The 56,945-nt window shown below is 59.5% G+C and carries 54 protein-coding genes (2 of these 54 only partly in view); 19 read left to right on the plus strand and 35 right to left on the minus strand.

What is annotated here, in order from left to right; all coding sequences use genetic code 11:
* Window positions 1-763, minus strand: partial view of a glycerophosphodiester phosphodiesterase family protein gene (locus tag ACR0CA_RS10740; protein ID WP_480898928.1) — the 5' portion only. The gene continues 5 nt to the left of window position 1, outside the view; only the first 763 of its 768 coding nucleotides appear in the window; its start codon is at window positions 761-763; its stop codon lies off the left edge, out of view.
* The gene (locus ACR0CA_RS10745) at window positions 760-1,215 is read right to left on the minus strand and encodes a RidA family protein (RefSeq protein ID WP_480503453.1); all 456 of its coding nucleotides are present in this window, start codon (window positions 1,213-1,215) and stop codon (window positions 760-762) included. Before ACR0CA_RS10745 ends, ACR0CA_RS10740 begins: the two co-directional genes overlap by 4 nt.
* A 300-nt stretch (window positions 1,216-1,515) precedes the next feature.
* Between ACR0CA_RS10745 and ACR0CA_RS10750 the strand changes: the two genes are divergently transcribed.
* On the plus strand, window positions 1,516-2,328 hold the full coding sequence (locus ACR0CA_RS10750; RefSeq protein WP_480898930.1) for an MlaA family lipoprotein: 813 nt from the start codon (window positions 1,516-1,518) through the stop codon (window positions 2,326-2,328).
* Window positions 2,318-2,920, plus strand: coding sequence for an MlaC/ttg2D family ABC transporter substrate-binding protein (locus ACR0CA_RS10755; protein ID WP_170772878.1), 603 nt, complete (start codon window positions 2,318-2,320; stop codon window positions 2,918-2,920). The genes ACR0CA_RS10750 and ACR0CA_RS10755 overlap by 11 nt, the downstream gene beginning before the upstream one ends.
* 58 nt (window positions 2,921-2,978) lie before the next feature.
* Here the strand turns inward: ACR0CA_RS10755 and ACR0CA_RS10760 are convergent, their stop codons facing one another.
* From ACR0CA_RS10760 to ACR0CA_RS10775, 4 genes are read right to left on the minus strand one after another with little or no spacing between them, the layout of a single operon-like run.
* Window positions 2,979-4,076: an ABC transporter ATP-binding protein gene (locus ACR0CA_RS10760; protein ID WP_170772880.1), complete on the minus strand. Its 1,098-nt coding sequence runs from the start codon at window positions 4,074-4,076 to the stop codon at window positions 2,979-2,981.
* A 5-nt stretch (window positions 4,077-4,081) separates the two neighbouring features.
* Window positions 4,082-4,987, minus strand: a complete 906-nt coding sequence (locus ACR0CA_RS10765) for a carbohydrate ABC transporter permease (RefSeq protein ID WP_170355927.1) — start codon at window positions 4,985-4,987, stop codon at window positions 4,082-4,084.
* On the minus strand, window positions 4,980-5,852 hold the full coding sequence (locus ACR0CA_RS10770; protein ID WP_170387762.1) for a carbohydrate ABC transporter permease: 873 nt from the start codon (window positions 5,850-5,852) through the stop codon (window positions 4,980-4,982). The genes ACR0CA_RS10765 and ACR0CA_RS10770 overlap by 8 nt, the downstream gene beginning before the upstream one ends.
* A 58-nt stretch (window positions 5,853-5,910) precedes the next feature.
* Complete coding sequence (locus ACR0CA_RS10775; protein WP_480898933.1) at window positions 5,911-7,155, minus strand: ABC transporter substrate-binding protein; 1,245 nt, start codon at window positions 7,153-7,155, stop codon at window positions 5,911-5,913.
* Window positions 7,156-7,375: 220 nt separating this feature from the next.
* Here ACR0CA_RS10775 and ACR0CA_RS10780 point away from each other — a divergent pair, with 220 nt between their 5' ends.
* Together ACR0CA_RS10780 and ACR0CA_RS10785 are read left to right on the plus strand one after the other, a co-directional pair.
* On the plus strand, window positions 7,376-8,110 hold the full coding sequence (locus tag ACR0CA_RS10780) for a response regulator transcription factor (RefSeq protein ID WP_480898935.1): 735 nt from the start codon (window positions 7,376-7,378) through the stop codon (window positions 8,108-8,110).
* On the plus strand, window positions 8,107-9,549 hold the full coding sequence (locus ACR0CA_RS10785) for a sensor histidine kinase (protein ID WP_170785194.1): 1,443 nt from the start codon (window positions 8,107-8,109) through the stop codon (window positions 9,547-9,549). The genes ACR0CA_RS10780 and ACR0CA_RS10785 overlap by 4 nt, the downstream gene beginning before the upstream one ends.
* Window positions 9,550-9,553: 4 nt before the next feature.
* Here the strand turns inward: ACR0CA_RS10785 and fliP are convergent, their stop codons facing one another.
* The 4 genes from fliP to fliF are packed head-to-tail and all read right to left on the minus strand — an operon-like array spanning window position 9,554 to window position 12,747.
* Window positions 9,554-10,282: a flagellar type III secretion system pore protein FliP gene (fliP, locus tag ACR0CA_RS10790; RefSeq protein ID WP_480898937.1), complete on the minus strand. Its 729-nt coding sequence runs from the start codon at window positions 10,280-10,282 to the stop codon at window positions 9,554-9,556.
* Window positions 10,282-10,569 carry a FliM/FliN family flagellar motor switch protein gene (locus ACR0CA_RS10795; protein WP_170789529.1) on the minus strand — a complete coding sequence of 96 codons (288 nt, stop codon included), beginning with the start codon at window positions 10,567-10,569 and terminating at the stop codon, window positions 10,282-10,284. The genes fliP and ACR0CA_RS10795 overlap by 1 nt, the downstream gene beginning before the upstream one ends.
* Complete coding sequence (locus ACR0CA_RS10800; protein WP_480898940.1) at window positions 10,562-11,158, minus strand: FliH/SctL family protein; 597 nt, start codon at window positions 11,156-11,158, stop codon at window positions 10,562-10,564. Before ACR0CA_RS10800 ends, ACR0CA_RS10795 begins: the two co-directional genes overlap by 8 nt.
* Window positions 11,158-12,747 (minus strand): flagellar basal-body MS-ring/collar protein FliF, encoded by a 1,590-nt coding sequence (fliF, locus tag ACR0CA_RS10805; RefSeq protein ID WP_480898943.1) that lies wholly within the window; start codon window positions 12,745-12,747, stop codon window positions 11,158-11,160. The genes ACR0CA_RS10800 and fliF overlap by 1 nt, the downstream gene beginning before the upstream one ends.
* Before the next feature lie 119 nt (window positions 12,748-12,866).
* Here fliF and ACR0CA_RS10810 point away from each other — a divergent pair, with 119 nt between their 5' ends.
* The 5 genes from ACR0CA_RS10810 to ACR0CA_RS10830 are packed head-to-tail and all read left to right on the plus strand — an operon-like array spanning window position 12,867 to window position 17,473.
* Entirely contained in the window at window positions 12,867-13,364 is a 498-nt protein-coding gene (locus ACR0CA_RS10810) for a flagellar basal body-associated FliL family protein (RefSeq protein WP_480898945.1), read from the plus strand.
* Between the two features lie 9 nt (window positions 13,365-13,373).
* A complete protein-coding gene (locus ACR0CA_RS10815; protein WP_480503464.1) occupies window positions 13,374-13,853 on the plus strand; it encodes a hypothetical protein in 480 nt (159 codons plus the stop codon).
* A complete protein-coding gene (locus ACR0CA_RS10820) occupies window positions 13,850-14,422 on the plus strand; it encodes a MotE family protein (RefSeq protein WP_480876121.1) in 573 nt (190 codons plus the stop codon). The genes ACR0CA_RS10815 and ACR0CA_RS10820 overlap by 4 nt, the downstream gene beginning before the upstream one ends.
* Window positions 14,423-14,468: 46 nt before the next feature.
* Window positions 14,469-15,338 (plus strand): flagellar motor stator protein MotA, encoded by an 870-nt coding sequence (gene motA / locus ACR0CA_RS10825; RefSeq protein WP_170772900.1) that lies wholly within the window; start codon window positions 14,469-14,471, stop codon window positions 15,336-15,338.
* On the plus strand, window positions 15,335-17,473 hold the full coding sequence (locus ACR0CA_RS10830) for a hypothetical protein (protein WP_480898948.1): 2,139 nt from the start codon (window positions 15,335-15,337) through the stop codon (window positions 17,471-17,473). Before motA ends, ACR0CA_RS10830 begins: the two co-directional genes overlap by 4 nt.
* A gap of 36 nt (window positions 17,474-17,509) precedes the next feature.
* Here the strand turns inward: ACR0CA_RS10830 and ACR0CA_RS10835 are convergent, their stop codons facing one another.
* Together ACR0CA_RS10835 and ACR0CA_RS10840 are read right to left on the minus strand one after the other, a co-directional pair.
* Window positions 17,510-18,859 (minus strand): MmgE/PrpD family protein, encoded by a 1,350-nt coding sequence (locus ACR0CA_RS10835; RefSeq protein WP_480898950.1) that lies wholly within the window; start codon window positions 18,857-18,859, stop codon window positions 17,510-17,512.
* Window positions 18,856-21,300, minus strand: a complete 2,445-nt coding sequence (locus ACR0CA_RS10840; protein WP_480898952.1) for a GcvT family protein — start codon at window positions 21,298-21,300, stop codon at window positions 18,856-18,858. Before ACR0CA_RS10840 ends, ACR0CA_RS10835 begins: the two co-directional genes overlap by 4 nt.
* 370 nt (window positions 21,301-21,670) lie before the next feature.
* On the opposite strand from ACR0CA_RS10840, the gene ACR0CA_RS10845 reads away from it, so the two are divergent.
* Window positions 21,671-22,000: a hypothetical protein gene (locus ACR0CA_RS10845; RefSeq protein WP_170789521.1), complete on the plus strand. Its 330-nt coding sequence runs from the start codon at window positions 21,671-21,673 to the stop codon at window positions 21,998-22,000.
* A gap of 3 nt (window positions 22,001-22,003) precedes the next feature.
* Here the strand turns inward: ACR0CA_RS10845 and ACR0CA_RS10850 are convergent, their stop codons facing one another.
* Window positions 22,004-22,504 (minus strand): potassium channel family protein, encoded by a 501-nt coding sequence (locus ACR0CA_RS10850; RefSeq protein ID WP_480898954.1) that lies wholly within the window; start codon window positions 22,502-22,504, stop codon window positions 22,004-22,006.
* Between the two features lie 63 nt (window positions 22,505-22,567).
* Window positions 22,568-23,473: an oxygen-dependent tRNA uridine(34) hydroxylase TrhO gene (trhO, locus tag ACR0CA_RS10855; RefSeq protein ID WP_170789519.1), complete on the minus strand. Its 906-nt coding sequence runs from the start codon at window positions 23,471-23,473 to the stop codon at window positions 22,568-22,570.
* A gap of 93 nt (window positions 23,474-23,566) precedes the next feature.
* Here trhO and pncA point away from each other — a divergent pair, with 93 nt between their 5' ends.
* Window positions 23,567-24,160, plus strand: coding sequence for a bifunctional nicotinamidase/pyrazinamidase (gene pncA / locus ACR0CA_RS10860; RefSeq protein WP_170789518.1), 594 nt, complete (start codon window positions 23,567-23,569; stop codon window positions 24,158-24,160).
* Here pncA and ACR0CA_RS10865 read toward each other — a convergent pair.
* Window positions 24,157-24,690 (minus strand): hypothetical protein, encoded by a 534-nt coding sequence (locus tag ACR0CA_RS10865; protein WP_170772915.1) that lies wholly within the window; start codon window positions 24,688-24,690, stop codon window positions 24,157-24,159. The genes pncA and ACR0CA_RS10865 overlap by 4 nt on opposite strands.
* Before the next feature lie 164 nt (window positions 24,691-24,854).
* On the opposite strand from ACR0CA_RS10865, the gene pncB reads away from it, so the two are divergent.
* A complete protein-coding gene (pncB, locus tag ACR0CA_RS10870; protein ID WP_480898957.1) occupies window positions 24,855-26,147 on the plus strand; it encodes a nicotinate phosphoribosyltransferase in 1,293 nt (430 codons plus the stop codon).
* Window positions 26,148-26,150: 3 nt separating this feature from the next.
* Here the strand turns inward: pncB and ACR0CA_RS10875 are convergent, their stop codons facing one another.
* Genes ACR0CA_RS10875 through ACR0CA_RS10900 form a run of 6 tightly spaced genes read right to left on the minus strand, consistent with a single transcriptional unit; the run spans window position 26,151 to window position 33,639 of the window.
* Window positions 26,151-27,602 (minus strand): aldehyde dehydrogenase family protein, encoded by a 1,452-nt coding sequence (locus tag ACR0CA_RS10875; protein WP_480898960.1) that lies wholly within the window; start codon window positions 27,600-27,602, stop codon window positions 26,151-26,153.
* Between the two features lie 32 nt (window positions 27,603-27,634).
* Complete coding sequence (locus ACR0CA_RS10880) at window positions 27,635-29,233, minus strand: ABC transporter ATP-binding protein (protein WP_480898961.1); 1,599 nt, start codon at window positions 29,231-29,233, stop codon at window positions 27,635-27,637.
* Window positions 29,230-30,045, minus strand: a complete 816-nt coding sequence (locus ACR0CA_RS10885; RefSeq protein WP_480898962.1) for an ABC transporter permease — start codon at window positions 30,043-30,045, stop codon at window positions 29,230-29,232. The genes ACR0CA_RS10880 and ACR0CA_RS10885 overlap by 4 nt, the downstream gene beginning before the upstream one ends.
* Window positions 30,042-30,989 (minus strand): ABC transporter permease, encoded by a 948-nt coding sequence (locus ACR0CA_RS10890; RefSeq protein ID WP_480898964.1) that lies wholly within the window; start codon window positions 30,987-30,989, stop codon window positions 30,042-30,044. Before ACR0CA_RS10890 ends, ACR0CA_RS10885 begins: the two co-directional genes overlap by 4 nt.
* A 40-nt stretch (window positions 30,990-31,029) precedes the next feature.
* On the minus strand, window positions 31,030-32,091 hold the full coding sequence (locus ACR0CA_RS10895; RefSeq protein WP_480898967.1) for a ligand-gated ion channel: 1,062 nt from the start codon (window positions 32,089-32,091) through the stop codon (window positions 31,030-31,032).
* Window positions 32,092-32,151: 60 nt separating this feature from the next.
* Window positions 32,152-33,639 carry an ABC transporter substrate-binding protein gene (locus ACR0CA_RS10900; RefSeq protein ID WP_480898970.1) on the minus strand — a complete coding sequence of 496 codons (1,488 nt, stop codon included), beginning with the start codon at window positions 33,637-33,639 and terminating at the stop codon, window positions 32,152-32,154.
* A 171-nt stretch (window positions 33,640-33,810) separates the two neighbouring features.
* Here ACR0CA_RS10900 and panB point away from each other — a divergent pair, with 171 nt between their 5' ends.
* The 3 genes from panB to glpK all read left to right on the plus strand — a co-directional run bounded on the left by panB (window position 33,811) and on the right by glpK (window position 37,038).
* A complete protein-coding gene (gene panB / locus ACR0CA_RS10905; RefSeq protein ID WP_480898972.1) occupies window positions 33,811-34,650 on the plus strand; it encodes a 3-methyl-2-oxobutanoate hydroxymethyltransferase in 840 nt (279 codons plus the stop codon).
* Window positions 34,647-35,489, plus strand: a complete 843-nt coding sequence (panC, locus tag ACR0CA_RS10910; RefSeq protein WP_480898975.1) for a pantoate--beta-alanine ligase — start codon at window positions 34,647-34,649, stop codon at window positions 35,487-35,489. The genes panB and panC overlap by 4 nt, the downstream gene beginning before the upstream one ends.
* 70 nt (window positions 35,490-35,559) lie before the next feature.
* Window positions 35,560-37,038, plus strand: a complete 1,479-nt coding sequence (gene glpK / locus ACR0CA_RS10915) for a glycerol kinase GlpK (RefSeq protein ID WP_170772936.1) — start codon at window positions 35,560-35,562, stop codon at window positions 37,036-37,038.
* A gap of 13 nt (window positions 37,039-37,051) precedes the next feature.
* Here glpK and smpB read toward each other — a convergent pair whose 3' ends face one another.
* From smpB to ACR0CA_RS10965, 10 genes are all read right to left on the minus strand, one after another.
* Window positions 37,052-37,534, minus strand: coding sequence for an SsrA-binding protein SmpB (gene smpB / locus ACR0CA_RS10920; protein ID WP_170789508.1), 483 nt, complete (start codon window positions 37,532-37,534; stop codon window positions 37,052-37,054).
* A gap of 41 nt (window positions 37,535-37,575) precedes the next feature.
* Window positions 37,576-38,118 (minus strand): isopentenyl-diphosphate Delta-isomerase, encoded by a 543-nt coding sequence (gene idi / locus ACR0CA_RS10925; protein WP_170355873.1) that lies wholly within the window; start codon window positions 38,116-38,118, stop codon window positions 37,576-37,578.
* Between the two features lie 152 nt (window positions 38,119-38,270).
* The gene (locus tag ACR0CA_RS10930; RefSeq protein ID WP_170772938.1) at window positions 38,271-38,684 is read right to left on the minus strand and encodes a c-type cytochrome; all 414 of its coding nucleotides are present in this window, start codon (window positions 38,682-38,684) and stop codon (window positions 38,271-38,273) included.
* A 113-nt stretch (window positions 38,685-38,797) separates the two neighbouring features.
* On the minus strand, window positions 38,798-39,817 hold the full coding sequence (locus tag ACR0CA_RS10935) for a P1 family peptidase (RefSeq protein ID WP_480898978.1): 1,020 nt from the start codon (window positions 39,815-39,817) through the stop codon (window positions 38,798-38,800).
* A gap of 81 nt (window positions 39,818-39,898) precedes the next feature.
* The gene (locus ACR0CA_RS10940) at window positions 39,899-40,645 is read right to left on the minus strand and encodes an SDR family oxidoreductase (protein ID WP_170772942.1); all 747 of its coding nucleotides are present in this window, start codon (window positions 40,643-40,645) and stop codon (window positions 39,899-39,901) included.
* A gap of 55 nt (window positions 40,646-40,700) precedes the next feature.
* Window positions 40,701-41,120, minus strand: a complete 420-nt coding sequence (arfB, locus tag ACR0CA_RS10945) for an alternative ribosome rescue aminoacyl-tRNA hydrolase ArfB (RefSeq protein WP_170772944.1) — start codon at window positions 41,118-41,120, stop codon at window positions 40,701-40,703.
* Window positions 41,121-41,383: 263 nt separating this feature from the next.
* A complete protein-coding gene (locus ACR0CA_RS10950; protein ID WP_480898982.1) occupies window positions 41,384-42,028 on the minus strand; it encodes a queuosine precursor transporter in 645 nt (214 codons plus the stop codon).
* Window positions 42,029-42,119: 91 nt separating this feature from the next.
* Window positions 42,120-43,004 carry an esterase-like activity of phytase family protein gene (locus tag ACR0CA_RS10955; RefSeq protein ID WP_480898984.1) on the minus strand — a complete coding sequence of 295 codons (885 nt, stop codon included), beginning with the start codon at window positions 43,002-43,004 and terminating at the stop codon, window positions 42,120-42,122.
* Entirely contained in the window at window positions 42,977-43,840 is an 864-nt protein-coding gene (mepA, locus tag ACR0CA_RS10960; RefSeq protein WP_170789503.1) for a penicillin-insensitive murein endopeptidase, read from the minus strand. The genes ACR0CA_RS10955 and mepA overlap by 28 nt, the downstream gene beginning before the upstream one ends.
* On the minus strand, window positions 43,837-45,204 hold the full coding sequence (locus tag ACR0CA_RS10965; protein ID WP_480898987.1) for an MFS transporter: 1,368 nt from the start codon (window positions 45,202-45,204) through the stop codon (window positions 43,837-43,839). The genes mepA and ACR0CA_RS10965 overlap by 4 nt, the downstream gene beginning before the upstream one ends.
* 131 nt (window positions 45,205-45,335) lie before the next feature.
* Here ACR0CA_RS10965 and ACR0CA_RS10970 point away from each other — a divergent pair, with 131 nt between their 5' ends.
* The 3 genes from ACR0CA_RS10970 to yaaA all read left to right on the plus strand — a co-directional run bounded on the left by ACR0CA_RS10970 (window position 45,336) and on the right by yaaA (window position 48,544).
* Complete coding sequence (locus ACR0CA_RS10970) at window positions 45,336-45,623, plus strand: YggT family protein (RefSeq protein WP_353008684.1); 288 nt, start codon at window positions 45,336-45,338, stop codon at window positions 45,621-45,623.
* Window positions 45,624-45,701: 78 nt separating this feature from the next.
* A complete protein-coding gene (gene recQ / locus ACR0CA_RS10975; RefSeq protein ID WP_480898989.1) occupies window positions 45,702-47,741 on the plus strand; it encodes a DNA helicase RecQ in 2,040 nt (679 codons plus the stop codon).
* Window positions 47,742-47,773: 32 nt separating this feature from the next.
* Window positions 47,774-48,544, plus strand: coding sequence for a peroxide stress protein YaaA (gene yaaA / locus ACR0CA_RS10980; RefSeq protein WP_480898991.1), 771 nt, complete (start codon window positions 47,774-47,776; stop codon window positions 48,542-48,544).
* On the opposite strand, the gene ACR0CA_RS10985 is transcribed toward yaaA, so the two are convergent.
* The gene (locus ACR0CA_RS10985; RefSeq protein ID WP_480898993.1) at window positions 48,535-48,993 is read right to left on the minus strand and encodes a VOC family protein; all 459 of its coding nucleotides are present in this window, start codon (window positions 48,991-48,993) and stop codon (window positions 48,535-48,537) included. The two genes, yaaA and ACR0CA_RS10985, sit on opposite strands and share 10 nt — an antisense overlap.
* Before the next feature lie 9 nt (window positions 48,994-49,002).
* Complete coding sequence (locus ACR0CA_RS10990) at window positions 49,003-51,207, minus strand: response regulator (RefSeq protein WP_480898996.1); 2,205 nt, start codon at window positions 51,205-51,207, stop codon at window positions 49,003-49,005.
* Between the two features lie 117 nt (window positions 51,208-51,324).
* Between ACR0CA_RS10990 and ACR0CA_RS10995 the strand changes: the two genes are divergently transcribed.
* Complete coding sequence (locus ACR0CA_RS10995) at window positions 51,325-52,176, plus strand: 2-keto-4-pentenoate hydratase (protein WP_480898999.1); 852 nt, start codon at window positions 51,325-51,327, stop codon at window positions 52,174-52,176.
* Here ACR0CA_RS10995 and ACR0CA_RS11000 read toward each other — a convergent pair whose 3' ends face one another.
* Both ACR0CA_RS11000 and ACR0CA_RS11005 read right to left on the minus strand, forming a co-directional pair.
* Entirely contained in the window at window positions 52,177-54,219 is a 2,043-nt protein-coding gene (locus tag ACR0CA_RS11000) for a hypothetical protein (protein WP_480899001.1), read from the minus strand.
* A protein-coding gene (locus ACR0CA_RS11005) for a DUF4159 domain-containing protein (RefSeq protein ID WP_480899003.1) crosses the window boundary here: on the minus strand, window positions 54,216-56,945 show its 3' portion. It continues 33 nt past the right edge of the window; only the last 2,730 of its 2,763 coding nucleotides appear in the window; the start codon falls outside the window, past its right edge; the stop codon is at window positions 54,216-54,218. Before ACR0CA_RS11005 ends, ACR0CA_RS11000 begins: the two co-directional genes overlap by 4 nt.

Consider the following 56,945-nt stretch of genomic DNA (forward strand, 5'->3'; position numbering starts at 1 on the left):
CCGGACGGGCGGCCAAATACCCTTCAAAGGTCACATTATCGGCAACCTTGCGGGCCTCTGCCTCTTGTTCGGGCGAGCGGATGGTCCAGCACAGGATCGGCACGCCCTGCGCCTTCAGCGCAGCCACGCGGGGGCGCGACAAGTCTGCGGCCTCATGGCTGATAAAGCCGGCCCCCACCCGATCGAAATCGGGGATGTCGCGCAGGTGGTCACAAACCGCATGCGGCAAATGCTCGACTTCGGGCTGGTAGGAACAGGTGGTGATCCCACGCGGCAGATTCGGTGCCAGCCGTGCCAGTTCAGCGACCGAGTTGGGGTTGAACGACATCAGCGCCACAGACCCGTCATAGCCTTGCAACGCGCGCACCGTATCCGCCTCGAGCGGGCCGACATTAGGGCCCATCGCCCCATCCTGATCCTTCAGCTCGATCAACAACGGAACCTTGCCCGAAACGATCTGCAACACCTCGTCGAAGGTCGGAATGCCGTCCTCGCCATGCAAAAGCCGCGTGGCTTGCGCCTCATCCGCCGTGATCTGCTGGATCGGACCGGATCGGCCGGTCAGCCGTGTCATGTCGTAGTCATGAAATACCATGGCCCGGTTATCGCGGCTGCGTTGCAGGTCGATCTCGATCCCGTAACCGGCCTCGACTGCAGCGCGAATGGCCGCCCGGCTGTTTTCCGGGCGGTTGTCCGAGAGGTCATGCAGGGCTCGATGCGCAATCGGGGTCCGCAATAGCACATCAGGTAGGGCGGGTATCATGCGACCTCGAAGATGCCTTCGATCTCGACCGCTACACCCAGCGGCAACGCAGCGGCACTGACAGCCGAGCGCGAGTGACGGCCCGCTTCGCCCAGCGCCTCGACCAGAAAATCCGAGGCCCCGTTGATCACCTGCGGCTGCGCGGTGAAATCTGCGGTCGAGTTCACGAACCCGGTCAGCTTGATCACGCGTACCAGCTTGTCGATATCGCCACCACAGGCCGCCTTGACCTGCGCCAGCAGGTTGATTGCACAGACCTTGGCCGCCGCGGCACCCGCTTGGACATCCATGTCATCACCCAGCTTGCCGGTGATCATCGTGCCGTCGTTCGAGATCTGGCCCGAGACATAGACGATATTGCCCACGCGCACGAAGGGCACATAGTTGGCGGCAGGCGCAGGTGCGTCCGGCAGGGTGACGCCTAGGCTGTCCAGTTTGGCTGCGATGCTCATGTGATACTCCTCAACTAAATTCGACTCGGACGGACGCTAACCGGGATAGCGCGGATCGAAAAGCATGAAACCGGCAGTTTTACGGTTGCCCGCGCAGTAAGCATAACTTCTCTTATTCGGGACTGTTGAAGTTGGGTCACTTTACGTTGACCACTTGTCCGGGTTACACGCTGAGTGTTTCAATCTATTTGAGAAACACCTATGTGACATTGAATTGCGCCGCTTGTTGCGGTCGAAGATAGTATTGATTGAACGTCCAGGCATTTTCATTCCTGACGTGTTGGAGTGGCAAAGACCGTGTTGAGCAAAGTCAGCTTGAAGCCTCTGATCCTTGTGTCCCTGGTGGCAACTCTTGGTGCCTGCGCCACGCGCCCGCCTGCTGACGCCCCTCCCGGAGAGGTCTTTGACCCCTATGAAAAGACCAATCGGGGTATTCACGACTTCAACCTCGGCGTTGACCGCTTTCTGTTCCGACCCGCGTCAAAAGGCTATGTGAAAATCTTCCCCGATCCGGTCGTGACCAGCTTCAGCAATTTCGCCGAGAACCTGACCTTGCCGGGACAGGCGCTGGACTATCTGTTGCAGGGCAACCTGAAACAGTCGGGCAACGCTTTGCTGCGCTTTGCCATCAACAGCACTGTAGGCGGGGCCGGGTTGTCCAAACCCGCAGACGAGCTGAACCTGCCGCCTGTCGATACTGATTTCGGCGAGACCCTGCATGTCTGGGGCGTGGGCGAAGGCGCCTACGTCGAATTGCCGTTCTATGGTCCCTCGACCCAGCGTGATGCGATTGGTGTTGTGTTCAACCTGTTCTCGAACCCGATCAACTTTTCCCCGGTGCGCCCGGTCGACAATATCGGTGTTTATGCCGAGGTGGTGCGCCGCATGGGCGATCGAGGCCGGTTCTCGGACACGGTGGACTCGATTCTGTATGAAAGTGCCGACAGCTATGCGCAGGCACAAACCATCTACCTGCAAAACCGCCGCTTTGAACTGGCGCGTGATGACGAAGACGCCTATCTGGGCCTGTATGACGACCCCTATTCCTTAACCGGGACCGACCCGGTCAGGGACCCCTATCTTGACCCTTACGAGGACCCCTATGCCGAGTAATCTGATGAACCGACGCGGTTTCGTCGCCACCGGCCTGGCCGGGGCGCTGATGACCGCCCTGCCCGCCTACGCCCAGACCGAGGCCAGCGCAAAGGCGCTGGTGGTCAGCGTGGTGGATGACATCAACCGCGTGATCGCTTCGGGCAAATCCGAAAACGCGATGATCCGCGATTTCGAGAAGATCTTTACCCAATATGCCGACGTGCCAATCATGGCGCGTTACGTACTGGGTGCCGATGGCCGCTCGGCCAGCCCGGCGCAGTTGCGACAATTCACCAAAGCCTTTCAGGGCTATATCTCGAACAAATATGGCCGCCGCTTCCGTGAATTCATTGGCGGCCAGGTTACAGTTCGCAACGCCCGCAAAATCAAGGCTGGGTACGAAGTACGCACCTCGGTCAAGCTGCAGGGCTCGTCCCCGTTTGAGGTGACTTTCCTTGTATCCGACAAATCGGGCCGAGACCGGTTCTTCAACATGTTCATCGAAGGGGTGAACATGCTGCTGACCGAACGGACCGAGATTGGTGCGATGCTGGATGCCCGTGGTGGCGATCTGAACCGGTTGATCAAGGACCTGAACAAAGTCGGTTGAGCGTCTTTAAAAATGCAAGCAGCGCCGCGCAAGCTTTTGGTCGCGCGGCGCTGTGCGTTTAGTTCAGGCGTTCACCGGTTTCCTGAGCAAAGTAAGACACTTTGCTCATGTCGAAGGCCAGATTCAGCATCTTGCCCGCCTGCGCGCTGGTTTCCGCGTGTAAACGCGCCGTGACCTGCTTGCCGCCCAGCTCCGAGACCACATAGGTGTCGGCCCCCGCGGGTTCGACCATGTCGACCAGGCATTCGGCCTCTTGCACGCCGTCGCCTGCGCGGAACCCGGCTTCGGCGATGTCTTCGGGACGCAGGCCCAGGATGACATCCTTGGGCAGCGCCAGATCGCGAGCGTCGTTCAGCACCAGTGTCTCACCACTGTCGCGCGCGATGGCGATCTGGGTCCCCGCTCCGTTCTTATGCGCCTGCGCCGGGATCAGGTTCATCGCGGGCGAGCCCATGAAGTCAGCAACAAACAGGTTGGCCGGGTTGTTATAGATCTCGGCCGGTGTGCCGATCTGCTGAACGACTCCACCTTTCAGCACGACGATCTTGGTCGCCAGTGTCATCGCCTCGATCTGGTCATGGGTCACGTAAACGATCGAGGCATCCAGCGTTTGGTGCAGCTTCTTGATCTCGGTCCGCATCTCGACCCGCAGCTTGGCGTCGAGGTTGGATAGCGGTTCATCGAACAGGAACAGCTTGGGATCGCGCACCAGCGCCCGACCCATTGCCACACGCTGACGCTGACCGCCCGACAATTGGCTGGGGCGGCGGTTCAGCAGAGGTTCGATCTGCAACAGTTGGGCGACCTCTTTCAGCTTGGCATCCTGCGTCGCCTGATCGACGCCGCGCACTTTCATGCCAAAGGTGATGTTCTTGGCCACGGTCATGGTCGGGTACAAAGCGTAAGACTGGAACACCATCGCGATGTCGCGGTCCTTGGGGCTGACATGGGTCATGTCATTGCCCCCAATGGACAGGGTGCCGCCGGTGATCTCCTCCAACCCGGCAATGCAGTTCAGCAGGGTGGACTTGCCGCAGCCCGAGGGGCCGACGAGCACCAGGAAATCGCCCGGCTCGATCGAGATGTTGATGTCCTTCAGAATCTCGGTCGCACCGTAATTCTTATAGAGTTTGTTGATATCAAGGATGGGTGCCATGGGTCTTATCCCTTCACAGAACCGGCGGTCAGGCCGCGTATGAAATACTTACCGGCAACGACATAGACGAGCAGCGTCGGTAGCCCCGCGATAATCGCGGCGGCCATGTCGACGTTGTATTCTTTCACGCCGGTGGTGGAGTTTACGATGTTATTGAGCGCCACTGTCACGGGTTGCGTACCCGCCTGGCTGAACGACACGCCGAACAGGAAGTCGTTCCAGATCTGCGTGAACTGCCAGATCACGGTCACAACGATGATCGGCAGCGACAGCGGCAGGAAGATCGACCAGAAGATCCGCAGGAACCCGGCCCCATCAACGCGTGCGGCCTTGGTCAGCTCGGACGGGATGGTGACATAGTAGTTACGGAAAAACAGCGTGGTGAAGCCCAACCCGTAGATCACATGGACAAAGATCAGGCCCGGAATGGTCCCGGCGATCCCCATCATGCCCAACAGGCGCGCCATCGGCAGCAAAACCACCTGAAACGGGATGAAGCAGCCAAACAGCATCAGCGAGAAAATGATGTTCGCGCCTTTGAACCGCCACTGCGCCACGACATAGCCGTTCAGCGCACCCAGCAGGGTCGAGATGGCCACTGCAGGCACCGCGATGAGGACCGAGTTCCAGAAATATGGCCGCAGGCCCTCGCACTGAATACCGGTACAGGCACCGGACCATGCGGTTTTCCAGGCATCAAAGCTGACCTCGCGCGGTAAAGAGATCAGGGACCCGGTGCGGATTTCCTCAAGGCTTTTCAGCGATGTGGTCAACATCACAAACAGCGGCATCAGGTAATACAGCGCAAACAGGCCCAGCAGAACGTACAGCAACCAACGCAGGGCAATCTTGCCAACGGCACTTTGGCTACGGGGTTCGGTTTGGGATTGGGGCATCGACAGATCAGTCATTTTTCGCCCTCAGCTCTGAGTAAAGATAGGGAACGACGATGGCAAAGACGACCAGCATCATGATCATCGCGGACGACGCCGCCTGACCAATATCGCCGCGCGAAAACGCCATGGCGTACATGTATGTGGCTGGCAGATCGGTTGCGTAACCGGGGCCACCACCCGTGAGGGCGATGACAAGGTCAAAGCTCTTGATCGCAAGGTGGGCCAGCACGATGAAGGCGGACAGGAAGATCGGGGCCATCGACGGGATGATGATCGCCGTGTAGATGCGCCATGTGGGGATACCATCGACCTGGGCTGCCTTGATGATCTCACCATCCACCGAGCGTAGACCAGCGAGGAACAGCGCCATGACGAAGCCTGAGCTTTGCCAGATCGCGGCCATCACGATGGTGTAGATCGCGTAATCGGGGTTCACCAGCCAGTCGAACTCGAAATTGGTAAAGCCCCAGCCCTGCACCATGGACTCAATGCCCAGACCCGGGTTCAGGATCCACTTCCACGCGGTGCCAGTCACGATCATCGACAGCGCCATCGGGTACAGATAGATCGTCCGGATGGCCCCTTCGACGCGGATTTTCTGATCCAGCAGGATCGCCAGCAACAGGCCCAACACCATCGCAATCACGATGAACAGCGCGCCAAAGATATACAGGTTGTTGATTGCCGTATCCCAGCGGGGCGAGTCGAACAGGCGTTCATACTGGATGAATCCCTTGATCTCGTATTTCGGCAACAGTTTCGATCGGGTTAGCGACACCCAAGCCGTCCATCCGATAAAGCCGTAGACAAAGATCAAAACGGCAATGAACGACGGTGCCAGCACCACCTTGGGCAGGTGGTTTTCCAGCCATTCGGACATGATTTCCTCCGGGGAAAGATGCTCTGCCCCGTCAGTATAGTGGGCAGAGCAATTTGGATCAGTAGCTGTTGGCCACTGCCGCCGCCAATTGCTGAACCGCGTCAGCCGACGACATATCCGAGTTGAAATGCGCGGTCACAACATCCGTGATCGCACCAGACTGCGACCCGCGCAGCGCCATGCCGTGGGCATAAGACGGCAGCAGCGAGCCTGCGTCCGAGGTCGAACCCATATCTTCGGCCGACAAGTTGGCGCAGATGTCAAAGTCATCCAGTGCCACGTCGGTCCGTGCCGGGATCGAGCCTTTGTTCAGATTGAACACTTTCTGGAAGTTCGGTGCCACGATCAGCTTGGCCAGCAGGTCCTGACCGGCTTTCTTGTCGTCACCTTCCACGTCGAACATGGCAAAGCTGTCGACATTGTACAGATAGCCATCACCGGGGGTCGAGGCGCACAGGAAGTCCTCACCGGGCTTTTTGCCCGCCGCCAGGAACTCACCCTTGGCCCAGTCGCCCATGATTTGGAACGCGGCCTCACCGTTCATGACCATCGCCGTGGCCAGGTTCCAGTCGCGGCCCGAGAAATTCTCGTCCACGTAGCCGCGCATTGTGCGCATCTGGTCAAACACCTGCACCATCGTGTCCGAGGTCAGCGCCTCGGGGTCCAGATCAACTAGCGCTTTCTGGAAGAACTCGGGACCGCCAATGCCCAGTACTACGGTTTCAAAAACGGTCGCGTCCTGCCATGCCTGACCACCATGGGCCAGAGGGATCACACCTGCGGCTTGCAGCTTATCCGCGGCGGCGTTGAATTCGTCCCACGTGGTCGGCATCTCGATGCCATTTGCGGCCAGAACGTCGGCGTTGGCCCAGATCCAGTCAACGCGGTGTACGTTCACCGGCGCAGCGCACCACGTGCCCTCGCATTTCATATGGCCCGCGATCGAGGCGGGCAGAACGTCGGCCCAGCCTTCGGCCTCGGCCACGGACGAGATATCGGCCAGCACGCCCTCTTCATACCATTCCTGAATGGCGGGGCCTTTTAGCTGAACAGCAGTCGGCGCGTTGCCCGACAGAACGCGGGCGCGCAGCGCGGTCATCGCGGCATCACCGCCACCGCCGGCCACGGGCATATCGGTCCAGCTGCCACCATTGGCCGCGAATTCCTCTTGCAGGACGGCAACTGACTTGGCCTCACCACCCGATGTCCACCAATGCAGAACTTCGGCCTGGGGGCCCGCCAACACCGACGATCCGACCACAACAGCCAGCGTCGATACGGTGGCAAATGCAAAACGTTTCATTTCTTGTCTCCTCCCTGAGAACCTAAGAGGCTGCCGCAGCAGCGATGTCGGCCATACTGGGGCGCACGGGCCGTCTGGCAACTTGGAATCCGCGCCAAACCCGTGCGTCAGACCAATTTTTCACCGCTTCTGTTACAGCGTGTTACGTTGACATTGAATCTGTTTCCGTTCGTTACAATTGACGATGTCAGAGGGGCCACAACCGGGGAGGACAGACATCATGAGCATTCCGCGACTGTTGGTGGTGGATGACGACCCAGAGATGCGTTCGATGATGACTCAGTTCATGCAGCAAAACGGGTTCATCGCCTTGCCCGCCCGATCGGAATCCGAAATCCGTGGACATCTGGGGGCGGGCCGCATTGACCTGATCTTGCTGGACGTGATGCTGGGCGATGAAAATGGCGTCGAGATCTGCGCCCGCCTGCGCGCCGAACAGGATGTGCCGATCATTCTGGTCTCGGCCCTCTCAGCCGACCATCAGCGCATGGCGGGGTATGAGGTCGGGGCCGATGACTATATCGCCAAGCCTTTCAACCCGCAGCTTCTGCTCGCTCGCGTGCGGGCGGTGATGCAACGGGCGCGCCGGTCATCGTCGCTTGCCTACCGCCGTCGCATCCACAGCTTCCGCTTTGACGGCTGGCTCTATGACGGCAAACGCGATGAGGTGCATTCGCCCGAAGGCTATTTGGTGGCGCTGTCCCAGCGTGAGACGGCGTTGCTCAAGGTTCTGCTTGCCAATCCGCATATCCCCCTGACAAGGGATGAGATCGTCGCCGCGCTGGATGTCACCGGCGGCTCCGACAAACCCGAGGCGCAGGGCCGCGCCATCGACATGCTGGTTGGGCGGTTGCGATCGAAAATCGAAGCCAACCCGAAGGACCCGCAGATGCTGCGCACCGAACGCGGCGTCGGCTATGTTTTTGCCGCTGACGTGTCGGTGCAAGAGGAATGACACTGCGCCTGCGCAATCTTGGTTGGCTCTGGGTGATCTCGGCCTTCGCAACGGGGCTGGTATCGGCCAGCCTGTGGTTTGCTTCGGCCCGTGCCTGGAATCAGTTCCTGACGCAATCCTTCGTCGCGGGGTTTACCGTTTACGAAGACCTGCGCACCGGGATCGCTCCGGCCGCTCCGCTGTCCATTTCGCCCTTGTCACCGGCGGATACCGGGCTGGCCGATATGGGAGAGTTCCAGCAATTGCCTGGGTCTTCTGGCCGTCGGTTCCTGACCAACCTTTCGATCCTGACCGACAGTTCAGCGCCGCTCAACGGGCGTGAATTGACGCTGGCGATCCTGTCCGATCGTCTGGTCTATCCGGTGTCGGATATCGTGTCACGCAGTGATCAGACCGGGCCTGAGAAGATGGGCAACCTGACCCGGCTGCTGGCCACCTATTGCAGCGAACCGATCCTGATTGCGCAATTCGGGCGCGGGCCGTGGTACCGCGTGGATGGCACCGGGATCTGGGGCTGTGGCGCAGCGCCGACAGATCTGCGCCTGCCCGCGATATTGCTGGGCATCGTGGCGCTGGCGGTCCTTCTGACCTCGGTCGGCAACGTGTCCGATACATTCACCCGGTTTGCCCATGCCCTGCGCGACCGTCGGAGGCGTGGAGGCCCCGACAGCTATGACGCCGACGGGCCAACCGAGCTGCGCGATATCGTGTCTGCGGTGAACGCCCATCTAGACGCCGAACGCGCCTTGCTAGAACAACGGGCCACGGTCTTGTCGGGTGTCAGCCACGATCTAGGCACCCCCGCAACCCGCGTCCGGCTGCGCGCTGCGTTGATCGCCGATGACGAGCTGCGCGAAAAGCTGGAAGCGGATGTGGACCAGATGACCGGCATGATCGAAAGCGTTCTGACCTACACGCGTTCAGAACTGAGCGTCGAGGAACCGCGCCAGATTTCTCTGACATCCTTGGTCGAATCTGTCGTCGCCGATTATCAGGACATGGACCTGCCGGTGACGCTTCAGAATGTCGACCCGGTCGCGGTCGAGGGTGCTCCGTCCGTTTTCATGTCCCGCCGCGGGCATGGGACGCTGCTGGAAACCCGACGCATGTTGGTAACGGGTCGACCCATTTCGCTGAAACGAGCATTGACCAATCTGATCGACAATGCGCTGAAATATGGCCGCCACGCCGAGGTTCAGCTGGAAACCGACGCGCGCACCGCGACAATCACCGTCGAGGACAAGGGCAATGACCTGACTGTGGACGAAATCGAAGCCCTGATGGCCCCGTTTCAGCGCGGATCAAATACCGGCTCGTCAGACGGGTTTGGCCTGGGCCTGACAATTGCGGCCACAGTGGCTGACCAGCATGGTGGTGGGCTGCATTTCGAGGCCGGGGATCAGGGGCTGCGCGCCCGATTGACGATCACGCGGCAGTAGTCTGTCAGCCCATGTAGCTTCGCACCAAAGCGCTGGCGATCAGGGACCACCCATCCGCAATGACAAAAAAAGCCAGTTTGAACGGCAGTGAAACCGTTGCAGGTGGCACCATCATCATCCCCATCGACATCAGCACCGCAGCTACCACGAGGTCGATGATCAGAAAGGGCAGGAAGATCAGAAAACCGATCTGAAAGGCCCGCGCAATCTCGGACAACATGAAAGAGGGCATCAGGATCGACAACGGCGCATCCGGCGACACGTCCACCGCATTGCCTTCGGGACGCAGTGCAGCCATGGCGTAGAACGTGTCAGGGTCCAGTCGCGCGGCCATGAAGGCGCGAAACGGTTGAAGGGCGCGTTCCAAAGCGGGCTCGACCTCCATCGTTTCGTCGACCATGGGTTGGATGCCAGTGGTCCAGGCTTCGTTAAAGACGGGCTCCATTATGAAATAGGTCAGAAACAAAGCCAGGCTGACGATCAGCATGTTGGGGGGCGATTGTTGCAACCCAATCCCTTGCCGAAGGATGGCCAGCACGGTGATCAGAAAAGGAAAACAGGTGATCATGATCGCCAGCCCAGGTGCGAGGCTGAGCACGGTAAGCAACAGGATCAATTGGATCGTCCGCGCCGAGATGGAACCCCCGTCACCCAGCGACAAGGACACATCCTGCGCTTCTGCAAAAGACGGTGTCAGCAGCAGCGCCACGATGATCCAGGGCAGAACGCGCATCAACCGATCCCGTTTTGCAGATCGGCAATCTCGGTCAGGCGCACGGCCAGTTGTCCGGCCTGATCGCCTTCCATCTCTTCCAGCAAGCCGCGGGCCACCAGCTGGTCCCCTACATAAAGATCCACCGGATCCTCGATCCGTTTGTCCAAAGTCAGCACCGCATTTTCACCCATGTTCAACAGATCGCGGATCAGTGGGCGGGCGCGGCCGACCGAGACCGTGACCTCGATCGGGACCGATTCAAACGGGTTGGATTTTTCGCTTTTGGGACTTTGGGGATCACTCATTGCTCAATGCCTCTTTTGCCTCGAATACATACGCGTCGAACGCGGCGCGGATCGACGTCAGCAGGCCGCCGCAATCCACCTCGCGCCGCGAGATACCGACCTGCAATCTAGCCTGGCCGGGTTTGATCTGCGGGTCTGAGATGACTTGCGCCATCTTGGCCATCCCCTCGGGCAGCATCTCTTTCACCTCAGCCGCGAGGCCTTCGGGGACGAAAACCTGTATCGGCTCATTGATCTGTTCGCGAGCCATGTCGGTCAGTTGTTCGGCCAGCCGGATGATATAACCTCGCTCCAAAGTTTCGGGCAGAACCGCGAGCATCAGGCTGTTGAACATCGGTTCCAGCGACAGTGTCATCCGTGTTACCGCCTCATGATAGGTGAAGGACATGTCCTCAAGCGACTTGGCCAACTCGGTCGAGATCCGGCCTCGGTTTTGCTCCTGTACCTGAACGGCATCTTCCCAACCGGCGGCATAGCCCTGTTCGAACGCCGCCAGACGCTGTTCCTCCAACCCGTCCTCATCCAGCAAGTGCAGCTTTCCACCGCCAGCCTGCAACGTGAAATCTTCCAGCAAATGGGCGATCGACATCAGACCTTTTCCTCGCCTTCTTCAAGCCAGCTGCGCAGGATTTCGACCGTTTCCTCCTGCTTGTCGCCAATCATCGCCCGCAGCCGATCTACTGGGTCCGCCCCGGGCTGAGCCGACAGTGCTGGAACATCTCCGCCGGTGGCCTGACCCGCGATCGGTGCGAATTGCCCGCCTTCTTCGGTCGCAATCTCACCCGTCAAAACCGAGCCTGGTTCGGGTAGACTTCCGGTAGGTAGTAGTGCCGTGGTCACAACCGGCTTGGTCAAAATAGGCCGGATCACGAACAACCCAAGGATCAGAGACACAATCGCCAGAACTGCCATCTGGATCAGCGACATTGCGTCGAAATGCACCTTCTGCCAGATCGAAGCCGAGGCCAGCGTGCCCTGCGGTTCAACAACCGGCAGGTCCATGGATTTCAGCGTGATCACGTCGCCGCGTTCCGCATCAAACCCCACAGCCGAGGCGACCAATTCCTTCAAGGCCTCCATCTCTGTTTCGGGCATGGGGGCAAAACCTTCCGTGCCCGTCGCATCCACACTGCGCGTTCCATTCACCAGTACGGCCACAGTCAGACGTTTGATCGCGCCGGGGGCGTTGTGAACCTCAAGCTCCGTCTCGGACACCTCGTAGTTTACCCGCTCGCGAGTCTGGGTGGCGTTCGAGTTCGACTCGTCGCCCCCCGCGCCGTCACCATCCGGCAGGTTCGACGCAACGGTGACATCGGCGGATTGATTGTGCGCGCTGTCTGAACGTTCTTCGACATCGGTGCTGATCGCCACACGACCGTTGGGGTCAAAGCGACGCTCGCGAATGGATTCGGTTTTCGTCACCGTATCTACGCTGACTTCTACAACGGCATTGCCCGTACCTACGCGGGCTTCGACCAAACGCAGGACCTTTTCCCGCAATTGCCGCGACTTGTCATCCGCCGTATCGGCGGCAACGGCGTTTTCCTGCGCGCCAATCACAGCCCCGTTCGAATCGATGATCGCCACATTCTCGGGCGCAAGACCACTGACCGCGGATGAGACCAGAAACCGGATCGCCTTGGCCTGATCTGACGTGATATCCGCCCCCGAAGACACCAGATAAACCGAGGCAGTCGGTGCAACCCTGCGCTGAAATGGATTGGTTGAACCATTGGCGATGTGCACTCGCGCCTGGCTGATATGGGGTGCTCCTACAATCGTGCGGGCCAGTTCACCCTCTTTCGCGCGCCAATAAGCGGCGTCAAACATTTGCGAAGTGGTCCCGAACCCGCTGAGCGTATCCAGCAGTTCGTACCCCCGGTTTCCATTCGCAGGCAAACCCTCGCTCGCCAGAGTCATGCGCAACTCATCCCGCTGCGACCCCGGCACGTAGATCGAGCCGCCCCGAATCTCAAAGGGCACGCCGCGCTGATCCAGTGACCGAACGATATCGCCCGCCGCCCCACTTTCCAGCCCAGCATAAAGCAAGGTCATCGACGGTGCCGTTATCAGCCGCGACATCGCAAGGACCCCAAGAAATACCAGCATAACCGCACCGGCAACGATGATTTGTTTTCGCCTGTCCAAACTTGTCCAGACAGTTCCGATCTGCTGCACGCTCACCTCCGACTCGCCGACATTCTGCCCGGCGCATCCCTTGTTTGACCGATTGCCCTTAACAATCGGTTAGTCCCTGCCGGGTTATGACAATTGCAGAACGGATGGATGAGGACGTCATGACTGACGCAACTGCAGAACAGGCAGAAGCCCCAGAAAAGTCTGGGAAAAAGGGATTGATACTAGGTGTGATTCTGGCCCTGGTCGGGGCCGGTGGCGGGTATTTCGCAACCACGCCCGGGCTGTTGCCAATTGGGGCCGTGCCCAAGACGCACGAGGCGGTGGAAAAGGCGGAAAACAAGCCCGCAAAAGCCTTGCCCGACGTTGGATTCGTCGATCTTCCGCCGCTGATCCTGTCGCTAAACTCGGGCGATTCGCGGCACCTGAAATTTCACGCTCAGCTCGAGGTGAACTCGAACTATCTGGGCGATGTCGAAAAGATGAAGCCGCGAATCATGGATGTGCTGAACGGGTATCTGCGGGCGGTTGAAATCTCGGATCTTGAGGATTCGTTGGCCCTGGTGCGCATTCGCGGGCATCTGCTGCGGCGCATCGGCATTGTAGTTGGCGAGGATCGCGTTCGCGATGTCCTCGTGATGGAATTCGTTTTGAATTAGGAGGCAAAGTTGGAACTGATCGCAGATATTTTCCTAGTCGCAGGCGCCTTCGGCGCAGGTCTCTATTGCTTTGTTCTGTCTCGACGCCTCAAGCGATTCACCGATCTTGAAAAGGGCGTTGGCGGGGCCGTTGCCGTTCTTTCGGCACAGTCGGATGAATTAAAGAAATCGCTGGAGTCCGCGCGTGCGGCGTCGGACCGCTCCGGGGACACCTTGAAGCAATTGACGCAACGGGCGGAGACGGTCGCGCAGCGGTTGGAGCTGATGATGGCGTCGATGCATGACATCGTGCCGGATCAGGAAGCCCCAAAGGATACAGCCTCGCCCGCGACCGAGCCTACGGTGCCACCAGAGCCTGAGGTTGCAAAGGTTGAAGCTGCGGAAGCCCCCGAGCAAAAGGAGGAACCCGTTCCTGAGCCTGCGGAAAAACGAACGGCTGGTCCGATGTTTATGCGGCATGGTCGCAAGAGGCGTGAGGCCACGGCATGAAAACAAGGCAGAGCAACAAACCCAAAGGCGGCGTGCTTGCTGTGATCTCTTTGCTGATGATCGGATCGGCTGCGATTCGCGTCGGGTTGGAGGCTGGTCCGGCACTGGCCAAGAACGCCGAACCGACGGTCAAGCAAGCCAAGCCAGAAGGTATGGAAAAGCCCGGCGCACAGGAATTGTTGACAGAACTTCTGCGACGCGAAGCGGCGTTGGAAAAGCGCGAAGCCGCCGCAATCGACAAGGAAAAGGCGTTGGAAATCGCCGAGCAAGCCATCGAAACCCGAATGGTCGCTATGCAAGCGGCCGAAGAGAACCTACGCGAAACGCTGGCCTATGCGGAAAAAGCGGCCGAGACCGATCTGACCCGGCTGACGGATGTGTATCAAAGCATGAAACCCAAAGACGCAGCCGCCTTGTTCGAGACGATGGATCCAGGTTTTGCCGCCGGTTTCCTGTCACGGATGCCTGCGGATGCCGCTGCTGGCGTGCTGGCGAGGATAAGCCCTGAGACCGCCTATACAATCAGCGTCATCATGGCGGGGCGCAACGCTGCCGCGCCACAGGAATGACGTCCATGTTCACCAAAGCCGCGTTTGAGTTTGCTGGAGGCCCCTCATGATCGGACTAGTCGGAATTGTCGTCATCTTCGTCATGGTGTTCGGTGGCTATCTGGCCGCTGGCGGCAAGATGACCATCATCATGAAATCTCTGCCGTTCGAAATGATGATGATCGGGGGCGCAGCGGTCGGAGCGTTTTTGATCAGCAACGACATGAGCGCGGTGAAGCATACGCTCAAGGACATGGGAAAGGTGTTCAAAGGTCCGAAATGGAAACCCGATGACTACCGCGACCTGTTATGCCTTCTGTTTTCCCTGATCCGCATCGCCAAAGCCAACCCGGTCGAGGTCGAGCAACATATAGAAGACCCCGAAAATTCCGCGGTGTTTTCGGCCTATCCGAAGATTCAATCCGACAAAGAGGCCGTGGATCTGATCTGTGACACGATGCGGTCGGCTTCGATGAACTACGACGACCCCCATCAGGTCGAAGAAGTTCTGGAAAAGCGGATGGAGGCGAATTTTCACCACGCCATGCATTCCAGCCATGCATTGCAGACGGTTGCGGATGGCTTGCCAGCCCTGGGGATCGTGGCTGCGGTTTTAGGGGTGATCAAGACCATGGGATCGATCGACCAACCACCCGAGGTACTGGGTAAACTGATCGGGGGGGCTCTGGTTGGGACCTTTCTGGGCGTGTTCCTGGCCTATGGTCTGGTCGGGCCATTCGCAGGAAAACTGAAGGCCGTGGTTGAGGAAGACAACCATTTCTATCAACTGATCAAAGAGGTTCTGGTCGCCAATCTGCACAACCACAACCCCGCGATGTGCATTGAAGTCGGTCGCCAGAACACGCCGACCCATAACCGCCCTGGTTTTTCGGAACTGGAAGAGGCGTTGAAAGAGCTGAAACAGGCGGCGGCATGATCCGACTTGGTCTTTTTCTTGCAGTGTTGCTTGCAGCAAACGGTGCCACTGCGCGTGAAGCCACCGTGCGCTCGGGAGAGCATGAGGACTACACCAGGCTGGTCATTCAGGTGCCGCCTGGCACCGGCTGGGTCCTCACCCAAACCAAGTATGGTGCGCGTCTGAACGTCACCCTGGAGGATGTTCATTTCGAAACCACTTCGGTCTTCCGCAGGCTGTCTCAAAACCGTTTGTCCGCCATTTCTCAGGCTGAACCGGGCGGGCCGTTGGAAATGCAATTCGGGTGTGAATGCGCGGCTTCGGCGTTTTTATACCAAGACACCATGATTGTGGTCGATATTGCCATTGTGCAGGCCCTGCCACCGATAGGTGCGGACATTCCTCCGCCCATCTTGCCGCAAGCAAACCGCGACACCGGGCTGCTGGCGGCGGCTCAGAACCGCAACGTCTTGTCAATGCCTGCGCTTCCGACGCCATTGCTTGGGTTTGAGGATCGCCTGTCAGAACGTCTATTACAAGGTGCAGACCGGGGCATCGTTGACCTTGAGCTTGCCCAGGTTGGCCCGCGATCGTCGATCTTTGACGGTGCCACGGAAGGGCCAGCAGACCCGACAGGGAATATCAGCGTATCGACGGTGCTCGATGAATTGAACGGTCTACTGGGGCCCGATTTGATCGGGTTTGAACAAGAACCTGCCTGCATATCCGATACAGAGTTGGGGTTCGGGACGTGGGGTGGCTCAGCCGATTTCCCTCAGCAAATAGCCACCTTAAGATCAGGTTTGTTTCAGGAATTCGATCGGGTTAATCAAGACACAGCGCTGTCTCTGGCAAAGCTGTACGCATTCTATGGCTTCGGCGCCGAGGCGATGCAGGCTTTGGCATTGGTGGAAGATCCCGATGCTGACGTAAACCGGGTTGCAGCAATTGCGCAGTATTTGGACGCAGGGCATGTGGCAGACGACAATCCGTTTGGTGGCTTGCAACGATGCGGGGGTGACGTTGCACTTTGGGCTGTTCTGATGGCCGGGGAATTATCCGCTGAAGCAAACTTGGACAGGGTAGAGCAATCATTTTCACGGCTACCAACGCATCTAAGACGGCAATTTGGACCTGATCTATCCGAAATTTTGGTCGATGCAGGTCGGTTAGAAGCCGCTCGACGCGTATTGCGGTCTGTTGACCGGGCGGGAATTCAAAACGCCTCGGACACAACACGGGCCAAAGCTAAGGTCGCAGCCGCCGAAGGTGACGCTCCAAAAGCCGAGGCGTTGCTAAACGACGTGGTTGCATCCTCCGGCCCCAATCTGGACGCTCCGCTCGCTTTGGCGCGGCTGATCGAAAACCGATGGGTTGATCGAGGCGCCGCTTCACCCGAAGAAGTCGCCCTTGCGGCGTCTTTTTCGAACGAGTTTCGTAAATCCGAGATCGAGCCGCAGTTAAAACGGGCTCATGCTGTGGCCCTAAGTCTGACTCAGGAATTCGACCTAGCATTTGATGCTGCCTTGGAAATACCTGCAGGGCAAGAACGCCTGGCCACGTTGAACCGGATTTCTCACATTCTGGTGGAGAGGGCGGATGACATAACATTTCTACGTCGGGCGTTGGAATTTGCATCCGGTGATACGCAGGACCTGAGCACAGATACGGCTGTCGCGTTGGCAAACCGTCTGGTGAAGCTTGGGTTCCCTGGACCAGCGCTGGCTTTGTCGAACAGACCCCAAGATACGGTGCAACGGTCAGAGCGTGCACGGATCAGGGCACGCTCTGCCTTGCAAACGCAACGCCCTCACCAAGCTATGCTTGAACTGGAAGGGGACAGTTCGGAAGAGGCATTGCGTATCAGGCACCAAGCGATGCAAGCCCTTGGCGATTTCGATACAGCCGGAGAGCTATCGCGCACATTAGGGCAGGCGGAGCAGGCTGACCGAAATTTTTGGCTGGCCGACCGCCCCGAAGCCATTGATCAAGAAAAAGAAACGCAATTTGGTTTGGTTAGCAAGGCGACACAGGTCCTGATCACTCCTCCTGTTTCGCAACCTGACAAGCCTTTGGCCGAGGCGGCGGATTTACTTCAGGATAGTGTCGAAGCTAGGGAAAAAATCACCCAATTGCTTACTATTCTCGAGCAGTGAACCGTATCAATTGGGGCCCGATTCCCCGCGAGACTGCTATCGGGGGGGTGAAGAAACCAGCGACGCCAGATCGGCATATCTAGAATGCGGTTCAATCCAGGACAAGATCGCATCGCGGATCGCGTTAGCCCGATGCGCTCCGACAACTGGTTCTGCGAACTCGGAATATTTCGCCAAAACCTCATCGCGCGACATAGGCGCCTCGGGGCCACCGCGGGCGTGGATATCTCCCGAATGCAAAATGCGCCCGTCCGTTGTCTCAATTGATACATCTGCCCAGCGCCCACCCGGGAACCGTTGCGAATGCCTCTCTTCCTCACTCACGTGTATACGGGAAATCAGGCCCGCGATCCGGGGGTCGGACAGTCCGGGCCCTGAGATATGCTCGGCTCCGATACGGCCATACAGAACCTGAACTGCAACAGCGAAGGGCAGAGAGTACTGTGCTTGCGAAGTGGTCGCGGGCATTCCAGAAAACAGTCGCACGGCCTCACAAAAAGTGTTGATCTGGATCGAATGGATCTGGTCACCGACCAAACTGTGGTTCGACATCAGCGCGCGGACCCCATCTATCGCGGCGTGGGCCCAGCGGCAGATCGGGTACGGCTTCACATATTGATACTCAACCTGCCAAAACCTGCCCAAATCCGCCCAATGCGGGGCGGCAGTCTCGGCCTCGATCGTGATGGCAGGTGCCCCGGTAAACCCCCGCTCGGCCAGAATCGCCGCGGACAGGCCGACCATCGCACCCCATCCCGAACCATCATGCAGCATCGTGGGATTGGCGATCTCGCGCATCATCTGGCTGCGCGGCCCATGATATTCGGCGATCCCCAGCGCCTGCCGCAACTGGTCTGGAGTGAGCCCGCGCAATCGGGCCGCCATTGCGACCACGCCCAGCGCATTCCAGGCCCCAGAGGTGTGATAATCGCTGACCGAAGCGTGCAGCGAAATCCCCGCGCGGCCCGCGATTTCATAGCCAGAGATCACAGCAGCCAAGGCCTGCGGGCCAGTCAAATTCGGGCAATGCGTGGCAAGCGCAACCAACGCAGGCAGCACAACCACGCCGATATGGCCTTTGGTCGGGTTATACCCGTCATGCCCGTCCAGATTGTCTGTCTGTGTCGCCGCCGCATAGGCAGCGCCAGCCATACTGACGGGTCGCCCGTCAAACATCAGCCGAGCGCTAAAGGAAGAATCCGTGCTGGCGTAAAGCAATGCCGCCGTATCCCGCGCGATCACGCCTGCTTCCATCGGGCCGGAGGCAATCAGGATGCCCATAGTGTCCACCATCATCAGCGCCGCTGCCTCTTTGGCGCTGTCTGGCATTTCCTCGGGTGGACGATTTAGGACGAAATTTGCAACGCGGGCGAACGTATCGGTCATTCGGCAGGCTCTATAGCGGGCTTAGAGACGTCACGCAGCCGATATCCCGCAGGATCAAAAGGAGGTTCAGCCAGAATAGTTGCGCGATGCGGTTTGCCGAGGATGAACACCTCAACCCTATCACCGGGTTTTGCGACTTGCGGGTTTGCGAACCCAAGGGCCAGCGATTTACCGACCGAATACCCGAAGCCACCCGATGTCACGCGCCCGACCGAATGACCATCTGGTGTAAAGATCGGCTCACCGCCCGAGGCGTCGGCGGTGTCCACCTCAATTTCGAACATCGACAAAACCTCACGCACAGGATTGTTCTTGATGGCCAGATAGGCCTGCTTGTGCAGGAAATCCTTGTCCAGCTTGATGAGGCCGTCCAGCCCGACTTCTTGCGGCCAGTATTCCTGACTGTACTCTCGCCCCCACGAGCCGTAGCCCTTTTCGATACGCAGACTACCCAGCGCACGGCCGCCAACTGGGCCGCCGCCTTGCTCTTTCGCGGCCTCCAGCAAGGCCGTGTAAAGCGCAACCTGATCGCTCTCAGCGCAGTGCAGCTCCCACCCAAGGTCGCCGGTAAAACTGACACGGATGGCGAGGCAGGAAACGCCCGCCACGTCTATCTGACGTGAACGCATGAAGCGGAACCCTTCGTTGGACAGATCCGCATTGGTCAGCCGTTGCAGCACATCGCGCGATTTCGGGCCGGCGACGTTGAACCCGGCGATACGGTTTGTGGCAACCTCGAAACGGGTACCTTCAGGCAGATCAACCATGTTGAAGAACCGCTGGTGATAGCGCTCGGCCATGCCCGAGCCGATCATCATGTATTCGTCATCGGCGACTTTGGTGATGGTAAAGTCCCCGGCAACGCCTCCGCGCACTGAAATCAACGGGGTCAAACACGACCGGCCAACCTCGGTCGGTATCCGGTTGGCAACAAGACGATCCAGCCAATCATGCGCCCCTGGCCCCTTGATCACATAGTTGGCGAAGTTCGAGATGTCGATCACACCCACAATGTCGCGCAACATCTGCACCTCTCGGCCAACCGGTTCCCACCAATTCTGGCGGGTGAAGCCGTTGGTTTCGACCACACCGGGTTGATCAGCGAACCAGAGGGGGTGTTCCCACCCGCAGTTCAGGCCAAAGACGCAGCCCATCTCCTTTTGCATCTGATAGGCCGGGCGCAGGCGCGCGGGGCGTCCGGCGCTGCGCTCTTCGTTCGGGAAATGGATGGCGAAGCGGTGCGTATAAACGTCCTGCACCCGCGCCTTTGTGAAGGCCTTGTCGGCCCAGTCGCCGAACCGCGCCAGATCCCAGGCAAACATGTCGTGTTGCGGCTCGCCCTCGATCATCCATTGCGCCGACAACAGGCCAAGCCCGCCCGATTGCGAAAATCCGGGGATGATCCCGGTGCAGCAGAAATAGTTCTGCAACTCGGGCACAGGCCCCCAGATCGCATTACTGTCCGGCGACCAGATCATCGGGCCATTGATTACCCGCTTCACCCCCGCAGTTGCCGCAACGGGCACGCGTTCGGTGGCCCGGATAACGTTTTCCATGATGCGGTCCAGATCGTCGGGGAACAGATCGTGGGCGAAATCCAGCGGTGTGCCGTTTTCGGCCCAAAACCGCATGTCCTTCTCATAGGCCCCGATCAGCAAGCCATTGCCCTCTTGCCGGAAGTAGTACTCGCCATCCCGGTCGGCGATGGACGGCAAGCGACGGCCCAACGCGGCGACTTCATCAATCGCTTCGGTGACAAAATACTGATGTTCAGTCGGTTGCAGGGGCAGTTCGATCCCAGCCATCGCGGCCACTTCACGCCCCCACAATCCACCGGCATTGACCACCCACTGTGTGTGGATATCGCCCTTTTCGGTGCGTACGATCCACGTTCCGTCAGGCTGTTGATCAGTTCCTAACACGGGACAAAACCGTTCAATACTGGCGCCCATCGCGCGTGCTCCAGCGGCATAGGCATGTGTTACACCCGAGGGATCAACATTGCCGCCATCGGGTTCGAACATGATGCAGCGGATGTCATCGAACTGCGCTAGCGGGTGCAGTTCCATCGCCTGTTCGCGGCTGATCTCGTGGAAGTTCAGGCCGTAGAAACGCGCCTTGGCCTCTTGCAGACGCAGTTGGTGTTCGCGGTCCTCGGTTTGCGCCAGATAGAGCGACCCGGATTGAAACACGCCACAGCCCTGTCCGGTTTCCTTCTCTAACTCTTTGTACAGGTTCATCGTGTAGTGCTGAATGCGCGTGATGTTGTTGTTGTCATGCAGCCCGTGGATATTGGCCGCTGCGTGCCACGTGGACCCACTGGTCAACTCATCGCGTTCCAGCAGGACAACGTCAGTCCAGCCCAGCTTGGCCAGGTGATACAGGATCGAGCAGCCGACCAGCCCCCCTCCGATGACAACGGCCTGAGCATGGGTTTTCATTGGCGCACCTCCTACAGAGCTTGCACGAAAGTCAGCCACAGGTCAGGGGCTACTGATGCTCTGTTCCCGACGCAAAATGTCGGTAATGACGATCAAAGCGCCGGAAGTAAACGCCGCGTCGGCGGATCATCGCCCGGTGACACCAAACGCGCGATGTCGTGAGCGTTTGTGTCTTGAAATGAGACGCACTGATTCTTTGATTAAATTAGGAAGCACGAAAATACGTGCCGAATAGGTCGAAACGCGACGGGACAGGCTGGTTTGAAACACGGTGAAGACCGCGTGGATCAGCAGAAATCTTGAAAAGTTCCTAAAATGTTCTATATTTGTTCCACGTGAATGTCTGAGGTGGAACGGAGGTATTCGAGCTATGGCCAACGCTGCCCGTCAAAGCTGGTACGACGCACCCAGCAACGACTATCACATGCTGCCCGTCACGGACCGGCAGATGCGCTATGCGCGCGCGATTGCCCAGCAATCGGCGCTTGAAATCCCGGTCGAGGCACAACGCGACCGCAGGGCCATGTCCCAGTGGATTTCGGCGCATAAACAGGATGACCCGTCACCATTTGCCAATTACCCGACCGGCAAACAGGTCGCTTTTGCCGAACGGATCTCGCGTTCCAAACGCAGACCGATACCGTCTGAGTGTTTCCGCGACAAGCAAATGATGTCCCGGTGGATTGACACCAACAAATAGGCTCTAGTCCGAGTGGTTTCGGGCATAAAGTGCCACGGCAGCGGCGACGAAGAGGCCCAGCAGGATGTAGCCTGTCACCGCTTCTGACACAGCCAACGCGCGGCACAGGCCGGTTGGGGCCATGTCGCCATATCCAACGGTGGTGAAGGTGACATATGAGAAATACAGGATGTCCCCCGGTCCACTGGCACCGACCACGCAGTTGTCTTTATAGCCGAACGCACCATAGACGGCGGCGAACAGGAAGGGGACGACCTGAATAAAGGATACGCCCATCAAGAACAGCACGCGGCGCGGGGATTTCACCTGTGTCATATAGTACCACGATTGCGAGAAGATCCACAGGAACAGGCCCACGGATGCAAACGTGCCCAACGTATCGCCCGCCGTTGATTCACTAAGGCGGGAAAGGCCGAACCAGGCAAAGAAGCTGGCCAAAACCATACCGCCTGCGGCAAGCAGGGTCGATTTCCATTCTTCCAACGTTGTCGGCTCGCGGCGCATGTCGTCTCCGTCTTTAACGGGTGCGATGATCGGGGTTTCGCCCCGCCCGTGCAACCGAGTGGTTTAGTCTGCGCCCAAATGTTCCTGCCCGCGTTGGCGCGCCAGCCCGATCTGCTTCTGCCGCTCGCGGAAGCGCTTCTTGTCAGCTTCCGAGGTTTCATCCACACATTGATGGCACGAGACGCCGTGTTCATATTCAGGGCGTTTCATATCCTCGGGCAGGATCGGACGGCGGCAGCCATGGCACAGGTTGTGGGGCCCCTCGACCAGCCCGTGCCCCACGGACACGCGATTGTCGAAGACGAAACACTCACCCTGCCAAGTGCTGTCCTCGGCGGGCATTTCCTCAAGATATCGCAGGATACCGCCTTTCAGGTGATAGACATCCTCGACCCCCTGACCCAGCAGGAAGTTGGTGGATTTCTCGCACCGGATACCGCCGGTGCAGAACATGGCAACACGCTTGTTGTGAAAGCGGTCCTTGTTTTCCTCCCACCAGGCCGGGAATTCGCGGAAACTGGCTGTTTCAGGGTCTATTGCTCCTTTAAACGTACCAATCGCCACCTCATAATCGTTGCGGGTGTCGATCACCACCACATCGTCGGAACGGATCAGGTCGTTCCACTCCTCCGGCTCGACATAGTTGCCGACACGGGCGCGCGGATCGACATCCGGCTGGCCCATGGTCACGATCTCTTTCTTCAGGCGCACCTTCATCTTGCCGAAAGGCGGATGGTCGGCGGTGGCCTCTTTCCATTCCAGATCGGCGCAACCCGGCAGCGCTTTGATATGCGCCAGCACGGCGTCAATCCCGGCGCGCGGGCCCGCGATGGTGCCGTTGATCCCCTCTTGCGCAAGCAGCAGCGTGCCTTTGACCGATTGTGCACGGCACAGGTCCAGCAAGGGTTCGCGCAGGGCGGTGTGATCAGCGAAACGGGTGAAGTGATAGAGGGCAGCGATGGTATACATGCGCGCGGTCTAGCCCCACGCGCGCAGAGTCGCAAGGGATCGGATTGACGCCCCCCGCTCGCCCCCTTACCGATAGCTGAAAAGGAGAACGCGATGACCCATGCCCTGATCGTAATCGACGTCCAGAACGATTTCTGCCCCGGCGGTGCGTTGGCCGTTCCCGGCGGCGATGAGATCGTCGCCCCGATCAACGCGATTATGGATGAGTTCGACGCGGTGATCCTGACGCAGGACTGGCATCCGGCAGGGCATTCCTCATTCGCCAGCTCGCATGTAGGAAAGAACCCATTTGACGTAGCAGAAATGCCCTATGGCCCGCAGGTGCTCTGGCCGGATCATTGCGTGCAGGGAACGCAGGGCGCAGCGTTTCATCCCGATCTGCGCATCGAAGGCGATTTGATCATTCGAAAAGGGTTTCGCAGCGCGATTGACAGCTACTCAGCCTTTTTCGAGAACGATCAGACTACGCCAACCGGGTTGGAGGGCTATCTCAACACCCGAGGCATCCGCAAACTCACAATGGTGGGCCTGGCCACGGATTTCTGCGTTCACTTCTCAGCCGTGGACGCGGCGCGGTTGGGTTTTGAGGTGACGGTGAATATGGGACTGTGCCGCGCGATTGATCTGGACGGCTCGCTGACGGCAGCAGAAACAGCGATGAAGGCTGCCGGTGTGACCTTGGCTTAGGGCGCGGAGCCCGAATCCAACAGATATTTCAGGATCACAAAAATAATAACCGCCAGCCCAAGAGCCACGCCAATGCGGGCGGGCAAGGTGCGGCGTTCCGGCGTTGCCGGGGATTTATAGCGCGGGTTCGGGGTCCAGTCAGCGGTGTTGCGTCGCTGACCGTTGCGCGGGCGGGCCGATTTGACGTCCCGAAGGAATTTCCAAAAGTCGAATTCGCCGCAATATTCGCCCTGAACACCCATTTCCCGAATGTTGGCAAACAGCGCTTTCAGAATCCGTTCACGCTCGGCCTCGTCACGGGGTCGATAAAAGCCATGCATCAACTGGCTTCCGGTCGCGTCCAGACCGAAACCTGCATCCTGAAAGATCTTGCGGATTTTCGGAGAAGCCGCCCGCAGTGCATCCGCCGTTTTCACATTGCGGAACATTGCGCGCAAAACGGGCTTTTTCGAAGCCCCCTCCGCGCCTTGCTCGCCTTCTCCGTCCCCCGGATCGACAACAACGATGTCAAAATCGTACTCGAGAACCATTCACTAACTTAACCTCGACTTCCCAACCCCTCTTCTCACTAACCGGTGAAAAGATCACACAATTTGCTCGCTTTGTGACCTGAGCTTGTCATTGTCACCAAACCAGCGACTCTTGCCATTCCACACACCGATTGATCTAACAACGGAAATCGCAGGAGTTCCTCATGGTCGATATTGCGGCACGTGTGTACAATCATAAATGGCAGATTGACCCAATTATACGGTCTTTAATCGACACAGATTTCTACAAACTGCTGATGTGCCAGTCAGTGTTTCGAAATCGGCCCCAAACGGAAGTGGTGTTTTCGCTGATCAATCGGTCGAATCACATCCCCCTCGCCAAGCTTATTGATGAGGGCGAACTGCGCGAACAGCTCGATCATATCCGCTCCCTCAGCCTCAGCCGCGGCGAAAGCACATGGCTGCGGGGCAACATGTTCTACGGCAAGCGGCAGATGTTCCGATCCGATTTCATGGAGTGGTTCGAGAACCTACGCCTGCCACCCTACCATCTTGAACGCAAGGGCGATCAGTACGAACTGACCTTCGAAGGCAAGTGGCATGAGGTCATGCTTTGGGAAATCCCGGCCCTGGCCGTGTTGATGGAATTGCGATCCCGCGCGGTTCTGAACGACATGGGCCGGTTCGAATTGCAGGTGCTCTATGCCCGCGCCATGACGCGCGTCTGGGAAAAAATTGAGCAACTGCGTGACATTGATGGGCTGGGCATTGCTGATTTCGGAACGCGTCGCCGGCATTCCTTTCTATGGCAGGACTGGTGCGTGCAGGCGATGATCGAAGGCTTGGGACCCGCATTTACAGGCACGTCAAACTGCCTGATCGCCATGCGGCGCGAGGTTGAGGCCATCGGCACCAACGCGCATGAGCTACCCATGGTCTATTCCGCGCTGGCCAACACGGACGCCGAATTGGCGCAAGCGCCCTATGATGTTCTCAGCGATTGGCATGATGAGCATGAGGGCAACCTGCGTATCATCCTGCCTGACACCTATGGCACTCAGGGCTTTTTGGATCGCGCGCCCGACTGGCTGGCAGGCTGGACTGGCATCCGCGTGGACAGTGGTGATCCGGCGACGGGGGCGGAAACCGCCATCAACTGGTGGAAATCACGCGGCGAGGATCCGCGCGAGAAGCGCGTGATCTTTTCCGACGGGCTGGATGTTGACAAGATCCGCGAGTTGCACGGCCAGTTTGCCGGACGGACCAATATTTCCTTTGGCTGGGGTACATTGCTGACCAACGATTTTCGCGGGTTGGTGCCGGATGACGCGCTTGCACCGTTTTCTCTGGTCTGCAAAGCGGTCTCGGCCAACGGGCGCTCGACGGTCAAATTGTCGGACAATCCCGAAAAGGCGATGGGTCCGGCGGATGAGATCGAACGTTACAAACGCGTCTTCGGGGTTGGTGCGCAACAGGCGATCGAAGTGATCGTTTAGACCCTAACCATGGAAAGTCGCCACGGTTTTGAGCTGTGAAAAGCCATAGAGCGCCTCGAAACCCTTTTCGCGGCCATGGCCAGATTTACCGACGCCACCAAAGGGCAGCTCGACGCCGCCGCCTGCCCCGTAATTATTGACGAAAACCTGCCCCGCATGCAGCCGTTTCGCCAGTCGCATCTGCCGCGCGCCGTCGCGGGTCCAGATGCTGGCGACAAGCCCATAGTCGGTACTGTTGGCGATCTCTGCGGCTTCGTCCTCGGTGTCGAACGGGATCAGCACCTGCACCGGGCCGAAAATCTCATCCTGCGCCAACGTATGATCAGGCGGCACATCGGCGAACAGGGTTGGCCGCACATAAGCACCTTGAGCCGGAGCATCCTCAACGATTTGTCCCTGCGCCACGATGGTCAGATCTTTGCCTTTGGCCAGAAATCCTTCGACAATCTGTTGTTGCCGAGCCGAGATTAAAGGCCCCACCCGCAAATCCTGCACCGCAGGTCCAACGGTCAGATCAGCATAGGCCGCAACCATGCGCGCCTTGACTTGGCTATAGACCCCACGCTGCACCAGAATACGGGACGAGGCCGAACAGGTCTGCCCCGCGTTCTGAATACCCGCATTCACCAGAAACGGAAGGGCCGCGTCCAGATCGGCATCATCAAACACCAGTTGCGGGGATTTTCCGCCCAATTCCAACGTCACTGGTACAACATTGCGCCCCGCCGCCTGCTGCACCAAGGCCCCTGTCGCGACCGACCCTGTGAACGAGATATGGTGGACGCCTGGATGCGCCGACAGTGCAGCTCCGGCCTCGGCCCCTAAACCCGGCACCACGTTCAACGCACCAGCTGGCAAACCCGCTTGTTGGGCCAGATGAGCAAAGGCCAGCGCGGTCAGGCAAGCCTCTTCCGCCGGTTTCAGGACGCAGGCATTGCCCATCGCCAGTGCTGCCCCGACCGAACGCCCGATGATCTGCATCGGGTAATTCCACGGCACGATATGGCCCGTCACCCCATGGGGTTCGCGCAGGGTATAAACGGTGTAGCCGTCCAGATAGGGAATCGTCTCGCCCATAACCTTATCCGCCGCGCCGCCGTAGAATTCGCAATACCGCGCCAACGCCACCGCATCCGCGCGCGCCTGAGTCAGCGGTTTGCCCACATCCATCGCCTCCAACGCGGCCAGATCGTCCGCGCGTTCAAGTACCAACTGACCCAATCGGGTCAGGATCCGCCCGCGTTCCATTGCAGTTTTACGGCCCCAATCCTCATCTAGTGCTGCCTGCGCAGCCGCGACCGCCGCGTCGACATCAGACGAATCCCCCCGCGCGATGCGACAGATTTCCGTACCGTCCGAGGGGTTGATCAAAGGCAGGTCGACGCCAGCAGAGGGCGCGATCCACTCTCCACCAATCAAACAAAGTGCGGGGTTGAACCAAAGAGGATTGGGCATGTTTCTCTCCATTCAGGCTCTAATCAAACATTTCAGCCAGCAAGCGTCCCGATATCAGGCAGCACCGGCGCGGCGTCGATCAGGGTACGGGTATAGCTGTGCTGCGGATGGGCAAAGACCTGCTCGGTCTCGCCTTGTTCCACGATCTTGCCCGCCTGCATGACCATCACCCGATCAGTGATCGTGCGCACCACGCTTAAGTCGTGGCTGATGAACAGATAGGTCAGGTCATAGGTCGCGCACAGCTCGGCCAGCAGATCCAGGATTTGCGCACGAACTGAAACATCAAGGGCCGAGACCGCTTCATCAAACAGGATCAATTCGGGGCGGATGATCAAGGCACGGGCAATGGCGATACGCTGACGCTGCCCGCCCGAGAACTCGTGGATGTATTTCCCAGCGTCATTAGGGCTGAGGCCGACGGCGGTCAGCATTTCTGCGATCCGGTCCTGCCGCTCGGTCCCAGTAGGCGGCGTGTCCAGCAAATGAAACGGTTCGGTGATCAAACGCGCGACTTTGTGGCGGGGGTTGAAGCTGCCATAGGGGTCCTGAAACACCACTTGCATCTTACGACGCACCGCAGGGTTTGGTTTGTGGCCCGTGAAAACGGGTGCGCCATCCAGACGGATTTCCCCAGCTTGCACCTCTTCCAAGCCCAGAATCGCACGCGTTAGGGTCGATTTTCCACATCCAGACTCACCTACCAAACCCAGTCGTTCACCACGATTGAGCGTAAAGCTGACCTGATCCACCGCGCGGTGGTGGCCCGGCTTGTCGAACAGACCCTTGCGCGGCAAGCGATAGTCGCGGACGACCTGAGTGACCTCTAACAACGGGCGATCCCCCGCTGTGTCGGGCAAGGCCACCTGATGACCCGAGGCCTCAAACAGCATACGGGTATAAGGGTGCTGCATGTTTCGCAGCAGATCGTCGGTGGGGCCAGCTTCCACGACCTCGCCGTGCCGCATCACGACGATCTGGTCTGCCATGTCAGCGACCACGGCCAGATCATGGGTGATCATCAGCAGACCCATGCCGTATTCGCGCACCAACCCCTTCAGCAGATCGAGGATTTGCGCCTGCGTTGTTACATCCAGCGCGGTTGTCGGCTCATCCGCGATCAGCAACGTGGGCCGCAAGGCAATTGCCATGGCGATGACAACGCGCTGGCGTTGCCCGCCCGACAACTCATGCGGATAGCGAGACAGGGGAAAGCGCTCCGGGGGAAGGCCCACGCGGCGCAACACTTCCTTCGTGCGGTCCAGAGCCTGCGTGGCAGGCATGGCCTTATGGATCAGGATAGTTTCCATGACCTGATCGCCGATGGTCTTCACCGGGTTCAGGGCTGTCATCGGCTCCTGAAACACCATCCCGATCTTGGCACCACGCAGGGCACACATCCCGGCTTCGGGAGTGGTCAGCACGTCGCGCCCTTCCAGCCGGATCTCGCCCTGCGTCTGCGCCCCGTTGGGCAACAGCTGCATCACGGCCAAAGCGGTCATCGACTTGCCCGAGCCGCTTTCACCTGTCACGGCGACGATCTGGCCGGGATCAATGGACAGGTTAATCTGCTTCAGGATCGGCGCCCCGTGGATTGACAGCGACAGGTTTTCGACCTCAAGCAAACTCATGCGCGCGCCACCCTGATCCGAGGGTCCAGCCAATCGCGCAGCCCATCGCCCAGCAGGTTCAGACCCAGCACCGTGACAATGATCGCCAGCCCTGGTATCAGAGCCAAATGCGGGGCAAAACTGACCATTGTCTGCGCATCGGCCAGCATGCGGCCCCAGCTAGGTGTGGGCGGTTGCGCACCAAGTCCGACGTAAGACAGCCCGGCTTCGGCCAGTATCCCCAGCGAGAACTGGATGGTGCCCTGTACGATCAGCAGATTGGCGACATTGGGCAGGATATGTTCCGCCGATATGCGCGCAGCACCCTTGCCCGAGACACGGGCGGCGAGGATGAACTCACGCTCCCACAGGGACAGCGCCGCGCCGCGGGTGATACGGGCGAAGACGGGGATGTTAAAGATACCGATGGCGAAAATCGCGTTGATCGCCCCTGCGCCGAATACGGCTGTGATCAGGATCGCAATGACCAGCGATGGGAAGGCAAAGACCAGATCATTGCCGCGCATGATCACCTCATCCAGCCAAGATCCTTTGCGCGCCGCCGCTGTCAGGCCAAGCGGCACGCCCAGCGCCATACCGATACCCACGGCAACTAGGGCGACCGCAATCGACGTGCGCGCGCCCACCATAATCATCGAGAACATGTCGCGCCCGAAATGATCCGTGCCAAACCAGTTCTGTGCGCTTGGCGTCTTTAGCTTGCCGGGAATATCCATCGCGGCGTGGTCGTAAGGTGTCCAGACAAAGGACACCAGCGCCGCCAGCAGAACCAGCGAGGACAGCAAGGCGCCAAGGATCAGGTTGCGGCTCATGTCCGGCTCCTGAGGCGGGGATCGACGGCAGCATAAGCCAGATCGACCAGGAAATTCACGGTGATGACGGCAAAGACCAGCAACATGACAACCGATTCCACCACAATCAGATCACGGGCCGAGATCGCCTGAAACACCAAGCGCCCAAGGCCGGGCAGATAGAAGACCTGCTCGATAATGATCGACCCAGCCAAGAGGAATGAAAACTGCAGCCCAATGATGGTCAGCACCGGGATCAGCGCGTTGCGGACGCCGTGCCGCCACAGGGCCTGACGGCGCGACAGACCCTTGGCGCGAGCAGTGCGCATGAAATCCTCGCCCAGAATATCCAACAGAGATGACCGCTTGACCCGCGCCAGAATCGCTGCTTGCGGCAAGGCCAGCGCGACGGCGGGCAGCGTCAACGAATGCAACCCGGTCCAAAACCCCTGATCCCAACCTGCGAACCCTCCGGCGTTGAACCAGCGCAGGTTTATGGCAAAGATCAGCACCAGCATCATGGCAAACCAGAAATTGGGCACCGCAATGCCCAGCTGCGTCGCACCCATCACGGTCAGATCGCCGGGCTTGCCCCGACGCGCAGCAGCGTAAATCCCGGCAGGGAAGGCAATCAGTGTCGACAAGGTCAATGCATAGAGCGCCAGCGGCAAAGACACCCAAAGCCGATCCTGGATCATCTGCGAAACTGGCGTGCGATAGGTATAGGAGGTGCCGAAATCACCCGCCAGCATTCCGCTGACCCAGTTGAAGTAGCGCTCAAGCTTTGAGCCATCCAAGCCCAACTCAGCCCGTAGCGCAGCTAGCGTGTCCTCTTGCGCGTTTACGCCCAGCATGAAGGATGCCGGATCGCCCGGTGCAACCTCGATCACTGCGAAGATCACGACCGAGGCAACGGCCAGGCTGATCATCAGCGATATCAAACGTTTGAGAGCGTAGCGCAGCATAGATCGCACGTTAGGGTCACAGGCGCCGTTGGTCCAGCGTCTAAGGTATCAGCAAATAAGCAGAAACCGCGTAGCCGACGATCGCGGCATAGCCCAGAGGATAGATCCACTTAACCGCGTAATTGTCCAACTTGCGCGCTGTGTCTTCGCGCCCGGCGACCTTGAGTCTGCGCAAGGCGACATTGAAAACGATCAACGCCCCGGTCATCAGGAACATCCATTGCAGAACGAAATCCAGAAAGGTCAGATAGCCCAGCTTGGGCAGATCAGCAGAAATCGCCCAGTTGAAAGCAACGAAGACCAGCAGGTTGCCCCCCGCAATCTCGATCCGTTTGCGGTATTCGTCCAGAAAGAACAGCGCCCAGCCAACAGCAACGAGTACCAGCATGGGCATGAACACCCGGATCATGTAGTAGGTTTGATGCCTGCTGCCCTGAAAGGCCAGCGCCAACTGATCGCTATCTTTCCCCGACAGACCCTGAACCTGGGTTTTCACCATTCGCGCATTGCCCAGAACCCATTCTTCCTCGCCCAGCAGATCGCCCAGACCCGAGTAGTCTTCCAGCGGGTAATACGTCACGTAATCCGCGGGAAAGACTGAAACGACCTCGAAATAGAAATCCTGCGTGTCGAACGGATACTTGCGGAAATCGAAATGAGGGGCCTGCAAGGTCAGCGAAGATTTCTCGACATAAACCACCCGCCCGTCGCTGCGCAGCGAGGCGGCGGCCTCGTGAATCCATTTGTTGGATTGCTGATTGTGGATCACGAAGGCGGGCATGACGGCGCCAATCTCGGCCGCGTGGTCCGCCAAGTCAGACGGGTTGAAGACCCGAATATCCCGTCCCGTCTTCTCTGCGTCAAACGCCAGCAGAGGGTCCGTCCATTCGAACCGCAAAACCGCCACCGCCCCATAGTTTTCCGCCTTTTGATCGACGCTAGTAATCTGGTTGATCCTAATCCCGACGCCCACATTCAACGGATTTTCGGGGGTGCCGGCCAGTGCATCCAACCGGGTGCTAAGCGCATTTTGCGCACCCGCCATCGAGGCCAGCCCGCAGAGCGTACACACGCATAGCAAAAGAACACGGAAAGACGTCATGATACTGCTCACCCTGACCCTGGCAAAACTTGGGGCCGCGCAACACGGCCCCAGTTCCGGTCATTCAGACCAACTGATCTGCGTCAGATCGATGGCAGCCGTGGGCGCGTTCTCCCACAGGCCCTGCACACCTGCTTTGGCAACACCCAGCTTGGCCAGCTGGAACAGGTAGCCATTGACGAAATCAGTGGCGATCAGGCGTTGCGCATCGCCCAGCAATTTCTTGCGCTGATCCGGATCGGTGGTTTCGTTCAACAGTTCCATCAGAGCCTGAAAATCGCTGCTGTCATATTGGAAGTAATAGTCGGGCCGCGCATAGATGCCGATATCCATCGGCTCGGTATGGCTGACGATTGTTAGGCCGAAATCCTTGCCCTTGAACACCGATTCCAACCATTGCGCCCATTCAACATTGATGATCTCGGCCTTGATCCCGACCTCGGCCAGTTGCGCCGCGATGATCTCACCGCCGCGACGGGCGTAAGAGGGGGGCGGCAGGTGCAACGTGGTTTCGAACCCGTCAGCATAGCCTGCATCAGCCAGAAGCTGCGCGGCTTTCTTGGGGTCATAGGCCGAATTGCCGGTCAGATCGACATAGGCCGGATTGTGCGGTGCGAAATGAGTGCCGATGGGCGTGCCATAGCCGAACATCGCTCCGTCAATAATCGCCTGCCGATCGATCGCATGGGCCAAAGCCTGCCGCACGCGGATATCGTCAAAGGGTGGCTTTTTGTTGTTCGTGGACAGGATCGTCTCGCCCTCAGTCGAGCCGACCAGCACTTGAAACCGCGAATCCGCCTCGAACTGAGGCAGGTTTTCGGGGGCCGGGAAATTGTCGAACACATCCACATCATCGGCCATCATCGCAGCAAATGCAGCGGTCGGATCCGAGATAAACTTGAACGTAGCGGTCTCCAACGCGGGTTGATCGCCCCAATAGTTCGGGTTGCGGTTCAGCGTGATGCTGTCGCCCTGCACCCAGTCGCCAAAGGTATAGGCCCCGGTACCAACCGGGTTGGTCTTGATGTTCTCGATGCTTTCAGGCGCGACAATCACCGCATCGCCCCACGCCATGTTGAACAGGAAGTTCCCGTTCGGTGCAGACAACGTGACCTTGACAGTCAGCGGGTCCACCACCTCGACACTGTCGATCCCGGCAAACAGGGCTTTTTGCGCGTTGGCGCTGTCTTCGGCGCGGGCGCGGTCAAGGCTGAACTTGACGTCCTCGCCATCCATGGTCGAGCCGTCATGGAAGGTCACCCCATCATGCAGCTTGAAAGTATAGACGGTGCCGTCATCCGAAATCTCCCAGCTTTCCGCCAGCCCCGGCACGACCGAGCCATCGCCCATAAAACGGGTCAACCCTTCGAAGATATTAGTATAAACGACCGAATCGATGGCCTGCGCGGCTGCGCTTGTCGGGTCCAGATGCGGAGGCTCCAACTGCATCGCAATGGTAATATCGGATTTGGCCCAAGCCTGCCCGGCGAAGAGGCTGGCTCCCACGGCCAACACCGACGCAAAGGACCGAAACGTCTGCTTTGTCATGTAAATCACTCCCCACAGAAAATGTGTGACCCTTCGTTTCCGAGGGTCGTTCTGAGACCAATGTCCCCATAAACCCAAGGTCAATCAAGGAAATGTTCGCGCAACCGGGGTTTCTATGGCCCCTGTCGATCTGTTATGCCGCGCTGCAACATGAACCCCGGAGCAACGATCATGAGTGCCACCGCCCGCAAAAAAGCCCCAAACGCCCAGGATATCCGCGACCTCAAAGGCGGCGAGCCCATCGTCAGCTTGACCGCGTATACCACGCCGATGGCGCGGTTGATGGATGCCCATTGCGATTTCGTACTGGTGGGCGACAGCGTCGGCATGGTGCTGCACGGGCTGGAATCGACGCTGGGCGTGACGATGGAGATGATGGTGATGCACGGGCAAGCCGTCGCCCGGGGGCTGAGCAGCGCGATGATGGTCATCGACATGCCCTTTGGCAGCTATGAACACTCGCCTGCCGACGCCTTTCGCAATGCCGCGCGGCTGATGGCTGAAACCGGCGCCGGTGCCGTCAAGCTGGAGGGCGGGGTTGAGATGGCCGAGACCATCCGATTTCTGGTCAAGCGCGGCATTCCGGTGATGGCCCATATCGGCCTGACCCCACAATCGATCAACACGCTGGGTGGCTACAAGGTACAGGGCCGCGATGATCAGGCCGAGGCGGTTCTGGCCGACGCCCACGCCGTCGCAGGCGCAGGCGCGTTTTCGGTCGTGTTAGAGAAGGTTCCGCAAGGCCTGGCCGATCGCATCACAGCAGAGGTTGCGATCCCCACCATTGGCATCGGTGCATCTGCGGGCTGTGACGGGCAAATTCTTGTGGTCGACGACATGGTGGGCTTTTTCACCGCCTTCAAACCGAAATTCGTCAAACGCTATGCCGAACTTGGCCCCTTGGCCGAGGCCGCCATCGCCGAATACGCCGCCGAAGTGCGCGCCCGCAGCTTTCCGGCGGACGAACATGTTTTTGCGGATCAGGCCCCGTCCAAAGGACCAAAGACATGACAGCCCCCATCCTGCGCCGCCTTACCGATCTGCGCGCGCTGACATCCCAATGGCACCGCAACGGCGAGGTCATCGGCGTGGTCCCCACCATGGGCGCGCTGCATCAGGGGCATCTGTCGCTGGTTGAGGCCGCCAAGGCCGGGGCCGACCGCGTCATTGTCACGATCTTTGTGAACCCCAAGCAGTTCAACAACCCCGAAGACTTGGCCAATTATCCGCGCACGGAACATGAGGACGCGCAGAAACTGGGCCCATTTGACGTGGATGCGATATATGTGCCCGATCCTGATGAGATCTATCCGCAGGGCTTTGCCTCCACCGTTTCCGTCACCGGCCTGACCAATGTGATGGAGGGTGAATTCCGCCCCGGTCATTTCGATGGCGTCGCCACTGTCGTCGCGAAGCTGTTCCTGCAGACGCAGGCAGACAGAGCCTATTTCGGGGAAAAAGACTATCAACAACTGATGGTCGTGCGCCGTATGGCCCGCGATCTGGATATCCCGATTGAGGTTGTTGGCTGTCCCACGGTGCGCGAACCCTCGGGGCTGGCGATGTCCTCGCGCAACCTGCGTCTGTCGCCAGAGGGGTTGGAGGTTGCTGCCCACAAGCACCGGATCATGATCGAACTGGCCACCTCGCTGAAAGATGGCGCGGCATTCGACGCCTTGGCCGCGCGGGCACAGACCGATCTGCTGGCAGCGGGCTTTACGCAAGTCGAATATATCCAACTGCGCTGCGCCGAGACGCTGGATCCGCTGACCCATGCCGACCGCCCCGCCCGGCTGTTTGTGGCCGCTTGGGCGGACGGCGTGCGACTGATCGACAATATTCCGGTCTGATCGCTCTGGCCCCAGCCACGCTGTTTGCGCTAAAGTCCTGCAAAACCAATACCGGAGGGGGGCGCAGGGCATGACCTATATTCTCGCCATTGATCAGGGCACCACATCATCGCGGGCCATTCTGTTTGACGCTGAAATGCAGCGCGCTGGCACCGCACAGCACGAATTCACCCAGCATTTCCCGCAGGAAGGCTGGGTCGAACACGACCCCGAGGAAATCTGGGACAGCGTTTTGCGGGTCTGCCGCGAGGTGATGGAAACCAATGGCGTCACCCCCGACCAAATCGCCGGTATCGGCATCACCAACCAGCGTGAAACCACCGTGGTCTGGGATCGCGCCACCGGGAAACCGATCCACAACGCCATCGTCTGGCAGGACCGCCGCACCGCCGAGATTTGCGCCCGCTACAAACAAGCCGGTTGCGAGGATGATGTGACGGCCCAGACCGGCTTGCTGCTGGACCCATATTTCTCGGGCACCAAGGTGAAATGGCTGCTGGATACCGTCCCCGGCGCGCGCGAAAAGGCCGAACCCGGAGAGCTGCTGTTCGGCACCATCGACAGCTTCCTGATCTGGCGTCTAACCGAAGGCCGCAGCCACGCCACCGACGCCACAAACGCCGCCCGCACCCTGTTGTTCGACATCCACAAAGGCGAATGGAGCACGGAGATCTGTGATCTACTGGACGTGCCGATGAATATGCTGCCGCAGGTCCATGATTGTGCCTCGGACTTCGGAGAAACGACCCTGTTTGGGGGAAATATCCCCATTTTGGGCGTCGCCGGCGACCAACAGGCCGCCACCATTGGGCAGGCGTGTTTTCAGCCGGGGATGATGAAATCCACCTATGGCACGGGCTGTTTCGCGCTGCTGAACACGGGCGACAAGCCGGTCGAATCGAAAAACCGTCTGCTGACTACCATCGCCTACCAGCTGGACGGCAAACGGACCTATGCGTTGGAGGGCTCGATCTTTGTGGCCGGGGCTGCGGTGCAGTGGCTGCGTGATGCGTTGCAGATCATCGAAACGGCCCCCGAAAGCGGAGAATTGGCGCAACAAGCAGACCCTAATCAGCATGTCGTGCTGGTGCCCGCTTTTACCGGGCTGGGCGCGCCTTACTGGAAACCCGATTGCCGGGGCGCAGTGTTCGGTCTGACCCGCAACTCAGGTCGGGCCGAGTTCGCCAAAGCCACCTTGGAAAGCATCGCCTACCAGACCCGCGATCTGTGGCACGCCATGCAAGGCGACTGGGGCGCGGATACCGATGTGACGCTGCGCGTTGATGGTGGCGCCAGCGCTTCGGATTGGGCGATGCAAGGGTTGTCGGATTATCTGGGTGCTGAGGTTGACCGTCCGGTGATGCAGGAAACGACTGCCTTGGGCGCGGCGTGGCTGGCCGGAATGCGCGCGGGGGTCTATCCCGATCAGCAAGGGTTCTCGGAGACCTGGGCGCTGGATCGCCGATTCAAACCAGAGATGTCGCAAGAGGATCGCGACGCCGCCTATGATCGATGGAAACGAGCTGTGTCAGCTGCGATGGCGTTCTGAACCCGGTGAGGGATCAGCTATGATCCTTCATCAACCGCTGCTTCTGACGTGACCAATCGCGTTTGGCCTGCGATTCACGCTTATCGTGCAGTTTCTTACCCTTGGCGATGCCGATCTTCAGCTTAGCCCGACCCTTGTGGTTGAAATACAAAACCAGCGGCACCAGCGTCATGCCCTTTCGCTGAGTCGCGTTCCACAGATTCGACAATTCTTTGCGCGACACCAACAACTTGCGGCGGCGGCGTTCTTCGTGTTTGAAGACTTTCGCCTGCTCATAGGGCGCGATATAGCTGTTGATCAGCCACAGCTCACCGTCATCGACCGAGGCATAGCTTTCGGCAATGTTCGAACCACCCGCGCGCAGAGATTTGACCTCGGAGCCTTCCAGCACAATGCCGCACTCAATATCCTCTTCGATCGCGTAATCGAAGCGGGCCCGCCGGTTTTCGGCGATGACTTTGTAATTCGGGTCGGTCTTCTGCTTTTGCTTGGCCATGACGCGTTGATTTAGGCGGCTTGGCGCGGCCTTGCAAGCCCTCAGGTCTTGGCCGAGATGATCAGGTCGGGGCCGAAAATCGTGTCGGCGTGGTTGTGCAGATAAATCTTGAGCCAGGGCGTGAATCGCGCGGGGTGGCGCTGCACCTCGGCCAGAAGATCGTGATAGTCGATCCAGCGGATATCCATCACCTCGTCGGGGTTCGGTTCGATCTGCAATGGCCCACGCACATGAGCGAGGAACACGTCCACCACCTCATGCTCGATCATCGAATTGCCCACATCGGCGTGGTATTCCAGCCGGTGACGGTATTCGGGATAAAGCCCGGTAATCCCCAACTCTTCGCGCAGACGGCGCACTGCGCATTCCGAGGGCGTCTCACCCCAGTCGGGATGGGTGCAGCAGGTATTCGCCCACAGGCCCGGCGTATGGTATTTGCCCATCGCCCGGCGTTGCAGCAAAATCTCGGTGCCGCGCACGACAAAGACCGACACCGCCTTGTGCCGCAAACCCTTTTCATGCGCTTCAAGCTTGTCCACGGGGGTCAACTCGCCATCGACCCAGGCCGGGATCATGATTCCCATCTTTCAACTCCTGCTGCCTGCCCGACGGACAGGTCGGGCTCGTTCGGCTGCGTATGTCCAAGGTGGCGATGTTGAGCACTCATATCAATCGCACGAAAGGCCGCAGGGGGACTGCGGCCTTTCGATGAATCTCAGGAGATCGGTGTCAGATATTATTCGCCCGAAACGCTGACGATATAGGCATAGACGTCTTCACCGCCGGATTTCAGCCGGAAGGTCATTTTCGACTTGGCCGCTGTGTCATCCAGATAGGTTTTCAGGAAGGCTTTGGGGTCCTGAACATATCCAACGAAAGTCGTTTCATCCCAGACCAGGCCATTTTCACCTGCAGCGACAAGGCTGTCGCCATATTTGAATCCATCAACGGTACCAGCGGTACGGCCTGCGATGGCGTAGAGGTTCGGACCGGTCTTGCCGCCTTTGACGATGGCTTCACCGGAGGCATCGGCGATCTGGTGGCAGGACTTGCATTTGTTGAACGCTTTCTTGCCCGCTTCGGCGTCACCTTCTGCATAGGCAGGAAGGGCCAGAAGACCGGCAACTGCGGTGGCGAGGATACGATTCATAGCTTTTGCTCCGATACGAATTGGCTGCACTGAATGGATCGTCAGTGTAGATGAGAGTCAACGCGCAGATTGCCGCGCGATGGCACTGTGTCACAGCCCGACTTTGGTCGTCCTTAACTTAAGTCATGTATCTGTGACCAACAGGGTAACAGATCCCCTGTCTGTGGCGTCGCCTCAAAGATGGCGCGACCTATGGCGCGGGCCAGACAGACGGCCGCTGCGTGTCCCAGCGCTCCGATCTGCATCGGGTCACCCCCAAGCGGGCGGGTCCCCGTGCTGACTGCAAAGACCAGGTCCCCGTCGCCCGGCGTATGGGCGGGAACGATGGCGCGGGCAACCCCATCATGGGCGGCAACCGCCATTCGATGACATTGCGACTTGGACAGTTTGGCGTCGGTGGCGACAATCGCGATGGTGGTATTTGCTTTGTCCGGCGCCGCCGGGTGCATGGCCTGCGCCTTGCGGCTGGGGGCTGGTTGCCCCAGACCCGAATTCGGGTCGGGTCCCAGTCCTCCGAATTCACTACCCATTTCGAACGGCGCGGCCCAGAAATGGCGATCACCCGGCGTGGTGACACTGCCCAGTGGGTTCGCCGCCGCCAAAGCGCCGACCGTGATGCCATTGGGCAGAACGGCAGAAGCCGAGCCCAGCCCGCCCTTTTGCATCGCTGCCAATGCGCCGGTGCCAGCTCCGATGCTGCCGAGTTCAAATTGATCTGAGGCCGAGAGATACGCTTGATGACCCAAGCTGCGATACGGGTTTTCAACCCATGCCTTTTCACCGCCGTTCAGCAAGTCAAACAGGATGGCGCCCGGAACGATGGGGACCACAGCCGCGCCAACGGCGAAGCCCCGACCCTGCGCGCGCATGGCATCCGAGACGCCGGAGCAGGCATCTAACCCGAAGGCCGATCCCCCGGACAACACGATGGCGTCGACTCGGTCCACGGATTTGTCCGGGGCGAGAAGGTCAGTCTCACGCGTGCCCGGAGCGCCGCCCATCACATGGACCGATGCGATGAACGGGTTGGCGGAGGTCAGGACCGTGGTGCCGGATTTCAGCGCTGCGTCCTGCGCGTTGCCGACCAGAAGGCCGGGGATATCGGTGATCAGGTTTTTGGGTCCGGGTGTCACGACTGACTGGTCCGTTTGGGGCGGAAAGCGCGCGGGCGCGCTGCCTCCGGCGGGGATATTTTTGGCCAGATGAAGGGCGGATCAGATACAGCGGCCACCATCGACCTCCAAAGCTGTGCCAGTGATCATGCTGGCCTCGTCCGAGCACAGGAATAGGGCGGCGTTTGCCATATCCTGCGGGGTTGAGAAACGGCCGAGCGGGATGGTTGAGAGGAATTTGGCGCGGATTTCCGGGGTGTCTTCGCCCATGAAGGATTTCAGCAGCGGGGTTTCACCGGCCACCGGGCAGATGGCGTTGACGCGCACGCCGGACGGGGCCAGTTCCACAGCCATGGTTTTGGTGGCCGTGATCATCCAGCCCTTGGACGCGTTGTACCAATTCAGGTTCGGGCGCGGCGACAGGCCCGCCGTGGAAGCCACGTTCAGGATCGCGCCTGCGCCGCGTGCCTTCATCGCCGGGACAAAGGCGCGAGCGGTCAGGTAGACAGATTTCATGTTCACGTTGAAGACGCGGTCGAAATCATCCTCGGTCACGTCCTCTAGCGGAGTTGGCAGGTGGGTAACGCCCGCATTGTTGACCAAAATATCGAGGGTTCCGAAGGTTGCGGCTGCGGCGTCGGCCATGGCCTGAACCGAAGCTCGATCAGCTACATCCACCTGTTGCGCGGTGGCTTGGTCGCCAAGGGACGTGGCCATGTCTTGTGCCGCGTCGCCGTTGATATCTGCAACCATCACGCGGGCACCTTCGGCTATGAATGTCTGCGCGATGCCTGCACCGAAACCGGATGCACCGCCGGTTACGATTGCCGTTTTACTCTTAAGCCTCATAGCCTTGCCCTCCCGTTTGGTGGTCAGACTAGCAAGGCGCGGGGAAACTGCCAGTTCAATCTTCGTTAACCCGTCCGCGCAGTGCCTTGACGTCAGAGCGCGCCTTTTTCGCTGCCAGCCGCCGTTTAACCGAACCATAGGTGGGTTTGGTGGCGATGCGCCGTTTGGGTTTGACCAGCGCGCGGGAAATCAACTCGGCCAGGCGGGCGCGGGCCAATTCTCGGTTCCGGGCTTGTGAGCGCGTTTCCTCGCACTGGATGATGATCGCGCCGTCTTTGGTCCAGCGCCGTCCGGCCAACCGTTTCAGCCGCGCCTTGACCGGATCGGGCAGGGATGGTGAGCGCGCAGCCTCGAACCGCAACTCGACTGCGGTTGAAACCTTGTTCACATTCTGCCCACCAGGGCCGGAGGACCGAACAAAGGTTTCGGTCATTTCCCAGTCTTGCAGGATGATATCGTCGGTGATGCGCAACATGAGGCGGACCTTAGCGGGCGCGGGCGGAAACAAAAAGGGCCGCCCCGGTGGGACGGCCCTTCGAAAGTACAGGAGGTTGGGTCGGTTAGATCAATCGACCAGCCGGGGTGATTACCCCGCCAAGGGCTGCCCTAGCAGGCTTTCCCCCCGGTTGTTCCGACACCTCTCTCCAATCTCTTTCTCGACACTGGATCACCTCCTTTTCTATCTGTTGCGGTTGATAAGGATGGTGACACAAGATGCGCTATTCTCAAAGCACTTTTTTACGCGGGCTGTGCAGTCAATCGGCCAACGATCACTTTGAACGGGATCAGGGCGATCAGGGCCAGCGACAATTTCACCAGCCAATCCGCAAAGGCCAGCGTCACCCACAAGGGCGCCATCGGGCCGGTCAGCATGAAGGGCACGGGCTCCCACGCCCAGTTGATCGCGGCGTCCGCATTGGCACCGAAGAATGTGACCGAGGCCGAGAAGGCCAGCGTAAAGAAGATCGCAGTGTCCAGCGCAGACCCAACCAGTGTCGAGACCAGCGGTGCGCGCCACCAGCGTCCGCCGCGCAGCGAATTGAACACGGTGACGTCGGTCAGCTGCGCGATCAGGAAAGCGGTGCCCGAGGCTACGGCGATGCGCAGCGGGACAGCGGCATAGGTGAACCCGTCACCTTGCAACATGATCTGGCTGCCGATCAGCGAGCAGATGATGCCGGTGACAAACCCGGCGAACACGACCTTGCGGGCCGAGCCCACGCCATAGACGCGGTTCATGATGTCCGTGACCAGGAAGGCCAGCGGATAGGTAAAAGCACCCCAGGTCAACAGCCCGTCAAAGATCAGGAACTGGACCAGAAAGTTCGAGGCCACGACAATGGCGGCCATGGCAAAAATGCCGGGAATAAAGCTGCGTTGCATATTTTGATGCCCGTTTTGTCAAGGTAGCGGCGACTTGGCCAAGGGACCGTCCCAAGGCAAGCTGTGCGTTTAGACCCTTGGGTGTTCTGAGTCAATCGGGCAGAAGATACTCGACCAGCTCGGTACGTTGCAGCGCCAGAAAGTTGTCATCCGAGATCATGGTGGCGCGCAAACGGTCTTGGTCATCGCGCCAGATGGACAACCCCTCGAGGTTGTCATGCGTGCCGGTGCCCGTTTCAAACAGGGTTTCTTCGCCGGTCACCTCCCCGTCGCCCAACTGCCAGCGTCGCAAACGCGAGCGGAAGCCGGTCCACCCGACTGCGCGCTCTAACAGGTAAAACCGCCCGTCAGGGCCGACATCCGCCGCAACAGGCAAAAACTTACCGCGTTGCGGCAAGACAAAGGGGGTCGCCCAACCCTGACCATCCCAACGGTAGACGGGAATATCACCCTGCGCGGTGCGGTTCTTTTCCGGCAAGGTATAGAGACGACCGCTGGAATCCATCGCCAGCGCCTCGAACGACCCGTTGCCATTCAATGCGTCGAACGTTTTAGGGCGCGGCAGAACACGGGCTTTGGCCTTTAATCCGGTGTAATGCGCGACACGGTGGATACCCTCGAAAGAGACGTAATAGCTGCCATCCGGGGCAACGGCGATCCCTTCGGAATCGCCCACTGTGCCAGACATGGCGCGCCCAGTGCTGGACAAAAGCCGCGCGTGGTCGGTCAGGGTGACGCCGGTGATCTGGCCCCTGTCGCGCTCGATCCGGGCCTCGATGACCGTGGACCGATCGCTAAGCGCGATTATGCGCCGCCCCTGATCATAGACATGAACGGCAGAAAATCCGCCGAACCACGCGGCGGGGTGTTTCCAGGTGTAGCTGCTCAGGTGCGAGGCCGTTTTTGCCTCAACTGCCCAAAAAGCACCTGCGACCAGAGATGCGGTGATCAGTTGGATTGCAGAACGGCGGCGCATTGTTGGGGCAGATCGGCAAGTCGGTATTCTCGCCGGGGCTTCGGCGCAGGCGCGTTCGGGTCCGGTGGCGGCGGGTTGAGGATGTTGTTCACCCATTCCTGCGCCTGTGAACAGCCGTCACCCTTGGGGGGTGGGTCCTGATTGACACAGCCGCGCGACCCTTTCGGGCAAGCCAGGCGGACGTGGAAGTGATAGTGATGCCCCCACCACGGGCGGATCTTGCGTAAATAGGCACGGTTGCCTTTCTCATCCTTGCACATTTGCACTTTGGCACCGGGGAAGACAAAAATCCGAGCGACGCGCTTGTCCTTTGCAGCTTCGCGCAGCACTGCGTGGTGTTGCTTGGTCCAATTGCCGTTTACAAAGGCCCCGTTTTCACGGCGCAGGGAGATGGACGAGATATTCTCGCGCGCCTTGCGGGACAGGCGCATATTGTCACCGGGCAGCATCCAGATGTCGATATCCAGACCCAACTGGTGCGAGCGGTGCCCCGAGGTCATCGGCCCGCCCCTCGGCTGGCTGATATCCCCGATATAGAGACCATTCCACCCCGGCTGTTTCGCCGCAAACCGGCTGAGGTCCTGCACGAAGTCGATCGCCTGCGGATGCCCCCAATTGCGGTTGCGCGACAGGCGCATGGCCTGCCAAGTCGGACCGGTTTCGGGCAGCTGCACCGACCCGGCCGCGCATCCGCGCGAATAACTGCCGAAAGCGGCCGGTTTTTGAGCCGAGCTTTGCTTTTGCGCGCCAAATAGCTGCTTGGCCAGAGGTTGCGCCCCGGCCGTGCCTGCCAGTGTCAATGCGGCCAGAACGGCCAAAAAACGTAATAAAATCATCTGCTCTGATCCCCTTCCGGTTTCACCCAGCGCATCAGGACTAGACCCAGAATAAACAAAGCGATGATTGGTGACACCCCCAGACGCGCACTGCCCGTCGCAGTTGTTGCAATTCCGATCAGCATGGGCGCGGCAAAGGCGGTTGCGCGCCCTGACAGACCATATAGGCCAAAGCTTTCCACCGGAGCCGTAGGATCGGTATGACGCACCATCAGCGACCGGCTGGCCGATTGCAGAATACCCCCCATACCGCCGATCAGAACGCCACAGCCGAAGAACACCATGTCCGGCAGGCCTGACCCTTCGGGCAATGTGATCCCGTAAATCTGTGTCCGGTCCATCGACACCACCGTGACGCAGACAAAGATCAGTACCCAGATGGCGACCAAGATCACTGGTTTAGGGCCGTATTTCTTGTCTGCCTTGCCCCCAATCCACGCAAAGATGGCCGAGGCCAGAACGCTCACAATTCCAAACACGCCGATCTTGATCAGGCCCCATTCCAGCACCAGCCGCGCATAGACCCCGCCAAAGCTGTAAAGCCCGTTCAACGCGTCACGGTAGAACATGGACGAGCCCAGATAAGTCGCCAGACTGACTCGGTGCCGCAAATCCGAGATGGATTTGCCCAGCAGTTTCAGCGCATCCCCGACCGATCCCTGTTTTCCGCTGTCAGGATCGTCCTTTACCCACAGGAAATACGGCACCATGAACAGGATGAACCAGATCGCGGTAAAGGGTCCGACGAACCGCGTGCCCTCCTGCGCAGTGGCATCCAGCCCAAGGATCGGCGCAATCCCGATCAGCGTCTTGCCGTTAGGTTGTTCGACAAACAGCGTCAGCATGATCGCAAGCGAGATCAGCCCGCCGAAATAGCCAAAGGCAAAGCCCGAGCCTGAAATTTCGCCCACCTCGCTGTCATCACCCAGTTCGGGCAGTTGCGAGTTGATAAAGATCAGAGCGTATTCAGCGCCCACAAAGCCCAGACCAAAGGCCGACAGCATCAACCACATGTTTGACCCGTCAGGCAGCGTGTACCACAGCGCGGCGGACCCCACGGCATACATGACCGAGAAAGCAAAAATCCAAGGGATGCGCCGCCCCGACACATCGGCCATCGCCCCCAGCAACGGCGCACCAAACGCGATGATCAGCCCGGTGATCGTCAGGCAATTTGCCCAAACCGTCTGCGCTCGCGCTGCGGCGGCTTCGGCATCCAGCCCGGTGCCGCTGAAATACCCCGCCGCAACCCCTGCGAAATAGGGGCCAAAGACAAATGTCACCAGCAATGTATGAAAAGGTTGCGACGCCCAATCGAAAAACCACCAGCCCCAGATGCGCTTGCGCTTGGAAATCTCTACCATGACCGCCCCTGTTTTTTCTTGCGTCAATAAGACGGGGCTTTGGGTCAATTCGCAAGCGTTCTGTAGGCGCGGGCTTGCTCTTTGACGCAAGGGCGCTTAGGTCTCAGGGCAATCGACCACCCGGAGGCCCCATGCTGTCGTTGATCCAAATTCTGCTGCTGATCCTGGACATTGTCTGGTTCATCATTCTGGCCCATGTGATCATGAGCTGGCTGATCAACTTTCAGGTGCTCAACCTGCATCAGCAACTGGTGGCACAAATCTGGTACGGCCTGAACCGGATACTCGAGCCGATCTATGGCCCCATACGGCGTTTTTTACCCAATATGGGCGGGTTGGATCTGACACCTCTGGTCGTGCTGATCGGTGTCTATGCGCTGCGGATCATTCTGATCAACAACATGGTCTATTTCGTCTGACCTCTTGTTCACCGAATCTTAGTATGTGATTGTCCTGTCTTAAGAGCAGAAAAACCTTAAAACAGGGCAACCCCGCAGATGTTCGACTCCGCGCCTTTGCTGCGAGATGTCTTTGGATTCGATGATTTCCGACCCGGTCAGGAAGAAATCGTCGATGCCGTGACGGCAGGCGAGAACGTGCTGGCAATCATGCCCACGGGCGGTGGTAAATCCCTGTGTTTCCAACTGCCTGCATTGTTGCGTGACGGGGTGACGGTGGTGATTTCCCCCTTGATCGCCCTGATGCGCGATCAGGTGCGCGGGCTGCAAGAGGCCGGGGTTGAGGCTGGCGCGCTGACCTCGGGAAACACCCCCGAAGAAACCGATGCGGTCTGGGAGGCGTTGGAGGCCGGGCGACTGAAACTCCTCTACATGGCCCCCGAACGTCTGGCCGCCGGGTCGGCTTTGGGCATGCTGCGCCGGATTAATGTTAGTCTTATTGCGGTGGACGAGGCGCATTGCGTCAGCCAGTGGGGTCACGATTTCCGCCCAGACTATCTGCGGATTGGAGAGCTGCGCCGCGCGCTGAACGTCCCCTTGGCCGCCTTCACCGCCACGGCGGATGCGGAAACGCAGGATGAGATTGTCGAGAAACTGTTCGACGGCTCTGCACCCCGCAAATTCCTGCGGGGCTTTGACCGACCCAACATCCATCTGGCCTTTGCCGCCAAGGACGGGCCGCGCAAACAGGTGCTGGATTTCGCCGCCGCGCGCAAAGGGCAATCCGGCATCGTCTATTGCGGCACCCGCAACAAGACCGAGGTGCTGGCGCAGGCCCTGCGGGCCGAGGGGCATTCGGCCTGCCACTATCACGGCGGCATGGACCCAGAAGACCGCCGCAGTGTCGAAACTCGCTTTGCCCGCGAAGACGGTCTGATCGTCGTCGCCACCGTAGCCTTCGGGATGGGCATCGACAAACCCGATATCCGCTGGGTCGCCCACGCGGACCTGCCGAAATCCATCGAAGCCTATTATCAGGAAATCGGGCGCGCCGGACGTGACGGCAGCCCTGCGGAAACGCTGACCCTGTTTGGCCCCGATGACATCCGCCTGCGCCGCTCGCAAATTGATGAAGGGCTGGCCCCACCGGAACGCCGCATGGCCGACCACGCCCGTCTGAATGCTCTGCTTGGGTTGGCCGAGGCGCTGGTTTGCCGCCGTCAATCCCTGCTGGGTTACTTCGGAGAAGAGGTTCAGCCCTGCGGCAAATGCGATCTGTGTGATACCCCACCCGAGGTGTTTGACGGCACCACCCCCGTACGCATGGCCCTGTCCGCGATCCTGCGCACCGAAGAATGGTTTGGCTCGGGCCATCTGATCGACATCCTTCTGGCCAATGAAACTGACAAGGTCCGGGCGCGGCGGCATGATGCGCTGTCCACATGGGGCATCGGCAAAGATTGGTCCCGCCCGCAATGGCAGGCGATTTTCCGGCAGATGATGGGGCATGATCTGGTCCGCCCGGACCCTGATCGCCACGGCGCCCTCCGCATGACCGAGGCCGCCAAACCGATCCTGAAGGGCGAAGCACAAATCAACCTGCGCAAGGACACGATCCGCAAAGCCACCCGCCGCCCCGCCGTCAAAGCGATGGTGGCCGAAGAAGACGCGCCGCTGCTGTCCGCGCTCAAGGCCAAACGCCGCGCGCTGGCGGAATCGCAGCGGGTGCCCGCTTACGTCATTTTCCCCGACCGCACCCTGATCGAAATGGCCGAGACCCGCCCCATGACGTTGGACGAGATGGCTCGGATCGGCGGCGTCGGTGCAAAAAAGCTGGAACGCTATGGCGACACCTTCCTTGAGGTGATCGCAGGTGAGGCCGCCGCGCTGCACCCTGCCCGGCGCAAACTGGCCGGGCGCGATCAGGGGGACATCTACGACCAGCTTTTGGCCGTTCAGAACGATCTGGCACGTGGGCCTGACGGGATCGACAAACCGCTGACCTGCTCTGCCTCGCAATTGGCCAAGGTCGCGCAATTGCGCCCCGGCGATCAGCGCGGGCTGGAACAAGTGCTGGGCGATCGTCGTCACGAAAGGTTTGGGGCCGCTTTTCTGGACGTCTTGCAACAAGCGGGCTAGATACCCCGAACAGGCAAGCGAAGAGGGCGGATATGCTGGTAGTGATTTCCCCGGCCAAACGGCTGGACTGGGCCGAGCGCGACGTGACGGTCACGCAACCGGATTTTCAGGATGACGCGATCCGGCTGTCGAAAACCGCCCGCAACCTGACGCTGGGCGATCTGAAAAAGCTGATGGACCTGAGCGATGATCTGGCCCGCCTTAACCGCGACCGCTATCGCGCCTTTTCTGATGCGCCTGAGGCCGATCTGACCCGCCCCGCAGCGCTGGCCTTTGCTGGAGACACCTATCAGGGGCTTGAGGCTACATCTTTGGATGCAGATGAAATGGCATGGGCACAGGATCACCTGCGCATTCTGTCGGGGCTTTACGGTGTATTGCGTCCGCTGGACGCCATTCAGGCCTATCGGCTTGAGATGGGCAGCAAGCTGAAAACCCGGCGCGGCAAGAACCTGTATGAATACTGGCGCGATCAGCTGAGCAAAGCGCTGAACGCGCAGGGCGCGCAGATCGGGTCGGACGTGCTGGTGAACTGCGCCAGTCAGGAATATTTCGGCGCGGTTGATCCCAAAGCGCTGAAACTGCGGGTGATCACTCCTGTGTTCATGGAGGACAAGGCGGGCACCCCCAAGATCGTCAGCTTTTTCGCCAAGAAAGCGCGCGGGGCCATGGCGCGCTATGTCATCCAGCACCGCCTGACCGATCCTGCGGGGCTGTTGGACTTTGACAGCGGTGGGTATGAGTACCGCCCCGACCTGTCATCCGAGGACAAACCCGTCTTTGTGCGCCCCTATCAGGCCTGATCCTGCATCGAAGTGTCATAGGCCACCAGCTCGACCGTATTGCCTTCGGGGTCTTCGGTGAAAATACCGCGCCAACCGATCCAGCCGAACTGCTCGACGCGGTAAGGCTGGCCCAACTGGTCATACCAGCGCAGGACGGCCTCTTGCTCCTGAAACGGCAAAGACAAAGCAATGTGATGCAGCGATGACCCGGCTCCGGTCGTGGGGCGGCCTGTACCTGCGGGATGCAAACCGGGGCGCGGAGCGGCCGTGTGGTGGAACAAAGCCAATACCTGCGTGTGGCCGCCAAATCCTGGGCCAATTCGAAAGAATGTGATGGCGCTGTTGTGGTCGCCGCTCAGGCGCTCCAACCCGATGACATCCTCATAGAATGCCACCATTGCGCGCATGTCTGCGCACCGAATGGCAATCTCGCCCAATGCGCGCGGTTGAAATCCACGGTCCGACATTGGTACAACCTAGGTGGGTTCCTTTGCGCTATCAATCACCGGCTGTGCGTCATCAGGCTCATGATTCAAGATCATCTGATGAATTTTCCGCTTTTGCAGCGGCTTGGTCAGGTAATGATCCAACCCCGCAGACAGGATACCCTGATCATCGCCCGCCATCGCATGCGCCGTCAGCGCAACGATTGGCACAGCGCGCCCGGTCTGGATCTCATGCCGCCGAATCTCACCCGTAGCCTGTTTTCCATCCATTCCGGGCATCGAGATATCCATGAAGATCAGGTCGGGGTTAAAATTCATATAAGCCTCAACCGCCTCGGCCCCGTTATTAGCAAAGCGCAGGTCAATGTTCAGCGTCTGGACCATCTTTTGCAGGATCAACTGGTTCGTCCTGTTATCCTCAGCCGCCAAGACGCGCATCAGGCGCTGATCCAAGGTGTCTGTGGCGGGCGCTGGCTCGGTTTCCTGTTGGGCGGGGGCATCCACCTTTTGTTGACCCAATGCAGTCAGGCGCGCGTAAAGCTCGGATCGCGGGATGGGTTTTTGCAAGACCCCTTCGATCAGGTGACGGGCGGGATTGGCATGTATAGTGCCGGGATTGGCAGACATGACCACAATCGGCAACTCACCCCAGCCCCGTTCCTTCAATGTGGTGGCAAGTTCCAACCCATCCATATCCGGCAGGTCGTGGTCGCACAGCACTAGATCGACCGATGAGTCGATAGCCGCCAACGCCTCACCCCCAGAGGTGCAGACAGTGACCCGAGACCCCAGCCGCCCAAGTTGTTTGGACAAGATCGCGCGGTTGACCGCCAAATCCTCAACCACCAGCACATGGTTGAGCCTGCCTTCAAGATCAGGTGGTTCGGGCTGAGGACCTTCGGCCGTGGGCAGTGATATCCGAAACCCAAAGCACGAACCCTGCCCCGGATCGCTTTCCACCCAGATCGTTCCGCCCATCAACGTGATCAGACGCTTGGTGATAGCCAGACCCAGCCCGGTTCCTTCGAACTGGCGGTTTTTCTCATCTTCGACCTGATTAAACTCTCCAAAGATGTGGTCAATTTTCGCCTGCTCGATCCCGATGCCGGTATCTTCGATTGCCACGTGAATATCGCAGCTTTGCGCCTCGGCATTGGGGACGCCGGTGACGCGGATCAGCACATGGCCATTGGCAGTGAATTTGACAGCGTTGCCCACCAAATTGGTCAGAACTTGCCGCACCCGCCCCGGATCGCCAACAAACAGTGTGGGCAGGAACAAGTCATAGTCGACCAGCAAGGTCAGCCCCTTGTCCCGCACACCCGGTTGCAGCAACATCGCGACCTCAAGGATACAGCGTTCGAAATCGAACTGCTCGGGGTGCAGGACCAGCTTGTCAGCCTCGATCTTCGAATAGTCCAGAACATCGTTGATGATGACCAGCAACGCCTCGCCCGAATTGCGAATTGTATTGAGATAGAGCCTTTGTTCCTCATCCAAAGGTGTCTCGTCCAGCAATTCGGTCATGCCGACGATCCCGTTCATTGGGGTTCTGATCTCGTGGCTCATATTCGCCAGAAAGGCCGACTTTGCCCGATTGGCCGCTTCGGCCCGTTCTCGCGCTGATCGCAATTCAGCCTCATGCCGGACTGAAGCCGAAATATTCAGCGCTAGACTAACCACATCGCCGCCGTTGCCACGCTGATCGATGAGTTTGAAGTAGTGACCGTTCCATAGACGAATGACTTCGGGTTGCGGGTTGGCTTGCGTCCACCGTACCTTCATTCTTTCTATCCAGTCCGGGGCAGCCTCATCTCCAAGGTCGATCAGGCCCTCGGCTGTGAGAATTTCCAGAATACGGGGATAGGCAATGCCCGGCGCCACTTCTTCAATTCCGTCAAAGACGCTCAGATAAGCCGTATTGGCGCCGATCAGACGGTTATTACTGTCGAAAAACGCAAACCCGTCATGGAAGGTTTGAATCGAGTGCCACAGCCGCCGCTCGGCCACTTCAATCTTTGCATTGGCCAGTGTGAGGTCCGATTTGACCTTCTCATTCTCACCGCGGACGGTTTCAACCTCGGCCTGCGTCTCGCCAATTCGTTTGGTCAGAGCTATGGCGTGCAGGCCAAGCTTGCGGTTGGCCGCCGATAACTCGGCCTGTTTCATTTCAAGCAAGCGCTCAGCGGCAAGCCGCGCACGCCGTTCTTGTGCCAGTTTTGTTGCAAGACTCATCGTGGGCGATCCTCGGGCCATTCCGTCCCAGCATCCGGGCAGAGAGTGAAGAACTGCTTAAGCCGTTGCTTGGAAGCCAGGGCTTGTGCCAGACTTTTTGCAAGCCGGAGGCTACCTATGACAAATGCACGCTATTTTTCTGCCATCTTGCTGTTCTGCGCGGCAACGCAGCCCGCTTGGGCCGAATGCGCCACGGATGCGCAGGTTGACCGGTTTGTTCAGGATTATCTTTCCAACACGCCGACTGCGGCTCTGTCCGCCAATGGAACGATGCAAGACGCATTATGTACGCAGGCCAAAATTTCTACTGCGTTAGAGCCTTATTTGGGCCCAATCATCGGCTACAAAGCGGGTCTGACCAGCAAGCCCGCGCAGAACCGGTTTGGCGCGGATGAACCGGTGCAGGGGGTCTTGTACCGCGACATGATGGTCGCGAATGGCGCGACGGTTCCACTGAACTGGGGCGCACGCCCTGTGTTCGAGGCCGATCTGGTTCTGGTCGTGGGAGATGCTGATATCAACATGGCCACGACGCCGCTGGAGGTGATGCAAAACATATCAGCCATTCGCCCATTTATGGAACTACCGGACCTGACCCTCGCCGAAGGCGAACCGATCACGCCGATTACGTTGACTGCAATTGGGGTGGCGCCAAAATTGGGCGTTTTAGGGTCTGATATTCCTGTCTCCGACCCTGCCGCGATGTCCCAGGCCCTGCCAGATATGACCGTCACTTTGCGGGCGGCGGATGGGGAGGTGTTGGCAGAGGCTCCAGGCGCTGCAGTCATGGGGCACCCAGCCAACGCAGCGTTGTGGCTGATCTCGAAAGGAATCGAGTTTCAACCCGGCGATCTGATTTCGGTCGGCTCTTTCGGCCCGCTGGTCCCGCCTGCAAAGGGTAAAGGTGGCGCGTCGGTCAGCTATGACGGATTGCCCGGTGATCCCACAGTCAGCGTTGTGTTCAATTAATCAGCGCCGCCCTTCGCGCAGCCACCCGCCGACAAGAAATCCACCGGCCAGCAAGAGCACCAACCACGGCGGCAACAGCCCAGCCTGCGTGACATCGCGCGTTTCATAAGCGTCGCGTGGTGTTAGGCCGATCCATCCTCGTCCCGAGGCCGGTCGTCCGGCCCGCACATTTCGGATCGACGGCAAACCCTCCTCGACCCGGATGGTGCCACCGCGCAATCCCGCCAGAATAGGGTCCAGCACTTCCGAAGTCGCGATCGTGCGCTCGAACTCTTTTGGCGCGGCGGGGCCAAGGCCGATCACCGCCGAGTGCTCACCCTCCTGCAAACGATAGAGGCCAATCTCGGGCCCGTAATACTGCGCTTCGAACCGACCGGGCGAGACCTCGTCCAATGTCACCTCAAGCGTTTCGCCGTTGGGAAGCGTAACGGTCACGGGGCCGACCTCATCTTCAAGGGTCTGGCGAATGATGCGCATGATTTGACCGTTGGCTTCGGCCCACAGCGCCTCTTCCTCTAGCTCGGGCTCTTTCATCATCCAATGCGCCAGACGGCGCAGCAGTTCCAATTGCGGTCCGCCGCCTTCGAACCCGCGGCTCCACAGCCACGCGTGATCCGAGGCCAACATCGCCACGCGTCCCTCACCCACACGGTCCAGTACCAGCAGGGGGCGGTCGTCCACGCCGGTCATCAGCATCTCACCCCGGCGCTGGTTCACGTCGATCTGCCGCAGCCATGCGCCCCAGTTTTCAGGATCACCCAGATCGGTCGTCACCGGATGGCGCTGACCCAGATCCGTCACCATAGGGACAAAGCGTTCTTCGATCACCCGTGCAGTTGGCTGCGCCGGTAGGATTGAGGCCAAAGGCGACCGGAAAATACTATCAGCGCTGGCAAAATCCGGCCCCGCCGCGATCAGAACTGCACCACCTTCATTAATGTAGTTACTGACATTGTCCAGATAGATGGCGGGCAGGATTCCGCGCCGTTTGTAGCGATCAAAGATGATCAAGTCGAAATCGTTGATCTTTTCCAAAAACAACTCACGTGTGGGGAAGGCGATCAGCGAAAGCTCATCCACCGGCACGCCGTCCTGTTTCTCGGGTGGACGCAGGATGGTGAAATGCACCAGATCGACCGAGCTGTCGGATTTCAGCAGGTTCCGCCATGTCCGCCCGCCGGGATGCGGCTCGCCCGAGACCAGCAGCACCCGCAGGCGATCCCGAACGCCGTTCATCTGGATCAAGGCGGTATTGTTGCGATCGGTCAGCTCACCTTCAGCCTGCGGAACGGTGAATTGCAGCACGTTGCGCCCGCCATGAGGCAGCGTGACGGGCAATTCCACATCTGTGCCAATGGGAATGGTGAATTGCTCGGGCTCGGCCCCGTCGACCGAGATTTCAAGCGGCGCCGTAGTGGCACCGGCAGGGGCAGCGCCGCTATCCTCGACCCGCAGGGTCAGGGTCACGGGCTCGCCGATAATGGCAAAAGCCGGGGCGTTGCGGACAATCAGGCGGCGGTCCCAGTCGCTGGAGCGCCCGGTCTGCAACAGATGCATCGGCGCTGGCAGGTCCGGGGCCTGATCCGCGTCATGCACGATCCCGTCCGAAACGACAACGATACCCGCGATCCGGGCGCGGGGTTCTTCGGCCAACGCCTCATTCAACGCGGCCATAACCTGGGTGCCCTCGTCGCCGTCGCCATCGCCGACCTTGATGCGGCGCAGCTCGGTGTTGTCGCGGGATTCGATCTCATCCGCCAGGGCATCCGCCGCTTGCGCTGTTTGTTCAGCCCGGTCCGACAAGGTCTGACTGGCGCTTTCGTCTTCGATCATCAGCACGATGTCGGTCAGAGGCGCACGGTCCTCGACCTGATAGACCGGCCCGGATAACGCCGCAATCACCACCAGGGCCGCCAGCAAACGCAATGCCCAGCCGGACAGACCACGCCACAGGGCAACAGCCACCCCGGCTATCGCAATCGCCGCCACCACTGCCAGAACAGGCCACGGGATCAGCGGATCAAAAAGTACGGTTCCCGTCATTGTCCCAACCTGTCCAGCAGAGCAGGCACATGCACCTGATCCGATTTGTAATTCCCGGTCAGCACATGCATCACCAGATTGACCCCGAAACGATTGGCCAATTCGCGCTGTCGCTCTCCGGCATATCCGCGCCCGACGGGCAGAAGTGCCTGACCATTGCGATCCACCGCCCAGGCTGCGGCCCAGTCATTGCCACCAATCACCACCGGTGTCACATTGTCATTGAGGTTGCGGAAGGGCATCCCCTCGATCTGTTCCGCATCCAGCGGCGCGGCTTCAACCCACACATCCGCTCCGGCATGGCGACCCGGAAAATCCTGCAACAGGTAGAATGTCCGCGTCAGCACATGGTCACGCGGGATCGGCTCTAACGAAGGGATATTCAGCGGCGCGGCCAGTTGCTGTAGCTTGCGTCCATTGGGGCTGGCAGCCCCGAACCGCGCCACGTTGGAATCGCGCGTGTCAAACAGGATCATGCCACCCGAGCGCAGATAGGCGTTCAGCTTGGAATACGCCTCGACCGAGGGTTGCGGTTGATCCGGCGTGATCGGCCAGTAGAGCAGCGGGAAAAACGCCAGTTCATCACGCTCCAGATCAACGCCCACAGGCCCGGCCGGTTCCACCGACGTGCGGTAGAACAGGGTCTGCGCCAACCCGCGCATCCCGGCCTCTGCGATCTCATCCACGTCGGCATTTCCGGTCAGCACATGGGCCAGCACCAGTTCAGTCGTTGCGTTCAGGGCAAACTCGGTCTCGTCGGGCGTTTGCGCCTGCACCTCGGGTGCGATCAGCACTGCGCCCAGCGCAATCGCCGCCGCGCGCGCAAGACCAAGCCGCCCCGACAACGCCAACGAGGCGATCACGTCCACGGTCAACAACAGCAGCGCAAGACTGAGCAATATGCCTCCAATCGGGGTTTCAGTGCTGATTTCCTGCCCTTTGATCGGCACATCCAAAGGCCAAGAAACCGGCGTCAGAACGGTATCTTCAGCCAAGACGTTCAACGCCAGCTTCTGTTTGCCGCTTTCATAGAGACCGGGGCGCAAGTCAGGACCGATCGTGCCCGTCACCAGATCAACCCCGTCGACACCGGCAAGATTCCCTGCATCCATCAAACCGCCAAAACCGTCCATGACTTGCACTGGCGCCCAGGTGGTGCCCTGCAACTGAGACTCTTGCCGCGACTTAGCTGCCGAGGCGACAGCCAGACGATCCAACATTTCGACGAACAAACCGGACAGAGGCAAGCTGGACCATTCCGCATCTGCCGTTACGTGAAACAGCACCACCTGCCCCAGACCCAGCGCTTTGCGCGTGACCAGTGGCGTCCCATCCGACAGCGATGCAATCACTCGATCCGCCAGATTAGGGTCAGGTTGCGCCATCACCTGCGTCGTAACGGAAACGTCCGACGGCACCCGTAAGCCATAAAAGGGCGAGCCTTCGGGGAAGGGGGCAAGCCCCTTGGCCTCACCCCAGCTCATCGCACCACCGACCGAGCGGCCACCGCTGCGCAGCCGAACCGGCAACAGCGTATCCTCGGCATCGCGGCCCAGATCGCTGGCAGCCATGCGCGGTCCGGCAAAGCGCAACAGCAACCCGCCTTGTTCCACCCATTCGACAACAGCTTCTTGCTCACCCGCAGAAAGTTTCGCCACATCGGCCAGCACGATCACATCTGGGTTCGCGGGCAGAACATCCATCAACCCGCCTTCGACAAAATCCGCCGTAGGGGTCAAAACCTGCGTCAAGTAATGCAGCGGCGACAACAGCTCCAGCCCTTCGCGGTTCAGGGTTCCCGCGATCAGCGCAACCTCGCGCCTGCGCAGGCTGTCATCAGTCAAGGTCATCGCGCCCGCCGAGCGCTGGCCCTGAATTTCAAACCGAGTGATCCGTGCGCGCAGCTCGGACGGCAAGGCCAGTTCGACCTGCGCCTGCGTTTCGCCGCTGGCAAATTCCATCGCCGCGGATTGCAGAACGCGCATCACTCCAGCCGGGTCACGGCCCTGCGCCAAAACAGTGATCTGCTGGGCTGGGCCAGGTTCGGTCCGCTGCGCTGTCAGTTGGATCAGCCCGTCCTGATATGTGGCAGGCAAAAGGGCAACAACCGCTGAGGCCGCCTGATACACCGTGACCTCACCCCGCCCTTGCAATGTCGCTAGGATCGTATCCTGGCCATCAAAATCGAGACGATCACTGAACCAATGCGTGTCGAAGCCCCCGTCCAACTGATCCAGCGCAGCCAGAGTCTGTTCTATTTGCACCCCGGTCGGTTGCCAGGGTGTCGGCGCCAGCCCCGGTAACCTGCCGCGCCAGTCTTCGGCGGATTGGAACACCGGTGCTTCGGGTTCGGTCAGGCTCAGGATCGCAACGGTGCGCCCGGCGCGTCCGGCCTCGGCCAGTTGTGCGTCGATCTGATCCAGCGTTGCGGACCAGCGGGTGGCCCCGGCCCAGCTGGCATCCAGCACCAGCATCAGCGGGCCTGACCCCGCTTGATCACGCGAGGGGTTCAGTACCGGCCCTGCAAGTCCGATGATGATCGCCGCCGCCGCCAGCATCCGCAACAAAAGCAGCCACCACGGCGTGCGGTCCGAGACGCTTTCTTCATCCTTCAGCCCCAGCAACAGAGTCACAGCCGGAAACAGCCGCCGGATCGGCGCTGGCGGCACGGCGCGCAGGATCAGCCACAGGATCGGCAGGGTCAGCAGACCCAGCAACACCCATGG

Source organism: Ruegeria sp. F12, from assembly GCF_056533885.1.

Bases quoted from the DNA above. Each gene is read 5' to 3' on its own strand.
- ACR0CA_RS10780 (WP_480898935.1), top strand. From the start codon at position 7,376: ATGAGCATTCCGCGACTGTTGGTGGTGGATGACGACCCAGAGATGCGT.
- ACR0CA_RS10835 (WP_480898950.1), bottom strand. From the start codon at position 18,859: ATGACCGATACGTTCGCCCGCGTTGCAAATTTCGTCCTAAATCGTCCA.
- ACR0CA_RS10810 (WP_480898945.1), top strand. From the start codon at position 12,867: ATGACTGACGCAACTGCAGAACAGGCAGAAGCCCCAGAAAAGTCTGGG.
- ACR0CA_RS10765 (WP_170355927.1), bottom strand. From the start codon at position 4,987: ATGACTGATCTGTCGATGCCCCAATCCCAAACCGAACCCCGTAGCCAA.
- ACR0CA_RS10800 (WP_480898940.1), bottom strand. From the start codon at position 11,158: ATGTCGATCGCCCATTTGCTGGAAGATTTCACGTTGCAGGCTGGCGGT.
- ACR0CA_RS10830 (WP_480898948.1), top strand. From the start codon at position 15,335: ATGATCCGACTTGGTCTTTTTCTTGCAGTGTTGCTTGCAGCAAACGGT.
- smpB (WP_170789508.1), bottom strand. From the start codon at position 37,534: ATGGCCAAGCAAAAGCAGAAGACCGACCCGAATTACAAAGTCATCGCC.
- mepA (WP_170789503.1), bottom strand. From the start codon at position 43,840: ATGATTTTATTACGTTTTTTGGCCGTTCTGGCCGCATTGACACTGGCA.
- ACR0CA_RS10985 (WP_480898993.1), bottom strand. From the start codon at position 48,993: ATGTCGGACCGTGGATTTCAACCGCGCGCATTGGGCGAGATTGCCATT.
- ACR0CA_RS10840 (WP_480898952.1), bottom strand. From the start codon at position 21,300: ATGAAAACCCATGCTCAGGCCGTTGTCATCGGAGGGGGGCTGGTCGGC.
- ACR0CA_RS10990 (WP_480898996.1), bottom strand. From the start codon at position 51,207: ATGAGTCTTGCAACAAAACTGGCACAAGAACGGCGTGCGCGGCTTGCC.
- ACR0CA_RS10940 (WP_170772942.1), bottom strand. From the start codon at position 40,645: ATGAGGCTTAAGAGTAAAACGGCAATCGTAACCGGCGGTGCATCCGGT.
- yaaA (WP_480898991.1), top strand. From the start codon at position 47,774: ATGCTGGTAGTGATTTCCCCGGCCAAACGGCTGGACTGGGCCGAGCGC.
- fliP (WP_480898937.1), bottom strand. From the start codon at position 10,282: ATGCGCGTTCTGCCCTGGATCATCGTGGCGCTGCTGCTGACACCGTCT.
- ACR0CA_RS10895 (WP_480898967.1), bottom strand. From the start codon at position 32,091: ATGACGTCTTTCCGTGTTCTTTTGCTATGCGTGTGTACGCTCTGCGGG.
- ACR0CA_RS11000 (WP_480899001.1), bottom strand. From the start codon at position 54,219: ATGACGGGAACCGTACTTTTTGATCCGCTGATCCCGTGGCCTGTTCTG.
- ACR0CA_RS10885 (WP_480898962.1), bottom strand. From the start codon at position 30,045: ATGAGCCGCAACCTGATCCTTGGCGCCTTGCTGTCCTCGCTGGTTCTG.
- glpK (WP_170772936.1), top strand. From the start codon at position 35,560: ATGACCTATATTCTCGCCATTGATCAGGGCACCACATCATCGCGGGCC.
- ACR0CA_RS10785 (WP_170785194.1), top strand. From the start codon at position 8,107: ATGACACTGCGCCTGCGCAATCTTGGTTGGCTCTGGGTGATCTCGGCC.
- ACR0CA_RS10845 (WP_170789521.1), top strand. From the start codon at position 21,671: ATGGCCAACGCTGCCCGTCAAAGCTGGTACGACGCACCCAGCAACGAC.
- panC (WP_480898975.1), top strand. From the start codon at position 34,647: ATGACAGCCCCCATCCTGCGCCGCCTTACCGATCTGCGCGCGCTGACA.
- ACR0CA_RS10775 (WP_480898933.1), bottom strand. From the start codon at position 7,155: ATGAAACGTTTTGCATTTGCCACCGTATCGACGCTGGCTGTTGTGGTC.
- ACR0CA_RS10795 (WP_170789529.1), bottom strand. From the start codon at position 10,569: ATGAGTGATCCCCAAAGTCCCAAAAGCGAAAAATCCAACCCGTTTGAA.
- ACR0CA_RS10930 (WP_170772938.1), bottom strand. From the start codon at position 38,684: ATGAATCGTATCCTCGCCACCGCAGTTGCCGGTCTTCTGGCCCTTCCT.
- ACR0CA_RS10760 (WP_170772880.1), bottom strand. From the start codon at position 4,076: ATGGCACCCATCCTTGATATCAACAAACTCTATAAGAATTACGGTGCG.
- panB (WP_480898972.1), top strand. From the start codon at position 33,811: ATGAGTGCCACCGCCCGCAAAAAAGCCCCAAACGCCCAGGATATCCGC.
- idi (WP_170355873.1), bottom strand. From the start codon at position 38,118: ATGGGAATCATGATCCCGGCCTGGGTCGATGGCGAGTTGACCCCCGTG.
- ACR0CA_RS10755 (WP_170772878.1), top strand. From the start codon at position 2,318: ATGCCGAGTAATCTGATGAACCGACGCGGTTTCGTCGCCACCGGCCTG.
- ACR0CA_RS10965 (WP_480898987.1), bottom strand. From the start codon at position 45,204: ATGGTAGAGATTTCCAAGCGCAAGCGCATCTGGGGCTGGTGGTTTTTC.
- pncB (WP_480898957.1), top strand. From the start codon at position 24,855: ATGGTCGATATTGCGGCACGTGTGTACAATCATAAATGGCAGATTGAC.
- ACR0CA_RS10950 (WP_480898982.1), bottom strand. From the start codon at position 42,028: ATGCAACGCAGCTTTATTCCCGGCATTTTTGCCATGGCCGCCATTGTC.
- ACR0CA_RS10880 (WP_480898961.1), bottom strand. From the start codon at position 29,233: ATGAGTTTGCTTGAGGTCGAAAACCTGTCGCTGTCAATCCACGGGGCG.
- ACR0CA_RS10995 (WP_480898999.1), top strand. From the start codon at position 51,325: ATGACAAATGCACGCTATTTTTCTGCCATCTTGCTGTTCTGCGCGGCA.
- ACR0CA_RS10970 (WP_353008684.1), top strand. From the start codon at position 45,336: ATGCTGTCGTTGATCCAAATTCTGCTGCTGATCCTGGACATTGTCTGG.
- ACR0CA_RS10820 (WP_480876121.1), top strand. From the start codon at position 13,850: ATGAAAACAAGGCAGAGCAACAAACCCAAAGGCGGCGTGCTTGCTGTG.
- motA (WP_170772900.1), top strand. From the start codon at position 14,469: ATGATCGGACTAGTCGGAATTGTCGTCATCTTCGTCATGGTGTTCGGT.
- ACR0CA_RS10770 (WP_170387762.1), bottom strand. From the start codon at position 5,852: ATGTCCGAATGGCTGGAAAACCACCTGCCCAAGGTGGTGCTGGCACCG.
- arfB (WP_170772944.1), bottom strand. From the start codon at position 41,120: ATGTTGCGCATCACCGACGATATCATCCTGCAAGACTGGGAAATGACC.
- ACR0CA_RS10850 (WP_480898954.1), bottom strand. From the start codon at position 22,504: ATGCGCCGCGAGCCGACAACGTTGGAAGAATGGAAATCGACCCTGCTT.
- pncA (WP_170789518.1), top strand. From the start codon at position 23,567: ATGACCCATGCCCTGATCGTAATCGACGTCCAGAACGATTTCTGCCCC.
- recQ (WP_480898989.1), top strand. From the start codon at position 45,702: ATGTTCGACTCCGCGCCTTTGCTGCGAGATGTCTTTGGATTCGATGAT.
- ACR0CA_RS10955 (WP_480898984.1), bottom strand. From the start codon at position 43,004: ATGCGCCGCCGTTCTGCAATCCAACTGATCACCGCATCTCTGGTCGCA.
- ACR0CA_RS10875 (WP_480898960.1), bottom strand. From the start codon at position 27,602: ATGCCCAATCCTCTTTGGTTCAACCCCGCACTTTGTTTGATTGGTGGA.
- ACR0CA_RS10900 (WP_480898970.1), bottom strand. From the start codon at position 33,639: ATGACAAAGCAGACGTTTCGGTCCTTTGCGTCGGTGTTGGCCGTGGGA.
- trhO (WP_170789519.1), bottom strand. From the start codon at position 23,473: ATGTATACCATCGCTGCCCTCTATCACTTCACCCGTTTCGCTGATCAC.
- ACR0CA_RS10745 (WP_480503453.1), bottom strand. From the start codon at position 1,215: ATGAGCATCGCAGCCAAACTGGACAGCCTAGGCGTCACCCTGCCGGAC.
- ACR0CA_RS10865 (WP_170772915.1), bottom strand. From the start codon at position 24,690: ATGGTTCTCGAGTACGATTTTGACATCGTTGTTGTCGATCCGGGGGAC.
- ACR0CA_RS10890 (WP_480898964.1), bottom strand. From the start codon at position 30,989: ATGCTGCGCTACGCTCTCAAACGTTTGATATCGCTGATGATCAGCCTG.